Source organism: Variovorax sp. LjRoot175, assembly GCF_964253805.1.
Classification (GTDB): domain Bacteria; phylum Pseudomonadota; class Gammaproteobacteria; order Burkholderiales; family Burkholderiaceae_C; genus Variovorax.
Genome location: NZ_CAXURY020000001.1, coordinates 5,070,685 through 5,126,185, shown reverse-complemented (window position 1 = coordinate 5,126,185; position 55,501 = coordinate 5,070,685). Strand labels below are relative to the sequence as shown.

General features: G+C 68.3%; 52 protein-coding genes (2 of these 52 running past the window's edge). 25 read left to right on the top strand and 27 right to left on the bottom strand.

Translation table 11 applies throughout. The annotated features are described in order from the left end of the window. Together ACSQ89_RS25410 and ACSQ89_RS25405 are read left to right on the top strand one after the other, a co-directional pair. Window positions 1-718 carry the 3' portion of an FAD-dependent oxidoreductase gene (locus tag ACSQ89_RS25410; protein ID WP_436293697.1) on the top strand. It extends 698 nt beyond the left edge of the window, so 718 of the gene's 1,416 nt are visible here — the last part of the coding sequence; its start codon lies beyond the left edge, outside the window; the stop codon is at window positions 716-718. Next, window positions 708-1,574 (top strand): isocitrate lyase/PEP mutase family protein, encoded by an 867-nt coding sequence (locus tag ACSQ89_RS25405; protein ID WP_436293696.1) that lies wholly within the window; start codon window positions 708-710, stop codon window positions 1,572-1,574. The genes ACSQ89_RS25410 and ACSQ89_RS25405 overlap by 11 nt, the downstream gene beginning before the upstream one ends. A 29-nt stretch (window positions 1,575-1,603) precedes the next feature. Here ACSQ89_RS25405 and ACSQ89_RS25400 read toward each other — a convergent pair whose 3' ends face one another. Continuing rightward, window positions 1,604-2,905 carry an NAD(P)/FAD-dependent oxidoreductase gene (locus tag ACSQ89_RS25400; RefSeq protein ID WP_436296555.1) on the bottom strand — a complete coding sequence of 434 codons (1,302 nt, stop codon included), beginning with the start codon at window positions 2,903-2,905 and terminating at the stop codon, window positions 1,604-1,606. A gap of 234 nt (window positions 2,906-3,139) precedes the next feature. On the opposite strand from ACSQ89_RS25400, the gene ACSQ89_RS25395 reads away from it, so the two are divergent. The 10 genes from ACSQ89_RS25395 to ACSQ89_RS25350 all read left to right on the top strand — a co-directional run bounded on the left by ACSQ89_RS25395 (window position 3,140) and on the right by ACSQ89_RS25350 (window position 13,855). After that, window positions 3,140-3,823 carry a TetR/AcrR family transcriptional regulator gene (locus ACSQ89_RS25395; protein WP_436293694.1) on the top strand — a complete coding sequence of 228 codons (684 nt, stop codon included), beginning with the start codon at window positions 3,140-3,142 and terminating at the stop codon, window positions 3,821-3,823. A 49-nt stretch (window positions 3,824-3,872) separates the two neighbouring features. Beyond that, complete coding sequence (locus ACSQ89_RS25390; protein WP_436293693.1) at window positions 3,873-5,669, top strand: acyl-CoA dehydrogenase C-terminal domain-containing protein; 1,797 nt, start codon at window positions 3,873-3,875, stop codon at window positions 5,667-5,669. Window positions 5,670-5,674: 5 nt separating this feature from the next. After that, on the top strand, window positions 5,675-6,106 hold the full coding sequence (locus ACSQ89_RS25385; protein WP_436293692.1) for a DUF2147 domain-containing protein: 432 nt from the start codon (window positions 5,675-5,677) through the stop codon (window positions 6,104-6,106). Between the two features lie 23 nt (window positions 6,107-6,129). Then, window positions 6,130-8,529: a 3-hydroxyacyl-CoA dehydrogenase/enoyl-CoA hydratase family protein gene (locus tag ACSQ89_RS25380; RefSeq protein WP_436293691.1), complete on the top strand. Its 2,400-nt coding sequence runs from the start codon at window positions 6,130-6,132 to the stop codon at window positions 8,527-8,529. A gap of 25 nt (window positions 8,530-8,554) precedes the next feature. After that, window positions 8,555-9,751: an acetyl-CoA C-acyltransferase gene (locus tag ACSQ89_RS25375; RefSeq protein WP_436293690.1), complete on the top strand. Its 1,197-nt coding sequence runs from the start codon at window positions 8,555-8,557 to the stop codon at window positions 9,749-9,751. Between the two features lie 44 nt (window positions 9,752-9,795). After that, window positions 9,796-10,701: an alpha/beta hydrolase family protein gene (locus ACSQ89_RS25370; protein WP_436293689.1), complete on the top strand. Its 906-nt coding sequence runs from the start codon at window positions 9,796-9,798 to the stop codon at window positions 10,699-10,701. A 31-nt stretch (window positions 10,702-10,732) separates the two neighbouring features. Next, entirely contained in the window at window positions 10,733-11,563 is an 831-nt protein-coding gene (locus tag ACSQ89_RS25365; protein ID WP_170855526.1) for an acyl-CoA thioesterase, read from the top strand. Between the two features lie 4 nt (window positions 11,564-11,567). Then, a complete protein-coding gene (locus ACSQ89_RS25360; protein ID WP_436293688.1) occupies window positions 11,568-12,296 on the top strand; it encodes an SDR family oxidoreductase in 729 nt (242 codons plus the stop codon). A 10-nt stretch (window positions 12,297-12,306) separates the two neighbouring features. Then, window positions 12,307-12,903: a 2-hydroxychromene-2-carboxylate isomerase gene (locus tag ACSQ89_RS25355; protein ID WP_436293687.1), complete on the top strand. Its 597-nt coding sequence runs from the start codon at window positions 12,307-12,309 to the stop codon at window positions 12,901-12,903. Window positions 12,904-13,090: 187 nt separating this feature from the next. Continuing rightward, complete coding sequence (locus tag ACSQ89_RS25350; protein ID WP_093103887.1) at window positions 13,091-13,855, top strand: enoyl-CoA hydratase; 765 nt, start codon at window positions 13,091-13,093, stop codon at window positions 13,853-13,855. 74 nt (window positions 13,856-13,929) lie between these two features. Here ACSQ89_RS25350 and ACSQ89_RS25345 read toward each other — a convergent pair whose 3' ends face one another. Further along, entirely contained in the window at window positions 13,930-14,352 is a 423-nt protein-coding gene (locus ACSQ89_RS25345; protein ID WP_093103889.1) for an acyl-CoA thioesterase, read from the bottom strand. A gap of 41 nt (window positions 14,353-14,393) precedes the next feature. Between ACSQ89_RS25345 and ACSQ89_RS25340 the strand changes: the two genes are divergently transcribed. From ACSQ89_RS25340 to ACSQ89_RS25310, 7 genes are all read left to right on the top strand, one after another. After that, a complete protein-coding gene (locus ACSQ89_RS25340) occupies window positions 14,394-16,226 on the top strand; it encodes an ABCB family ABC transporter ATP-binding protein/permease (protein ID WP_093103891.1) in 1,833 nt (610 codons plus the stop codon). A 32-nt stretch (window positions 16,227-16,258) separates the two neighbouring features. Continuing rightward, a complete protein-coding gene (locus tag ACSQ89_RS25335; protein WP_093103892.1) occupies window positions 16,259-17,197 on the top strand; it encodes a 2-hydroxyacid dehydrogenase in 939 nt (312 codons plus the stop codon). A gap of 21 nt (window positions 17,198-17,218) precedes the next feature. After that, window positions 17,219-18,199: a LysR substrate-binding domain-containing protein gene (locus tag ACSQ89_RS25330; protein WP_093103894.1), complete on the top strand. Its 981-nt coding sequence runs from the start codon at window positions 17,219-17,221 to the stop codon at window positions 18,197-18,199. Between the two features lie 360 nt (window positions 18,200-18,559). Continuing rightward, on the top strand, window positions 18,560-19,459 hold the full coding sequence (locus tag ACSQ89_RS25325) for an amino acid ABC transporter substrate-binding protein (protein WP_093103896.1): 900 nt from the start codon (window positions 18,560-18,562) through the stop codon (window positions 19,457-19,459). 93 nt (window positions 19,460-19,552) lie between these two features. Then, window positions 19,553-20,287: an amino acid ABC transporter permease gene (locus ACSQ89_RS25320; protein ID WP_436293686.1), complete on the top strand. Its 735-nt coding sequence runs from the start codon at window positions 19,553-19,555 to the stop codon at window positions 20,285-20,287. 1 nt (window position 20,288) lies between these two features. Further along, on the top strand, window positions 20,289-20,978 hold the full coding sequence (locus ACSQ89_RS25315) for an amino acid ABC transporter permease (RefSeq protein WP_436293685.1): 690 nt from the start codon (window positions 20,289-20,291) through the stop codon (window positions 20,976-20,978). Window positions 20,979-21,002: 24 nt separating this feature from the next. Beyond that, on the top strand, window positions 21,003-21,740 hold the full coding sequence (locus ACSQ89_RS25310) for an amino acid ABC transporter ATP-binding protein (RefSeq protein WP_436293717.1): 738 nt from the start codon (window positions 21,003-21,005) through the stop codon (window positions 21,738-21,740). 145 nt (window positions 21,741-21,885) lie between these two features. Here the strand turns inward: ACSQ89_RS25310 and ACSQ89_RS25305 are convergent, their stop codons facing one another. The 9 genes from ACSQ89_RS25305 to ACSQ89_RS25265 all read right to left on the bottom strand — a co-directional run bounded on the left by ACSQ89_RS25305 (window position 21,886) and on the right by ACSQ89_RS25265 (window position 33,555). Further along, complete coding sequence (locus tag ACSQ89_RS25305) at window positions 21,886-22,920, bottom strand: DctP family TRAP transporter solute-binding subunit (protein WP_436293684.1); 1,035 nt, start codon at window positions 22,918-22,920, stop codon at window positions 21,886-21,888. Between the two features lie 23 nt (window positions 22,921-22,943). Then, complete coding sequence (locus tag ACSQ89_RS25300) at window positions 22,944-24,242, bottom strand: TRAP transporter large permease (RefSeq protein WP_093103903.1); 1,299 nt, start codon at window positions 24,240-24,242, stop codon at window positions 22,944-22,946. After that, window positions 24,239-24,799, bottom strand: a complete 561-nt coding sequence (locus ACSQ89_RS25295; protein WP_436293683.1) for a TRAP transporter small permease — start codon at window positions 24,797-24,799, stop codon at window positions 24,239-24,241. Before ACSQ89_RS25295 ends, ACSQ89_RS25300 begins: the two co-directional genes overlap by 4 nt. Before the next feature lie 101 nt (window positions 24,800-24,900). Beyond that, a complete protein-coding gene (locus tag ACSQ89_RS25290; RefSeq protein WP_093103906.1) occupies window positions 24,901-25,896 on the bottom strand; it encodes a Bug family tripartite tricarboxylate transporter substrate binding protein in 996 nt (331 codons plus the stop codon). Between the two features lie 36 nt (window positions 25,897-25,932). Then, entirely contained in the window at window positions 25,933-27,846 is a 1,914-nt protein-coding gene (locus ACSQ89_RS25285; protein ID WP_436293682.1) for an acyl-CoA synthetase, read from the bottom strand. Further along, a complete protein-coding gene (locus tag ACSQ89_RS25280) occupies window positions 27,843-28,982 on the bottom strand; it encodes an acyl-CoA dehydrogenase family protein (RefSeq protein ID WP_436293681.1) in 1,140 nt (379 codons plus the stop codon). Before ACSQ89_RS25280 ends, ACSQ89_RS25285 begins: the two co-directional genes overlap by 4 nt. A gap of 10 nt (window positions 28,983-28,992) precedes the next feature. Further along, the gene (locus ACSQ89_RS25275) at window positions 28,993-30,201 is read right to left on the bottom strand and encodes an acyl-CoA dehydrogenase family protein (RefSeq protein WP_093103910.1); all 1,209 of its coding nucleotides are present in this window, start codon (window positions 30,199-30,201) and stop codon (window positions 28,993-28,995) included. Window positions 30,202-30,212: 11 nt separating this feature from the next. Beyond that, the gene (locus ACSQ89_RS25270) at window positions 30,213-31,403 is read right to left on the bottom strand and encodes an acetyl-CoA C-acyltransferase (RefSeq protein ID WP_436293680.1); all 1,191 of its coding nucleotides are present in this window, start codon (window positions 31,401-31,403) and stop codon (window positions 30,213-30,215) included. A gap of 22 nt (window positions 31,404-31,425) precedes the next feature. Then, window positions 31,426-33,555, bottom strand: a complete 2,130-nt coding sequence (locus ACSQ89_RS25265) for a 3-hydroxyacyl-CoA dehydrogenase NAD-binding domain-containing protein (RefSeq protein WP_436293679.1) — start codon at window positions 33,553-33,555, stop codon at window positions 31,426-31,428. Between the two features lie 111 nt (window positions 33,556-33,666). On the opposite strand from ACSQ89_RS25265, the gene ACSQ89_RS25260 reads away from it, so the two are divergent. Next, window positions 33,667-34,575 carry a LysR family transcriptional regulator gene (locus ACSQ89_RS25260; RefSeq protein WP_093103915.1) on the top strand — a complete coding sequence of 303 codons (909 nt, stop codon included), beginning with the start codon at window positions 33,667-33,669 and terminating at the stop codon, window positions 34,573-34,575. A 12-nt stretch (window positions 34,576-34,587) separates the two neighbouring features. Here ACSQ89_RS25260 and ACSQ89_RS25255 read toward each other — a convergent pair whose 3' ends face one another. Genes ACSQ89_RS25255 through ACSQ89_RS25245 form a run of 3 tightly spaced genes read right to left on the bottom strand, consistent with a single transcriptional unit; the run spans window position 34,588 to window position 38,032 of the window. Then, window positions 34,588-35,607, bottom strand: a complete 1,020-nt coding sequence (locus ACSQ89_RS25255; RefSeq protein ID WP_436293678.1) for an esterase — start codon at window positions 35,605-35,607, stop codon at window positions 34,588-34,590. Beyond that, complete coding sequence (locus tag ACSQ89_RS25250) at window positions 35,604-37,046, bottom strand: amidohydrolase (protein ID WP_436293677.1); 1,443 nt, start codon at window positions 37,044-37,046, stop codon at window positions 35,604-35,606. The genes ACSQ89_RS25255 and ACSQ89_RS25250 overlap by 4 nt, the downstream gene beginning before the upstream one ends. Then, a complete protein-coding gene (locus ACSQ89_RS25245) occupies window positions 37,043-38,032 on the bottom strand; it encodes a Bug family tripartite tricarboxylate transporter substrate binding protein (RefSeq protein WP_093103918.1) in 990 nt (329 codons plus the stop codon). Before ACSQ89_RS25245 ends, ACSQ89_RS25250 begins: the two co-directional genes overlap by 4 nt. A 144-nt stretch (window positions 38,033-38,176) precedes the next feature. On the opposite strand from ACSQ89_RS25245, the gene ACSQ89_RS25240 reads away from it, so the two are divergent. Beyond that, on the top strand, window positions 38,177-39,244 hold the full coding sequence (locus tag ACSQ89_RS25240) for a LysR substrate-binding domain-containing protein (RefSeq protein ID WP_093103919.1): 1,068 nt from the start codon (window positions 38,177-38,179) through the stop codon (window positions 39,242-39,244). A 17-nt stretch (window positions 39,245-39,261) separates the two neighbouring features. Here ACSQ89_RS25240 and ACSQ89_RS25235 read toward each other — a convergent pair whose 3' ends face one another. From ACSQ89_RS25235 to ACSQ89_RS25225, 3 genes are all read right to left on the bottom strand, one after another. Next, on the bottom strand, window positions 39,262-39,909 hold the full coding sequence (locus ACSQ89_RS25235; protein ID WP_436293676.1) for a dihydrofolate reductase family protein: 648 nt from the start codon (window positions 39,907-39,909) through the stop codon (window positions 39,262-39,264). Between the two features lie 74 nt (window positions 39,910-39,983). After that, a complete protein-coding gene (locus ACSQ89_RS25230; RefSeq protein WP_436293675.1) occupies window positions 39,984-40,961 on the bottom strand; it encodes an intradiol ring-cleavage dioxygenase in 978 nt (325 codons plus the stop codon). A gap of 94 nt (window positions 40,962-41,055) precedes the next feature. After that, window positions 41,056-41,787, bottom strand: a complete 732-nt coding sequence (locus ACSQ89_RS25225) for a response regulator (RefSeq protein ID WP_436293674.1) — start codon at window positions 41,785-41,787, stop codon at window positions 41,056-41,058. A 165-nt stretch (window positions 41,788-41,952) separates the two neighbouring features. On the opposite strand from ACSQ89_RS25225, the gene ACSQ89_RS25220 reads away from it, so the two are divergent. From ACSQ89_RS25220 to ACSQ89_RS25210, 3 genes are all read left to right on the top strand, one after another. After that, window positions 41,953-44,085: an ATP-binding protein gene (locus ACSQ89_RS25220; protein ID WP_436296554.1), complete on the top strand. Its 2,133-nt coding sequence runs from the start codon at window positions 41,953-41,955 to the stop codon at window positions 44,083-44,085. Between the two features lie 137 nt (window positions 44,086-44,222). Further along, complete coding sequence (locus tag ACSQ89_RS25215) at window positions 44,223-45,428, top strand: Zn-dependent hydrolase (protein ID WP_280142619.1); 1,206 nt, start codon at window positions 44,223-44,225, stop codon at window positions 45,426-45,428. Continuing rightward, window positions 45,428-45,919: an ureidoglycolate lyase gene (locus ACSQ89_RS25210; RefSeq protein ID WP_093103928.1), complete on the top strand. Its 492-nt coding sequence runs from the start codon at window positions 45,428-45,430 to the stop codon at window positions 45,917-45,919. The genes ACSQ89_RS25215 and ACSQ89_RS25210 overlap by 1 nt, the downstream gene beginning before the upstream one ends. Here ACSQ89_RS25210 and ACSQ89_RS25205 read toward each other — a convergent pair. Both ACSQ89_RS25205 and ACSQ89_RS25200 read right to left on the bottom strand, forming a co-directional pair. After that, entirely contained in the window at window positions 45,906-46,370 is a 465-nt protein-coding gene (locus ACSQ89_RS25205; protein WP_436293672.1) for an SRPBCC family protein, read from the bottom strand. The two genes, ACSQ89_RS25210 and ACSQ89_RS25205, sit on opposite strands and share 14 nt — an antisense overlap. Window positions 46,371-46,381: 11 nt before the next feature. After that, a complete protein-coding gene (locus ACSQ89_RS25200; protein WP_436293671.1) occupies window positions 46,382-46,927 on the bottom strand; it encodes a GFA family protein in 546 nt (181 codons plus the stop codon). On the opposite strand from ACSQ89_RS25200, the gene ACSQ89_RS25195 reads away from it, so the two are divergent. Then, window positions 46,880-47,704, top strand: coding sequence for an isocitrate lyase/PEP mutase family protein (locus tag ACSQ89_RS25195; RefSeq protein ID WP_436293670.1), 825 nt, complete (start codon window positions 46,880-46,882; stop codon window positions 47,702-47,704). The genes ACSQ89_RS25200 and ACSQ89_RS25195 overlap by 48 nt on opposite strands. On the opposite strand, the gene ACSQ89_RS25190 is transcribed toward ACSQ89_RS25195, so the two are convergent. The 8 genes from ACSQ89_RS25190 to cnbZ form a co-directional block, all read right to left on the bottom strand. Continuing rightward, window positions 47,701-47,910 (bottom strand): hypothetical protein, encoded by a 210-nt coding sequence (locus ACSQ89_RS25190; protein ID WP_093103933.1) that lies wholly within the window; start codon window positions 47,908-47,910, stop codon window positions 47,701-47,703. The two genes, ACSQ89_RS25195 and ACSQ89_RS25190, sit on opposite strands and share 4 nt — an antisense overlap. A gap of 123 nt (window positions 47,911-48,033) precedes the next feature. After that, window positions 48,034-49,212 carry an amidase gene (locus ACSQ89_RS25185; RefSeq protein WP_436293669.1) on the bottom strand — a complete coding sequence of 393 codons (1,179 nt, stop codon included), beginning with the start codon at window positions 49,210-49,212 and terminating at the stop codon, window positions 48,034-48,036. Window positions 49,213-49,232: 20 nt separating this feature from the next. Beyond that, the gene (locus ACSQ89_RS25180; RefSeq protein ID WP_436293716.1) at window positions 49,233-50,222 is read right to left on the bottom strand and encodes an ABC transporter ATP-binding protein; all 990 of its coding nucleotides are present in this window, start codon (window positions 50,220-50,222) and stop codon (window positions 49,233-49,235) included. 47 nt (window positions 50,223-50,269) lie between these two features. Continuing rightward, window positions 50,270-51,307, bottom strand: a complete 1,038-nt coding sequence (locus ACSQ89_RS25175; protein ID WP_093103938.1) for an ABC transporter ATP-binding protein — start codon at window positions 51,305-51,307, stop codon at window positions 50,270-50,272. Between the two features lie 4 nt (window positions 51,308-51,311). Then, entirely contained in the window at window positions 51,312-52,211 is a 900-nt protein-coding gene (locus ACSQ89_RS25170; protein ID WP_436293668.1) for an ABC transporter permease, read from the bottom strand. Between the two features lie 13 nt (window positions 52,212-52,224). Then, window positions 52,225-53,178 (bottom strand): ABC transporter permease, encoded by a 954-nt coding sequence (locus tag ACSQ89_RS25165; protein WP_436293667.1) that lies wholly within the window; start codon window positions 53,176-53,178, stop codon window positions 52,225-52,227. Window positions 53,179-53,277: 99 nt separating this feature from the next. Continuing rightward, complete coding sequence (locus ACSQ89_RS25160; protein WP_436293666.1) at window positions 53,278-54,945, bottom strand: ABC transporter substrate-binding protein; 1,668 nt, start codon at window positions 54,943-54,945, stop codon at window positions 53,278-53,280. Between the two features lie 73 nt (window positions 54,946-55,018). Next, window positions 55,019-55,501, bottom strand: the 3' portion of a protein-coding gene (gene cnbZ / locus ACSQ89_RS25155) for a 2-amino-5-chloromuconate deaminase CnbZ (RefSeq protein WP_093103944.1). 291 nt of this gene lie beyond the right edge of the window; 483 of the gene's 774 nt are visible here — the last part of the coding sequence; the start codon falls outside the window, past its right edge — the gene reads right to left on this strand; it ends in the stop codon at window positions 55,019-55,021.

Genomic DNA, 55,501 nt, shown 5'->3' with positions numbered 1-55,501 from the left:
CGGCAACGATGGCAGCGCCATCCTCTGGGGCCGGGCACTGGGCGCGCGGCTGCGCGACCTCGGCGGTTACCAGGGACACGGCTCCTGGGTCACGCCGCAGGGCGCGCTGATGTCCTGGGCCGTGATGATGGAAGGCGGCGTGCAGATCAACCGCGAAGGGCGGCGCTTCCATGACGAGACCCAGGGCTATTCCGAGGCCGCGGTGAAGGTGCTCGCGCAGCCGGGCGGCGTCGCCTGGAATGTGTTCGATGCGCCGCTGCTCGCGCTGGCGCACGAGTTCCCGGATTTCTGCGAGGCCGAGGCGGCCGGCGCGCTGCGCCGCTGCGACACGGTGGCGCAGCTGGCCGCGTGCATCGGCTGCGACGTGCCCACCTTGCAAGCCACGCTCGATGCCTTGCTCGCCATCGGTCCGCAACCCGACGGCCGCGTGTTCAAGCGCGGACTGGCCGCGCCGTACTTCGCGGTCAAGGTGTCGGGCGCGCTGTTCCACACTCAGGGCGGCCTCGACATCGGGCCGGACATGCGCGTGCTGCGCGAGGACGGCACGGCGTTGCCCAACCTGATCGCGGCGGGCGGCGCAGCCGGCGGCGTTTCGGGCGATGCGGTGTGGGGCTATCTCTCGGGCAACGGCCTCCTGAGTGCCGTGGCCGGCGGCGCCATCGCGGCGCGCACGGCGGCGGCGCTTGTCAAGGCAGGAAGGAACCAACATGGCGAATGACACTTCATTCAAGGAACGGCTCGCGTCCAGCGAGATCGTGCTCGCACCCGGCGTCTACGACGCCGTGAGCGCGCTGGTGGCCGAGCAGGCCGGCTTCGAGGCGCTCTACCTCTCGGGCGCTTCGATCGCCTACACGCGGCTGGGCCGTTCGGACGTCGGCCTCACCACCTTCACCGAGGTGGCCGACACACTGGCGCGCATCTGCGAGCGCGTGAACCTGCCGGTGATCATCGATGCCGACACCGGCTTCGGCAATGCGCTCAACACGCAGCGCACGGTGCGCGGCTTCGAGCGCGCCGGCGCGGCCATGGTGCAGATCGAGGACCAGGGCTTTCCCAAGCGCTGCGGTCACCTGGACGGAAAGACGGTCGTGCCTGCGCGCGAAATGGCGGGCAAGCTCAAGGCTGCGCTGGATGCGCGTGCCTCGGCCGAGACGTTGATCCTCGCGCGCACCGACGCCGTCGCCGTCGAGGGGCTGGACGCGGCGCTCGACCGCGCCGAGGCGTACCTGGAATGCGGCGTCGATGCGCTCTTCATCGAGGCCTTGCGTTCGCCCGCGCAGATGGAGGCCGCCTGCAAGCGCTTCGCCCACCGCGTGCCGCTCCTGGCCAATATGGTCGAAGGCGGCAAGACGCCGATCCAGGATGCCGATGCGCTGCAGGCCCACGGCTTTCGCATCGCGATCTTTCCCGGCGGCACGGCGCGCGCGGTGGTCCACACGCTGCAGGGCTACTACGCGAGCCTCGCGCAGCACCGCACGACCGAGCCATGGCGCGACCGCATGCTGGACTTCGACGGCCTCAACGAAGTGATCGGCACGCCGGAGCTGATGGCGCTGGGCAAGCGCTACGAATAGGCGCGCATTCACACCGCCCTCGCGCGGCCTCATTCCGGCTTGAGAATGGTCTCGCCTTTGAGCTGCCCCATGTCGCGAATGTTGTAGCGATGGCGCCGCCAGCCGCGCCAGGTGCGGCGCAGGTAGCGCAGCGAGACGAGGTAGTAGACGAACTTGAACATGCGCAACGCGCCCCACATCGGCGTGCTGCCGTAGATGTCGCCGGCCAGGAGCGACATCAGCGCCTCCTTGATGCGCAAGGGGTTGGCCGGATGCATGAACATGTCGCGGATGGTCGGGTTGGTCACGCGGTAGATGAACCACGAATACTCGCGCGGCCCCTTGCGCATCATGGCCTCGAAGGCCTTGCGTTCGGCTGCCAGCGCGTCCGGCCGGTCGAGCGCGGTGGCGACCAGCTCGGCGCCGTCGAAGGCGCTGTGCATGGCCAGGTAGACGCCCGAGGAGAACATCGGATCGATGAAGGTGAAGGCATCGCCGAGCATCAGGTAGCGCTCGCCCGTGGCATGGGTGCTGCTGTAGGAGAAATTGCCGGTGGCATGCACCGCGCCGTCGACCAGCGTGGCATCTTTCAGGCGGTCGGCCAGCTCGGGGCACAGCGCGATGGTGTCGCGGAAGAATTCCGCCAGCGGCTTGTCGCGCGACTTCAGGTAGTAGGGCCAGCAGACCGCGCCCACGCTGGTGGTGCCGTCGGCCAGCGGAATGAACCAGAACCAGCCGTGGGGAAACCAGCAGATGCTGATGTTGCCCTCGCGCTTGCCCTCCAGCCGCCGCACGTTGCGGAAATGCCCGAACAGCGCGGTGCTGTTGTGCGCCGGGTTCTTCTCCTTGCTGCGGAACTTGTTCGCGAGCAGGGTGTCGCGGCCGGTGGCGTCGACCACGAAGCGCGCGCGCCAGCTGCGCTGCGAGCCGTCTTCCAGCTGCGCCTGCGCGGTCGCGCCCGCGTCGTCGAAGCGCACGTCGCGCACCTTGCAGCCTTCGAGCGTGCGCGCGCCGCGCGCGGCGGCATTGCGGAACAGCAGCTCGTCGAGCTCGGAGCGGCGCACCTGCCAGGCGGAGGGCATGGTCTTGTCCCAGGCTTCGGCGAACTCGACGTAGCTGCAGTGGTCGTGCTCCGGCGAAACGAACTCGATGCCCCACTTGGTCATGCCGATCCTGTCGACCTGCTCGCGCACGCCGAGGCGCTCGAACAAGGCGACGTTGGCCGGCAGCAGCGACTCGCCGATGTGGAAGCGCGGGTGGTGTTCCTTCTCGAGCAGCACGACATCGCGGCCCTGCTGCGCCAGCAGCGCCGCGATGGTGGAGCCAGCCGGGCCGCCGCCGATGACGAGCACGTCGCAGTTTTCTTCGTTCGACGCTGTTTCATGCGCGGTGGGGGAGGGGTTTGGCAGGGGCACGGCGAATCAGTCCAGGAAAGTCGGGATGCGCAGGATAGCGCCGTCCGCGAGCTGGCCTGCAAGCCCTGCCGAACCGTCGATAACCTTCCTCCGCCGTGGGTCTTTGCACGGGCCGCGCGCCAAAGGACTGCAAAATAGAACGACCGTTCGTTTTATTCGAAGCCCTTCCCCATGCCCGCCACCGACCTTCCACCCAAGGCCACCCGTGCGCCCCAGAAAGGCCAGCAGACCAAGGCTGTCATCGTCGATGCGGCGCTGAACCTGGCCGCGCAGATCGGGCTGGAGGGCCTGTCGATCGGCGCGCTGGCCGAGGTCACGCAGATGAGCAAGTCGGGCGTGTTCGCCCACTTCGGCTCGCGCGAGGAACTGCAGATCTCGGTGGTGCGCGAGTACCACGCGCGCTTCGAGCAGGAAGTCTTCTATACCGCCCTGCAGGCGCCGCGCGGCCTGCCGCGGCTGCGCGCGCTGTTCGCCAACTGGATGAAGCGCACCTCGGCCGAGATCGACTCGGGCTGCATCTACATCAGCGGCGCGGTCGAATTCGACGACCGGCCCGGCCCGGTGCGCGACGCGCTGGCCGAGTCGGTGAACATCTGGCTCGCGGCCATGCTGCGCGCCGTGATGCAGGCCCAGGAAGAAGGCCACCTGCACGCCGATGCCGATGCGAAGCAGATCTCCTTCGAGATCCACGCGCTGATCCTGGCCCTGCATTACGAAGCGCGCTTCCTGCGCTCGCCCGATTCGCTCTCGCGCGCCAACGTGGGCTTCGACAACATCCTGGCGCGCTGCGCCACGCCGGAGGCCCTGGCCGGCGACACCGCGCCGTCTGCGCGCCGGCTCAAGACCGTGCGCTGAAGCAGCCGCTCACCCTCTCCTTTTTTTTCTATTCCCTGGAGACCTTTCCATGCCCGCCTACACCCCGCCCCTTCGCGACATGCAGTTCGTGATGCACGAAGTGCTCAAGGTCACCGAAGAACTCAAGGTTCTCCCGAAGCACGCCGACGTCGATGCCGAGACCATCAACGCGGTGCTCGAAGAGGGCGGCAAGTTCGCCGCCGAAGTCACCTTCCCGCTCAACATCAACGGCGACGAAGAGGGCTGCGTGCTCGACAAGAGCACGCATGAAGTGAAGACGCCCAAGGGCTTCAAGGAGGCCTACGCCAAGTACGTCGAAGGCGGCTGGGCGGCGCTGTCGTGCGATCCGCAATACGGCGGCCAAGGCTTGCCTTTCGTGGTGAACCAGTGCTTCTACGAAATGCTCAACTCGGCCAACCAGGCCTGGACCATGTACCCGGGCCTCTCGCACGGCGCGTACGAGGCGCTGGTGGCGCACGGCACCGACGAGCAGAAGAAGACCTACCTGCCCAAGCTCACCAGCGGCGAATGGACCGGCACCATGTGCCTGACCGAGCCGCATTGCGGCACCGACCTCGGCCTGCTTCGCACCAAGGCCGAGCCGCAGGCCGACGGCACCTACAAGCTGACCGGCAACAAGATCTTCATCTCGGCCGGCGAGCACGACATGGCCGGCAACATCATCCACCTGGTGCTGGGCCGCCTGCCGGACGCGCCCAAGGGCAGCAAGGGTATCAGCCTGTTCGTCGTGCCGAAGTTCAACGTCAAGGCCGACGGTTCGCTCGGCAGCCGCAACGGCATCTACTGCGGCGGCCTCGAGCACAAGATGGGCATCCACGGCAACGCCACCGCGCAGATCGTGCTCGAAGGTGCCACCGGCACGCTGGTCGGCGAGCCCAACAAGGGCCTGGCCGCGATGTTCGTGATGATGAACGCGGCTCGCCTGGGCGTCGGCAACCAGTCGCTGGGCCTGACCGAAGTGGCTTTCCAGAACGCGCTGGCTTACGCGAAGGACCGCATCCAGATGCGCTCGCTCTCGGGCGTGAAGGCCAAGGACAAGGAAGCCGATCCGATCATCTTCCATCCCGACGTGCGCAAGATGCTGATGACCGCCAAGGCCTATGCCGAAGGCGGCCGCGCGCTGGCCATCTACTGCACGCTCTTGCTCGACAAGGAGCACCACCATCCCGACGAGAAGGTGCGCAAGGACTCGGGCGAGATCGTCGCCCTGCTCACGCCGATCGTGAAGGCCTTCATCACCGACAACGGCCACATCTCGACCAACGCCTGCATGCAGGTCTTCGGCGGCCACGGTTTCATCAAGGAATGGGGCATGGAGCAGTTCGTGCGCGACAACCGCATCAACATGATCTACGAGGGCACCAACACCGTTCAGTCGCTGGACCTGCTGGGCCGCAAGGTGCTGGGCAACAACGGCGCCACGCTGAAGAAGTTCGGCAAGCTGGTCGCCAAGCTGGTGGAGGAAGAAGGCGTCAACGAGAAGATGAGCGAGTTCATCACGCCGATCGCGGTGCTGGGCGAGCAGCTCACCAAGTTCACCACCGAGATCGGCTTCAAGGGTTTCCAGAATCCCGACGAGGTGGGCGCTGCGGCCGTGGACTACCTGCGCGTGGCGGGCCACTTCGTGTTCGGTTACTTCTTCGCGCTGATGGCGCGCGTGGCGCTCGCCGAGATCGCGGCCGGCAACACCGATCCGTTCTACCAGGCCAAGCTGCAGACCGCGCGCTTCTACTTCGCCAAGCTCTTCCCCGAGACCGCGACGCTGATGCGCACCGCGCGCACCGGCAGCGCGCCGCTGATGAACACCGACGCCGCCCTGGCCTAAGCATCATGAAGCGCCTTCTTGCAGCCATCGCACTCGCGTCGGCCGGCTCGGCTTTCGCGCAGATGTCGCCCGTCGGCGTCTGGCAGAGCATCGACGACAAGACGAACGAAGCCAAGTCGCAGATCCGCGTCGCGGAGTCGGGCGGCGCGCTCAACGGCCGCATCGAGAAGCTGCTGCGCAAGGATGCGAAGCAGGATGCGGTGTGCGACGAGTGCACCGACGACCGCAAGGGCAAGCCGCTGCTTGGTCTCGAGATCATCCGCGGCGCGAAGAAGGCCGAGGGCAGGGAGGTCTGGGAGGACGGCAAGATCCTCGACCCCGAAAACGGCAAGACCTACACGCTGCGGCTCACGCCGATCGACGGCGGCAAGAAGCTCGAAGTGCGCGGCTCGGTGTTCGGCATCGGCCGCACGCAGACCTGGGTTCGCGTTCAGTAAGACACCTATTTGTTGGAAATTCCATGTCCCGATTTCAAGTGAAAAAGGTCGCCGTGCTCGGCGCCGGCGTGATGGGCGCGCAGATCGCGGCCCATCTCGTCAATGTGCGCGTGCCGGTCGTCTTGTTCGACCTGCCTGCAAAAGAGGGTCCGAAGAACGGCATCGTGAGCCGCGCTATCGACAACCTCAAGAAGCTCAAGCCCGCACCTCTGGGCGATGCGGCCGATGCGACGCTGATCGAGCAGGCCAACTACGAAGACGACCTCGCCAAGCTCGGCGAGTGCGACCTGGTGATCGAAGCCATTGCCGAGCGCATGGACTGGAAGCTCGATCTCTACAAGAAGATCGCGCCGCATGTCGCCAAGCACGCGATCCTGGCCTCGAACACCTCGGGCCTCTCGGTCACCAAGCTCAGCGAGGCGCTGCCCGAGGCGCTGAAGCCGCGCTTCTGTGGCATCCACTTCTTCAACCCGCCGCGCTACATGTTCCTGGTCGAGCTGATCAACACGCCGACCACCGAGCCCGGGGTGCTGGACCAGTTGGAAGCCTTCGTCACCAGCACGCTCGGCAAGGGCGTGGTGCGCGCGCACGACACGCCCAACTTCATCGCCAACCGCGTCGGCATCGCCGGCATGCTCGCGACCCTGAAGGAAGTCGAGAAGTTCGGCCTCACGCCCGACGTGGTGGACGACCTCACCGGCAAGAAGCTGGGCCGCGCGAGCTCGGGCACCTTCCGCACCGCCGACGTGGTGGGCCTGGACACCATGGCCCACGTGGTCAAGACGCTGCAGGACAACCTGAGCGCGGAGACCGATCCCTTCTACGGCAACTTCGCGACGCCGCCGGTGCTGGCCAAGCTGCTGGAACTCGGCAACCTGGGGCAGAAGACCAAGGCCGGCTTCTACAAGAAGGCCGGTCGCGACATCCTGCGCTTCGACCTCGCCAAGGGCGAGTACGTGCCTTCGGGCGACAAGGCCGACGAGGTCTACGGCCGCATGCTCAAGAAGCCGGCGCCGGAGCGCCTGAAGCTGCTGCGCGAAAGCGAAGGCGCGCAGGGCCGCTTCCTCTGGGCCATCCTGCGCGACAGCTTCCACTACGCGGCCGTGCACCTCGCGACCATCGCCGAGAGCGCGCGCGACGTCGACTTCGCGATGCGCTGGGGCTTCGGCATGAAGCAGGGCCCCTTCGAGCTGTGGCAGGAGGCCGGCTGGGCGCAGGTCGCCAAGTGGATCCAGGAAGACATCAATGCGGGCGAGGCGCTCTCCACTGCGCCGCTGCCCTCCTGGGTGTTCGAAGGTCCGGTCGCGCAAGCGGGTGGCGTGCACACGCTCGAAGGGTCGTGGAGCGCATCGCAGAGCAAGTTCATCGCGCCGCGCCGCCTGCCCGTGCATGAACGCCAGCTGTTCCCCGAGAGCGTGCTGGGCAGCAATGCGCCGGACGCCAACAAGGCCGGCACCACGATTCAGGACGAAGGCGACGTGCGCCTCTGGACGCTCGACGGCGAGGTGCTGATCGCGAGCATCCATTCGAAGATGCACGCCATCAGCCCCGACGTCGCCGATGCGCTGGCCGCGGGCGTCGATCTCGCCGAGCGCGAATACAAGGCGATGGTGATCTGGTCCCCCGACGAGATGTTCTCGGTCGGCGCCGACCTGCAGGCGATGCTGCCGGCCTTCGTGGTCGCGGGCATCGGCGCGGTCGAGGGGGCGGAAGAAGAGCTGCAGAACGTGATGCTCAAGATCCGCTATGCCGGCGTGCCGGTCGTCTCGGCCGTGCGCGGCATGGCGCTGGGCGGCGGCTGCGAGCTGGCCATCCACTCGGCCAAGCGCGTCGCGGCGATGGAAAGCTACATCGGCCTGGTCGAAGTCGGCGTGGGCCTGGTGCCCGGCGCCGGCGGCCTGACCTACATCGCGCGCCGTGCGGCCGAGAACGCCGAAGCCTCCACCGGCACCGACCTGCTGCCCTTCCTGACCGAAGGCTTCACTGCCGCCGCCATGGCCAAGGTCGGCACCAGCGCACTGGAATCGAAGAAGCTGGGCTATCTGCTCGAGAGCGACGTGATCGTGCCCAACAAGGACGAGCTGCTCTACGTCGCATTGCAGCAGGCCAAGGCCATGGCCGACGCCGGCTGGCGCGCGCCGCTGCGCCGTCAATTCAAGGTCGCGGGCCGCAGCGGCGCCGCCACCATCAAGGGGCAACTGGTCAACATGCGCGACGGCGGCTTCATCAGCGAGCACGACTTCCACATCGCGGGCCTGATCGCAGGCGTGGTGACCGGTGGCGACGTCGATGCCGGCAGCCTGGTCACGGAGGAATACCTGATGGCGCTGGAGCGCAAGGCCTTCTGCTCGCTGATCCTGCATCCGAAGACGCAGGAGCGAATCATGGGGATGCTTTCGACGGGCAAGCCGCTACGCAACTAAGTAATACCCAGAAGGAGCATCCTCCATGAAACAACTTCAAGACGCCTACATCGTCTCCGCCACCCGCACCCCCATCGGCCGCTCGCACCGCGGCTTCTTCCGCAACATGCGTCCCGACGACCTGCTCGCGACCACCCTGAAGGCGGCGCTCGCGGCGGTGCCCGGGCTCGATCCGAAGGCGATCGAGGACATCATCTGCGGCTGTGCGATTCCCGAGGCGCAGCAGGGCCTCAACGTCGCGCGCATCGGCGCCGTGCTCGCGGGCCTGCCAACCAGCATCGGCGGCATCACGGTCAACCGTTTCTGCGCCTCCGGCCTGTCGGCGGTGCAGATGGCGGCCGACCGCATCCGCGTCGGCGAGGCCGAGGTGATGATCGCGGCCGGCGTCGAGAGCATGAGCATGGTGCCGATGATGGGCAACTCGCCCTCGCTGTCGCCATCGATCTTCGAGCGCGACGGCGACGTCGGCATCGCCTACGGCATGGGCCTCACGGCCGAGAAGGTGGCGCAGCAGTGGAAGGTGAGCCGCGAGGCGCAGGATGCCTTCGCGCTGCAGTCGCACCAGCGTGCGCTGGCCGCGCAGCAGGCCGGCGAGTTCGCTGCCGAGATCACGCCCATTGAGGTGACGGACCGCGCGCCGAACCTCGAGACCGGCGAGGCCACGCCCAAAACCCGCACCGTGAACCTCGACGAAGGCGCGCGCCCCGATACCAGCCTCGAAGGCCTGGCCAAACTGCGCACCGTGTTCGCCGCGCGCGGCTCGGTCACGGCGGGCAACAGCTCGCAGACTTCCGACGGCGCGGGCGCGCTGATCCTCGCGAGCGAGAGGGCCTGCAAGCAGTTCGACCTCAAGCCGCTCGCGCGCTTCGTGAGCTTCGCGAGCAAGGGCGTGCCGCCGCACATCATGGGCATCGGCCCGATCGAGGCGATTCCGGCGGCGCTGCGCTATGCGGGACTCACGCAGGACGCGATCGACTGGATCGAGCTCAACGAAGCCTTCGCCGCGCAGTCGCTGGCGGTGATCAACACGCTGGGCCTGGACCCGGCCAAGGTCAATCCGATGGGCGGCGCGATCGCGCTGGGCCATCCGTTGGGCGCGACCGGCGCCATCCGGTCGGCGACCGTGGTCCATGCGCTGCAGCGCAAGAAACTCAAGTACGGCATGGTCACGATGTGCGTGGGCATGGGGCAGGGCGCTGCCGGGATTTTTGAACGCGTCTGACGTCCGAGCCGGTGCTTGCTCGAAAAGAAAACAAGGAGACAAGCGTGAGACAAGAGACATTGCAGCTTGACGACGGCACGCAGCTCGCGCTGCGGATCTACGAGCCCATCGGCCCGCAGCGCGCCAGCGTCGTGATCGGCGGCGCGATGGGCGTGCGCCAGGCCTTCTATGAACCTTTTGCCCGCTGGCTGACGCAGGAGGGCCTCAGCGTCTGGACCTTCGACTACCGCGGCTCGGGCGATTCGCGGCCGGCGACGGCCGGCGGCTCGTTGCGCGGTTTCGAGGCCGACCTGTTCGATTGGGCGCGCGACTACGAGGCCGTGATCGACGCCGCCAAGGCCGCGCGCTCCGACCGGCCGCTCTACCTGCTGGGCCACAGCCTGGGCGCGCAGCTGCCGGGTTTTCTCGAGCGGCCGCAGCAGGTCGACGGCCTCATCAGCATCGCGGCGGGCAGCGGCTACTGGCGCGAGAACGCGCCGCGTCTCAAGCGCAGCATCCTCTACTTCTGGTTCTTCCTGGTGCCGCTGGCGACGCGGCTCTGGGGCTACTTTCCGGGTCGCAAGCTCAAGAAGGTGGGCGACCTGCCGCGCGGCGTGATCCTGCAGTGGCGGCGCTGGTGCCTGAACCCGCGCTACAGCGTCGGCGCCGAAGGCGCTGCGGCCGCCCGCAGCTACGAGCGCGTGCGCTTCCCGGTGCTGGCCCTGTCGATGACCGACGATGAACTCATGACGCTCGAAGGCACCGAGAGCCTGCTGAGCTTCTACGCTGGCGCGCCGCGCGCGATGCAGCGCATCGCGCCGGCCGACGTGCAAGCCCGCCACATCGGGCATTTCGGCTTCTTCCGCGAGCAGTTCAGCCTGAGCCTGTGGCCGCGCCTGGCCGACAGCCTGCACCGGCTCGCGGCGCTGACTTCTACAGCGCCATCGGGCGTCCCGCACACGACTGCATAAGCCAAGGTCACGGAGGCACACTGCGACGATCATGAGCACACATCCTCTGGACAAGGCCCTCGCGCTCGCGCACAGCGACATCCGCGCCGGGCTTTTCACCGGTGCCACGAGCCCGGACTACTGGAACATGGTCGGGCCCTTCGGCGGCACGACCGCGGCGGTGATGCTGCAGTCGGTGCTGAAGCATCCCGAACTGCTGGGCGCGCCGGTGGCGCTCACGGTGAACTACGCCGCGGCGCTGGAGGCAGGCGCTTTCGAGGTGCTGGCGATACCGGTGCGCACCAACCGCTCGACGCAGCACTGGACCATGCAGATGTCGCAGGCCGGCGCCGACGGCCAGCCGCATGTCACGACCACCGCGACCGCGGTCACGGCACTGCGCCGCGAGACCTGGGGCGCCAACGATCTGCCGATGCCCGAGGTGCCGTCGCCCGAAGAGGTCGAGCGCCTGAGCATCGGCCCCGCGCGCGTGGCCTGGATCTCGCAGTACGAAATGCGTCCGATCAGCGGCGCGATTCCAGCCAAGTGGGACGGCAGCGGCGATCACAGCGAAACGCGCATGTGGCTGCGGGATGCAGAGCCGCGTCCGCTCGACTTCGCCTCGCTCGCAGCCTTGAGCGACACCTTCTACCCGCGCGTCTGGCTGCGCCGCGCCAAGCCGGTGCCGATCGGCACGGTGTCGATCACGACCTACTTCCATGCCGACGCGAGGCACCTGGCGGAGGTAGGCCACGGCTACCTGCTGGGCCGCGCGACGGGGCAACAGTTCCAGAACGGCTATTTCGACCAGTCGGCGCAGCTGTGGAGCGAAGCGGGCGCGCTGCTCGCCACCAGCAATCAGATCGTCTACTTCAAGGAATGACTGAATGACGGCCAACAGAGCAGCCTTGATCGTCGGCGCCGGCGATGCCACCGGCGGCGCGATCGCCCGCCGCTTCGCGCGCGCGGGCTATGCAGCCTGCGTCACGCGCCGCAGCCTCGACAAGCTGCAGCCGCTGGTCGCGCAGATCGAAGCCGAAGGCGGCACCGTGCACGCCTTTGCCAGCGATGCGCGCAAGGAAGAGGAAGTCGTCGCACTGGTCGAGCAGATCGAGTCGAGCATCGGGCCGATCGAGGTGCTGGTGTTCAACATCGGCGCCAACGTGCCCGAGAGCATCCTGACCGAGACCGCGCGCAAGTACTTCAAGGTCTGGGAGATGGCCTGCTTCTCCGGCTTCCTGAACGGGCGCGAAGTCGCCAAGCGCATGGTGGCGCGTGGGCGCGGCACCATCCTCTTCACCGGCGCCACGGCCTCGCTGCGCGGCAGCGCGAACTTCGGTGCCTTCTCCGGTGCCAAGATGGCGCTGCGCGCACTGGCCCAGAGCATGGCGCGCGAGCTCGGGCCGCGCGGCATCCACGTGGCGCACACGGTGATCGACGGCGCCATCGACACCGAGTTCATCCGCAGCAATTTCCCCGAGCGCTATGCGTTGAAGGCGGAAGACGGCATCCTCAACCCCGAGCACATCGCCGATGCCTACTGGATGCTGCACGCGCAGCCGCGCGATGCCTGGACCCACGAGCTCGACCTGCGGCCATGGTCCGAGAAGTTCTGAGGAGACCGGCATGACGACCACGCGATCGGTCGAGTTCTATTTCGACTTCGGCAGCCCCGCCTCCTACCTGGCCGCCACCCAGCTGCCGCACCTGTGCGCCGACACCGGCGCCGAACTGGTGTGGAAGCCGATGCTGCTGGGCGGCGTGTTCCAGGCCACCGGCAACCAGTCGCCGGCCGCCATTCCGGCCAAGGGCCCCTACGTGTTCGAGGACCTGGCACGTTTCGCTCGGCGCTACGGCGTGCCGCTGCAGCAGAACCCTTATTTTCCGATCAACACGCTGCTGCTGATGCGCGGCGCCACCGGCATGCAGATGCGCGAGCCGGAGCGCTTTCGCGCGTACGTCGATGCCGTGTACCACGCGATGTGGGTCGAGCCGCGCAATCTCAACGACCCGGCCACGCTCGCTGCCGCCCTGGCCGAGGCCGGCTTCGACCCGGCATCGATGATCGCGCTGGCCAATGCACAGGAGGTCAAGGACCGCCTCAAGGCCGCGACGCAGGAGGCGGTGGCGCGCGGCGTCTTCGGTGCCCCCACCATGTTCGTCGGCGACCAGATGTTCTGGGGCCAGGACCGGCTCGATTTCGTACGCGAGGCGCTGGTATGAAGCACACCCCCAGGCTTCGCGCACTTCGTGTCGCTACGCCAACCCCCTCGCCGGGGGCAACACCAGCGGCCCGGCAGAGCCGGTTCCGCGGTGTTCCCCGAATCGACCGCGACGGTTTCCTGCGCTGCGGGTCGTGCGCAGCGCGGTGGAACTATTGATACTTACTTCTTTGCAGCAAGGAACTCCCATGAGCGACATCCTCGTCCACACCGAAGCCGGTGTGATGACCCTCACCTTCAACCGTCTCGACAAGAAGAACTCCATCACCCGCGCGATGTACGCCGAGCTCGCCGATGCGCTGGTCAAGGCTGAGCAAGACGGCGCGGTGCGCGCCGTGCTGATCCAGGGCGACGCCACCATCTTCAGCGCCGGCAATGACATCGGCGATTTCCTGGACGCCCCGCCCTCGACGCCGGATTCGCCCGTGTTTCGCTTCCTGCACGGCATCGCAACCTTCCCGAAGCCGATCGTGGCCGCGGTCTGCGGTCCGGCAGTGGGCATCGGCACCACGATGCTGTTCCATTGCGACCTGGTCTACGCGGGCGACAACGCGGCCTTCTCGATGCCCTTCGTCAACCTGGGCCTGTGCCCCGAGGCGGCCTCCAGCCTGCTGGTGCCGCAGATGCTGGGCTACCACCGCGCGGCCGAGGCGCTGCTCCTGGGCGAGCCCTTCATGGCCGAGGCGGCGCTCGAAGTCGGCCTGGTCAACCGCGTGGTGCCGCCCACCGAGGCCAACGCCATCGCCCAGGCGCAGGCGCGCAAGCTGGCGGCCAAGCCGCTCACGGCGCTGATCGAAACCAAGCGCCTGATGAAGAAGTCGCAGCAGTCGGCCGTGCTCGAACGCATGGGCGAAGAAGGCCAGAGCTTCGGCCGCATGCTGCGCGAGCCGGCGGCGCGAGAGGCCTTCACGGCCTTCATGGAAAAGCGGCGGCCGGATTTCTCGAAGATCTGAGGTCAGGCGACCTCTGGTGCGCTGTCGTGTCTGTGAGGTGGTCACAATCCGTGACCACCTCGTAGCGTTGCCGATCAGTCCTTGACGATCGCCCTGGGCCGCCCGTTGTCGTCGATCGCGACGTAAGTGAAGGTGGCCTCGGTCACCTTGATGTACTCGCCCTGCGCCTTGAAGCGCTCGGCGAACACCTCGACCGTGACGGTGACCGAGGTGCGACCGATGCGCACCAGCTTCGAATAGAAGGACAGGATGTCGCCCAGCCGCACCGGCTGCTTGAAGATGAACTCGTTGACCGCGACGGTGGCCATCCGGCCCTTGGCGTAGCGGGCCGGGATGACGGAGCCGGCCAGGTCGCACTGGGCCATGACCCAGCCGCCGAAGATGTCGCCGTTGGCGTTGACGTCGGCCGGCAGCGGAATCACCTTGAGCACCAGCTCCATGTCGGCGGGCAGGCTCTTGAGGGTGGCGGCCACATTGGCACTTGGAGATTCGGACATGGGCACAATCTGAGAACAACAAACAGCCACGATTGTCTCCGATGCGCCGCAGCGGCGAAGCCCTTTCCTCTCCCCACCCCGTCTCTGCGGGCCAGCCCGCGCGCGGCGACCGCTCCGACTGGGCCACGCTGCGCCGCCTGTTCCCCTACCTCTGGCGCTACAAGTGGCGCGTGATGGCCGCGCTCGCCTTCATGGTGGGCGCCAAGGTGGCCAACGTCGGCGTGCCGGTGCTGCTCAAGAACCTGGTCGACACCATGACGCCCAAGCCCGACATGGCGCAGGCGCTGCTGGTGGTGCCGATCGCGCTGCTGGTGGCCTACGGATTGCTGCGCTTCTCGACCTCGCTGTTCGGCGAGCTGCGCGAGCTGGTCTTCGCCAAGGCGACCGAGGGCGCGGCGCGCAGCATCTCGCTGGAGGTGTTCCGCCACCTGCATGCGCTGTCGCTGCGCTTCCACCTCGAGCGGCAGACCGGCGGCATGACGCGCGACATCGAGCGCGGCACGCGCGGCGTGCATTCGCTGATCTCGATGTCGCTCTACAGCATCGTGCCGACCATCATCGAGCTGACGCTGGTGCTGACCATCCTGGGCGTCAAGTTCGACGCGCTCTTCGTCTGGATCACCGCGGTCGCGCTGGTGATCTACATCGTCTTCACCGTCACGGTGACGGAATGGCGCACGCAGTTCCGCAAGACCATGAACGAGCTCGACTCGGTGGCGCAGAGCCGTGCCGTCGATTCGCTCTTGAACTACGAGACCGTCAAGTACTTCAACAACGAGGAGTTCGAGGCCGGACGTTACGACGCCAGCCTCGACCGCTATCGGAAGGCGGCCATCAAGAGCCAGCGCACGCTCTCCATGCTCAACACCGGCCAGCAGCTGCTGATCGCGGTCAGCCTCGTGCTGATGCTGTGGCGCGCGACGGCCGGCGTGGTCGACGGGCGCATGACCTTGGGCGACCTGGTGATGGTCAACGCCTTCATGATCCAGCTCTACATCCCGCTCAACTTCCTGGGCGTGATCTACCGCGAGATCAAGCAGAGCCTGACCGACCTCGACAAGATGTTCGTGCTGATGGAAAAGGAGCGCGAGGTGCGCGATGCGCCCGACGCGAAGCCCCTGGCCGGCACCGATTCGACCGTGCGCTTCGAGGACGTGAGCTTCGCCTACGAAGCCGCGCGGCCGATCTTGAAGCATGTGAGCTTCGAGATCCCGGCGGGCAAGACTGTGGCCGTGGTCGGTCCCTCGGGCTCGGGCAAGTCGACGCTGGCTCGACTCCTCTACCGCTTCTACGACGTACAGCAGGGGCGAATTTGCATCGGCGGCGAAGACATCCGCCAGGTCACGCAGGCCAGCGTGCGGCAGGCCATCGGCATCGTGCCGCAGGACACCGTACTCTTCAACGACACCGTCGAATACAACATCGCCTACGGCCGGCCGGGCGCAAGCCGCGTCGAGGTCGAGGAGGCCGCCCGCGCGGCGCGTATCCACGACTTCATCGCCGCCACGCCCAAGGGCTACGAAACCACCGTCGGCGAGCGCGGCCTCAAGCTCTCGGGCGGCGAGAAGCAGCGCGTGGCGATCGCGCGCACGCTGCTGAAGAACCCGCCGATCGTGATCTTCGACGAGGCCACCTCGGCGCTCGATTCGGCCAACGAGCGCGCGATCCAGTCCGAGCTCAAGAGCGCGGCGCAGAACAAGACCACGCTGGTGATCGCGCACCGCCTCTCGACGGTGGTCGATGCGCACGAGATCCTCGTGCTCGAGGGCGGCGTGATCGTCGAGCGCGGCACGCATGCGGCCCTGCTCGCGCAGCAGGGCAAGTACGCGCAGATGTGGACCTTGCAGAAGATCGAGGCCCAGCCCGTTCTTTGAACTCTTTTTACTGACCCAGGAGCGATTCGAGAATGTCCGAGAAGATTCCCCTGCTGGTGCTCAACAGCCTTTCGAGCGCCCACCAGGCCCAGATTGCCGCGGTCTACGACATGAGCTACGCGCCCACCAAGGCCGAGCGCGCGGCCGCCATCGCCGCGCAGGGCGCGGAGTTCCGCGCCGTGCTGACCATCGGCGTGATCGGCCTCACGCCGCAGGAGCTGGCGGCGATGCCGAAGGTCGAGCTCATCTGCGCGATGGGCGCCGGCTACGAGGGCCTCCCGCTCGAGGCGGCCCGTGCGCGCGGCATTGCGCTCGCCAACGGCGCCGGCACCAACGACGACTGCGTGGCCGACCACGCCTTCGGCCTCTTGATCGGTGCGGTGCGCGGCATCCGCACGCTCGACCGGCAATGCCGCGAGGGCATATGGCGCGAAGAGATTCCGCAGCCACCCAATGTCTCGGGCAAGCGTCTCGGCATCCTGGGCCTGGGCACCATCGGCCAGAAGATCGCCAGGCGCGCCGCGGGCTTCGACATGGAGATCGGCTACCACAACCGCAAGCCGCGCGAGGGTGCGGCGCACCGCTACTTCGACAGCCTGAAGGCGCTGGCCGCCTGGGCCGACGTGCTGATGATCGCGACGCCGGGCGGGCCGGGCACGCGGCACATGGTCGATGCCGAAATCCTCGACGTGCTCGGGCCTCAGGGCTTCCTGGTCAACATCTCGCGCGGCAGCGTGGTCGACACCGAGGCGCTCGCCAAGGCGCTGCGCGAAAAGCGCATCGCGGGCGCCGGCCTCGATGTCTACGAAAGCGAGCCGAAGCGTCCCGAGCCGCTGGTCGGCCTCGACAACGTGCTGCTCACGCCGCACATGGCGGGCTGGTCGCCCGAGGCGACGCAGGCCTCGGTGAACCGCTTCATGGCCAATGCCGAAGGGCACTTCGCGCGGCGCGGCGTGGTGTCGCCTATTTAGGGAAAGACATAATCAGCCTTCATGGAAACCAAGTGGCTTGAAGACTTCGTCAGCCTTGCCGAGACCCGCAGCTTCAGCCGCTCGGCCCAATTGCGCCACGTGACCCAGCCCGCCTTCTCGCGCCGCATCCAGGCGCTCGAAGGCTGGGCCGGCACCGACCTGGTCGACCGCAGCTCCTACCCCACGCGCCTCACGCCCGCCGGCCAGACCTTGTACGGCCAGGCCATCGAGATGCTGCAGGCGCTGCAGAGCACGCGCGCCATGCTGCGCGGCCACTCGGCCGCGGCGCAGGACGTGATCGAGTTCGCGGTGCCGCACACGCTGGCCTTCACCTTCTTTCCGGCCTGGGTCACGAGTCTGCGCGAACAGTTCGGGCCGATGAAGAGCCGGCTCATTGCGCTCAACGTGCACGATGCGGTGCTGCGGCTGGTCGAAGGCAGCTGCGATCTGCTGATCGCCTACAACCATCCCTCGCAGCCGCTGCCGCTGGACGCCACCCGCTACGAGATGGTGAGCCTTGGCCAGGAGGTGGTCGCGCCCTGGGTCAAGCCCGATGCCGACGGCGCGCCGCGCTACCGCCTGCCGGGCCGGCCCGGCCAGCCGCTGCCTTACCTGGGCTATGCGCCCGGCGCCTACCTGGGCCGCGTGGTCGACCAGCTGCTCAAGGAATCCGACACCGCCATCCACCTCGATCGCGTCTACGAGACCGACATGGCCGAGGGTCTCAAGGTGATGGCGCTCGAAGGCCACGGCATCGCCTTCCTGCCGCAGAGCGCGGTGCGAAGGGAAGTGCGTGCCCGCACGCTGGTGAGCGCCTTGCCGCCGGAGATCGAGAGCCTGGAGGCGACGATGGAGATCCGCGCCTACCGCGAGCGGCCCGCCGCATCGGCGCCGGCAAAGGCCGGTGCGCGCAGCGCCAAGAGCGAGGCCGCCGGCCCGCGGGCCAAGGGCACGGTCGAAGCGCTCTGGGCCTATCTGGTCGGGACCCAGCCGGCGCCTTGAACGAGGCCCGGGTTATTTGTGCACTGCACAATCTATGACGCTGCGGCATGCCGATCTCCGCATTGCGCATTTGCCTGCGCGCGATGCCGGCCCTACAGTCTGGCCCCAAGTTTTGCTGTCGCACACGGTTTTGACGCACGCCCACGCGCGTGCTTTTTTTTAGCCGTGCCTTCGGGCACAAAGGCTGCTTAGTCGAATGCGCTCAAGACGAATGCGATGCGGCGCACCAGTGCGGAACTCCTGCCACACTCGGCGTGTCCGTCATCGGTGCAGGGCGCACCGGGTTGGCCCGGGTACCCCGCAGAATGCGAGTGTCTAGAATTTCGGCGTATCTCTCTCAGTCACACAGGAGTTTTCCAAATGAAGAAGCAAGTATTGGCAATGGCAGTGATGGCGTTGGCCGCCGGCGGCGCTTTCGCGCAAGCCAATGACACCCTGGCGAAGATCAAGGCCGCCGGCAGCATCACCGAAGGGGTGCGCGAATCTTCCGGACTTTCCTACACGCTGGGCGGCGGCCAGTACACCGGCTTCCACTACGACATCTGCGCCAACATCATCAAGGACCTCGAGAAGGCTGTCGGCAAGAAACTGGAAACCAAGTACCAGCCCGTGACCTCGCAGAACCGCATTCCCCTGGTGCAGAACGGCACCGTCGACCTCGAGTGCGGCTCCACTACCAACAATGCCACGCGCCAGAAGGACGTCGCTTTCGCCGTCACCACCTACGTCGAGGAAGTGCGCATCGCCGTCAAGGCCACCTCGGGCATCACCAAGATCGCCGACCTGAACGGCAAGACCGTCGCCACCACCACCGGCACCACCTCGGTCCAGACGCTGCGCAAGAACGAGCGCGCCACCGGCGTCGACTTCAAGGAGCTCTACGGCAAGGACCATTCCGACAGTTTCCTGCTGCTCGAATCGGGCCGCGCCGATGCCTTCGTGATGGACGGCTCGATCCTCGCCTCCAACATCGCCAAGGCGAAGACGCCGGCCGACTTCAAGATCGTCGGCGAAGTGCTGAGCGTCGAGCCGATCGCGATCATGATCCGCAAGGACGACCCGGCCTTCAAGAAGGCGGTCGACGACAGCATCAAGGCGCAGATCAAGTCGGGCGAGCTCAACAAGCTCTGGGACAAGTGGTTCCTGCAGCCGATTCCGCCGTCGAACGTCAAGATCGGCCTGGCCTTGTCGGACGCCACCAAGAACGCGTGGGCGAATCCGAACGACAAGCCGATGGAAGACTACGCGGCGAAGAAGTAAATCCCGCGCCCGTCGCCGCGCAACGCCCGCCGTACCCGGCGGGCGTTTGTTTTAACGCCCAACATAACAATCAGGTAGAGAAGGAGAGTCCCGATGGGATCGAACTGGGATTGGCAGGTCTTCTTGCAAGACCCCGGGGGGAAGTACCCGACGTACTGGGAATGGATGCTGTCGGCCTGGGGCTGGACCGTGTCCGTGGCCCTCTTGGCATTGATCGTCGCGCTCGTGCTGGGCTCGCTGATCGGCATCATCCGCACTTTGCCCGACAGCCCCTGGCTGATCCGCTTCGGCAACGCGTGGGTCGAGCTCTTTCGCAACATTCCGCTCCTGGTGCAGATCTTCCTCTGGTACCACGTCATACCGGCCATGATTCCGGTCTTGAAGGATGTGCCCAGCTTCATCCTGGTGGTGCTCGCGCTGGGCTTCTTCACCTCGGCGCGGATCGCCGAGCAGGTGCGCTCCGGCATCCAGGCGCTGCCCAAGGGCCAGCGCTACGCGGGCATGGCGGTGGGCTTCACCACGCCACAGTACTACCGCTACGTGATCCTGCCGATGGCCTACCGCATCATCATTCCGCCGCTCACGAGCGAGACGATGAACATCTTCAAGAACTCGTCGGTGGCTTTCGCGGTGTCGGTGGCCGAACTCACCATGTTCGCGATGCAGGCGCAGGAAGAAACCTCGCGCGGCATCGAGGTCTACCTGGCCGTCACGGGGCTGTATGTGATCTCGGCCTTCGCGATCAACCGGCTGATGGCGTACATCGAGAAGAAGACCCGCGTGCCGGGCTTCATCGTCTCGGCCAACGCCGGCGGCGGGGGACACTGACATGATGAATCTCGACCTGTCCTTCTACAACTGGGACGTCATCAGCAACTTCGTCGTCAAGGGCTTCTACTTCAGCATCATGCTGACCATCGTCGCCACCATCGGCGGCGTGATCTTCGGCACCATCCTGGCGTTGATGCGGCTGTCGGGCAAGAAGTGGCTCGATGCGCCCGCCGCCGTCTACGTCAACGGCATGCGCAGCATTCCGCTGGTGATGGTGATCCTGTGGTTCTTCCTGCTGGTGCCGGGCTCGTTCTACGCCTCCTTCGGCTCGGTGGGCAGCAACTACCGCTCCGAGATCTCGGCCGTGATCACCTTCATCGCGTTCGAGGCCGCCTACTTTAGCGAGATCATGCGCGCGGGCATCCAGTCGATCCCGCGCGGCCAGGTCTACGCGGGCCAGGCGGTGGGCATGACCTACGGCCAAAACATGAAGCTGGTGGTGCTGCCGCAGGCCTTCCGCAACATGCTGCCGGTGCTGCTCACGCAGACCATCATCCTGTTCCAGGACACCTCGCTGGTCTACGCCATCGGCGCCTACGACATGCTCAAGGGCTTCGAGACCGCGGGCAAGAACTTCGGCCGTCCGATCGAGGCTTACCTGCTCGCGGCGGTCGTGTACTTCATCATGTGTTATGCCTTGTCCTGGCTCGTCAAACGCCTGCACAAGAAAATCGCCATCATCCGCTGAAGGAGAAAAAAGATGTCCGACAAAATGATCGAAATCAAGAACGTTTCCAAGTGGTATGGCCCGGTACAGGTGCTCCAGGACTGCTCGGTCGACATCGCCAAGGGCGACGTGGTGGTGGTGTGCGGGCCCTCGGGTTCCGGCAAGTCCACGCTCATCAAGACGGTGAATGCGCTCGAGCCCTTCCAGAAGGGCGAGATCACGGTCAATGGCATCCCGCTGCATGACCCGAAGACCAACCTGCCGAAGCTGCGCTCCAAGGTCGGCATGGTGTTCCAGCACTTCGAGCTGTTCCCGCATCTTTCGGTGACCGAGAACCTCACGATCGCGCAGATCAAGGTGCTGGGCCGCAGCGCCGACGAGGCCAAGACCCGCGGCTTGAAGATGCTCGACCGCGTGGGCCTGATGGCGCACAAGGACAAGTACCCTGGCCAGCTCTCCGGCGGCCAGCAGCAGCGCGTGGCGATCGCCCGCGCGCTGAGCATGGACCCGATGGTGATGCTGTTCGACGAGCCGACCTCGGCGCTCGACCCCGAGATGGTCGGCGAAGTGCTGGACGTGATGGTGGCGCTGGCCAAGGAAGGCATGACCATGATGGTGGTCACGCACGAGATGGGCTTTGCGCGCAAGGTGGCCAACCGGGTGATCTTCATCGACGTCGGCGGGCGGATCCTGGAGGACTGCTCGAAGGACGAATTCTTCAGCCATCCGGAAAATCGTCAGGCGCGTACCAAGGATTTCCTGAACAAGATCCTGGCGCATTAGGCTCGCCCCCAGGCTTCGCGCACTTCGTGTCGCGCGCGCCAACCCCCTGCCGGGGGCGGTGCCAGCCGACCGGCGAAGCCGGATCGGCGGCACCCCACGAATAAAAAAGCCCCGCATCGCGGGGCTTTTTTATTGCATGTGAGCCCTACTTCTTCCGACTGGCAATCGCCTGCTCTGCCTTCGCCACCAGATCGTTGCCGATCGTCGGCTTCCACTTCGCATACACCGGCCGTGTCGCCTTCACGAAGGCCTCGCGCTCGGCCGGCGACAGTTTCGTGACCGTCACGCCGAGCGCGGCGATGTCCTTGAGCAAGGGCTGGTCGGCCTCGGCGAGTCCCTTGCGCGCGATGATGATCTCTTGCTTGCCGGCGTCGATCGCCGCCTGGCGCACGATCGCCTGGTCGGCCGGCGTCCACGAATTCCAGATCTCCTTGTTGACCACGAAGACCAGCGGATCGGCCACGTAGCCCCACATCGTCACGTTCTTCTGGCCCACGGTGTGCAGCTTGGCCGCGGTGAAGATCGACATCGGGTTTTCCTGCCCGTCGACCGCGCCGCTGGCGAAGGCGGGCTGCGCGTCGGCCCAGCTCATCTGCGTGGGATTGGCGCCCAGCGCGGTGAAGGTGTCGACGAAGAGCGGCGAGCCCACCACGCGGATCTTCAGGCCCTTCAGATCTTCCGGCGTCTTGATGGGCCGCTTGGAGTTCGTGATCTCGCGGTAGCCGTTCTCGCCCCAGGCCAGCGGCACCACGCCGGCCTTCTCGAGCGTCGCGAAGATCTCCTTGCCCACCTGGCCCTGAGTCAGCGCATCCACCGCCGCGTAGTCGGGCATCAGGAAGGGCAGCGAGAACAGGTTGAGCTGCTTGACCTGCGGCGACCAATTGATGGTCGAGCCGATGGCCATGTCGATCACGCCCTGTCGTAGCGCGCTGAACTCGCGCGTCTGGTCGCCCTGGATCAGCGAGACGCCGGGATAGAGCTTGATGTTGATGCGCCCCTGGGTCCGCTCGCGAACCAGATTGGCCCAGATCTCTCCGCCCTTGCCCCAGGGGAAGGCGGTGCCGACCACGAGCGACATCTTGTATTCGGGCTTGTAGGTCTGCGCGGGCGCGGCCGCCGAGAAGCCGCCGAGCGCGGCGGCGACGGCCATCAGGCCGAGCAGGGAACGACGGAATTTCATGGGTCAGTCTCCTTTGGAAAAATCTAATAACCTAGCTTTCGGGGCAACCACAGCGCCAATTCGGGCCAGGCAATCACCGCCACCATCACGAGGAACATCGCAACGAGCATCCAGCCGACCCAGCGCACGGTCTCTTCCATGCGCACGCCGGCGATGCGGCACGAGACCATCAGGTTCACCGCCAGCGGCGGCGTGAACTGACCCAGCGCCACCTTGAGCGTGAGGATGACGCCGAACCACACCGGGTCCCACTTGTAGTACTGCACGATCGGCCACAAGAGCGGCACGAAAATCAGAAAGATCGACACGCCGTCGAGGAACATGCCGACTGTGATCAAGAGCAGGATCAGCAGCGACAGCACGCCGTACTCGCCCAGCCCCGAATTGACGATCGCGCGCGTGACCGGATCGATCACGCCCAGCGTCGAGAGCGAGTAGGCGAAGATGCCCGCGAGCGACACCACCAGCAGGATCACGGCCGAGAGCTCGCCCGATTCACGCAGGATCACGAACAGGTCGCGGACCTTGATCGTGCGGTGGATCGCCATGCCGACGAAGAGCCCGTAGAACACCGCGACCACGGCCGCCTCGGTGGGCGTGAACCAGCCGGCGCGCATGCCGCCCAGGATGAGCACCGGCGCCGCCAGGCCCCAGACCGCATCGCGCAGGCTCTTCCAGAAAGGTGGGCGCGGCAGGGTGGATTCGAGCGCGCCCATCTTGTGCTTGCGCGCCAGCCACACGGCCGGGACGATCAGCGCGATGCCGGCCAACACGCCCGGCACCATGCCGGCTGCGAACAGCGCCGGCACCGAGGCGCCCGGCACCAGCACCGAGTAGACGATGAAGGCCACCGAGGGCGGGATCAGGATGTCGGTGGCCGCAGCCGCGCCGACCACGCTGGCCGAGTACGCATTGGGGTAGCCCGCGCGCGACATCGCGCCGATCATCACCGCGCCCACGGCCGCCGCGTTGGCCGGGCCCGAGCCCGAGATGCCGCCGAGAAACATCGCCACCACGATCGCCACCAGCGGCAGCATGCCGGGCCCGCGCCCGACGATCGCGATCGCGAAATTGACGAGCCTGAGCGCCACGCCCGAGCGGTCGAAGATCGAGCCCACCAGCACGAACATCGGGATCGCGAGCAGCGGGTATTTGCCCAGGCCGGCATAGAAGTTCTGCGGCACGGCGAGCAGGCCGAACCACTGCGCGTCGGCATTGGCGAGCCCGATGGCGACCGCGCCCGCGAGGCCGAGCGCCGCGCCGATCGGCACGCCGACCAGCATCATCAGGATGAAGGCGACGAAGAGCAGCGTCGGGATCATTCGCCCGAGCCCCCGGCGCGCATCTCGCGGCCGCGCCGGACGAACAGGCCTACCGCGCGCAGCGCGATCGCGGAGCACACGATCGGCAGCCAGATCGTGTACCACCACTGCGGCACGCCGATGCCGGGCGAGGTTTCCTCGAAACGGTAGTTGTCCCAGACCACGCGCACGCTGAGCGCGGCGATCAGGAAGAACAAGAGCGCCACCATCAGCGCGCCGAACTGCGCGAGCCGCTTACGCCTGGCCATCGACCCGCCCTCGGCGAAGTACTCGATGCGGATGTGGCGGTCGCGCGCGACGGCGGCCGAGCCCGCGACCATGGCCAGCAGGATCATGAGGAAGACCGAGAACTCCTCGGTCCATGCGAAGGAGGAGTCGGTGAAGTAGCGCACCAGCACGTTGGCGAAGGTGATGCAGGCCAAGAGGCCCATGATGATCACCGTGGCCCAGTCCTCGATCGCGAGCGGCACGCGCGTGGGCTCGTCGGCGGCTTCGATTTCGGGGGGCAGGGGACTGGCGGCGTCCAGCAAAGGGCCGGACTCAGGGGGAGAGGACATCGGGGGAACGGGTCAGCGGCCGGAATTCGGCCAGCGCAGATCGTAACGATCCATAACCGTTCGCCCCATCGGGGCTTTCCTTGAGCCCCGGTCCTCGTCGTTCACTCGAGCTTGGCGCCCGACTGCTTGATCAGCCGCTCCCACACCGGGCGCTCGGCCTTGTAGGCGGCGGCAAAAGCCTCGGGCGAGCTGTCCTTGAGCTCGAAGCCCATGGCCGCGACCTTCTGCTGCACGTCCGGCTGCTGCGTGGCCTTGCGGATCTCGTCGGCGAGCCGCTGCACGATCGGCTTGGGCGTGCCGGCGGGCGCTGCGACGGCCAGCCAGCCGGTCAGGCGATAGGCCTCGTCCTTCAGGCCCTGCTCGGCCAGCGTGGGCACGTTGGGCAGGGTGCTCATGCGGCGTTCGCCGGTCACGCCGATGGCCTTGAGCTTGCCGGCCTCGATGTGCGGCTTGGCCTGCAGCGCGCTCGCGTAGGCCATCTGGATCTGGCCGCCGATCAGGTCCTGCACCATCGGCGCCTCGCCCTTGTAGGCCACGTGGTTCATGTCGGCGTCTTGCGTGAGGCTCATGTGCGCGCCGGCCAGGTGCGGGTAGGCGCCCAGGCCGTAGGAGCCGTAGGCCAGCTTGCCCTTGTTGGCGGCCACGTACTTCAGCAGCTCGGGCGCGGTCTTGACCGGCACGCCGGGATGCACCACCAGCACCAGCGGGCCCATCGCGACCTGGTAGACCAGCGTCAGGTCGCGCTCCGGGTGGTAGGGCAGCTTCTCGTAGAGGAACTGATTGGTGAGCAGCGCATTGGAGAGCGACATCACGATGGTGTAGCCGTCGGGCGCCGCCTTGGCGACCGCGTCGGTGCCGATGATGCCGGCCGCGCCGGGCTTGTTGTCGATGACGACCGGCTGGCCCAGGCCGGCCGCCAGCTTCTCGCCGATCACGCGCGCCAGCACGTCGGTGCCGCCACCGGCGGCGAAGGGGACGACCATCTTGATCGGCTTGTTCGGGTAGGCCTGGGCGTGCGCAACGCCGCCCGCGCCCAGCGCGAGGGCCGAGGCCGCGGCGCAGAGCCAGGCGCGGCGGTTCAGGGAGTGGGTGTTCATGTGTGTCTCCTGTACGGCTTTTTTGGAATGGGGGGCTTATCGCAGGACGACCTGCGTCTTGAAGGGCAGGCGTCCGAGCGCCTCCGTAAGCCGCGCCTGCAGCGGCGCGGCCTGCGCCCCGGCCGCGGCCGCATCGATCACGACCTTGAGCGCGCTCTCGCCATCGGCCTGCACCTCGGGCCGTGCCGCCAGGCCGAGCGCGGCGCAGGCCTCGCCGACCAGCGCCTCCGCCACCTTGCGCGCGGCCAGGGCACGCAGCTCGGGCTTGTAGATCTTGCCGACGTTGGTCATCGGCATGTGCTCGATCACGACCACCGACTTCGGCTTGGCCGGCGCTTCGTCGACGCGCGCGGCGGTGAAGGCCAGCAGTTCGGCTTCGCTGGCCGTCATGCCGGGCACAAGCGTGGCGAAGGCCACCGGCAGCTCGCCCGCGTAGGCATCGGGCGCGCCGACCGCGGCGCACAGTTGCACCGCCGGGTGTGCGCCCAGCGCGTCCTCGATGGTCTTGGGGTCGATGTTGTGGCCGCTGCGGATGATCAGGTCCTTGGAGCGGCCACTCAGGTTGAGCCGCTCCTCGCCGTCGAGCCAGCCCAGGTCGCCGGTGGCGAGCCAGCCGTCGGCGGTGAAGGCACGGGCCGTGTCGGCTGGATCGACGAAGCCCGAGAACAGGTTGGGCGACTTGAAGAGCACCATGCCCTGCTCGCCCGCCGGCAGTTCGCGATCGCTCGGGTTGCCGTGCTCGTCGAGCGCGACGATGCGCAGCTGCGAATACGGAAGCCTGAAACCCACGCAGCCTGCCGGCCCGATCACGCCCGGGGGCGTGATGGTCGAGATGCCGGCCATCTCGGTCATGCCCAGGCTTTCATGCACGTGCAGGCCGAACAGGCGCTCGAAGCGCGCCGCGAGTTCGGGCGCCAGCACGGCGGCGCCGGTGCGGCAGTAGTGGATGGAGGAAATGTCGGCGCCGTCCAGCGGCACGTTGGCGAGTGCCGCCAGCACCGTGGGCACGGCCGACAGCGAGGTCGGCCGGTACTTCTCCACCAGCCGCCAGTAGTTGGCCAGTACCTGCTTGTTGCGCAGCAGCGCCGTGGTCGGAATGATCACCTCCACGCCGGCCGACAGCGCCGACAGCGAAGCCGGCAGCACGCCCGCCACGTGGAACAGCGGATAGCCGTTGATGGTGACGTCGCTGCTCTTCAGGCCTTGCAGCTTCACGCTGGCCCAGGCGGTGAAGACCTGCGCGCCATGGCTGTGGCACGCGAGCTTGGGTGCGCCGGTGGTGCCGCCGGTGTGGAAGTAGGCGGCGATGTCGGCAGGCGCGATGTCGCGGCCGCTCGCGAGGTGGTCGGCCGGCACGTGCGCGCACATCGCGTTGAAGTCCGCCACGCCCTCGGGCAGATCGCCGGCGCTGCCCATGGGCTCGTCGTGCGGCGCCACGCGCAGCACGGTGGTGAGCGTGGGCACCTGGCCGCGCAGGCGCATCGCCTTCGACCACATGCCCGATTCCTCGTCCGAGCCGTAGGCGATCAGCACCTTGGCGCGGCCGGCGGTCATCAGCGAGACCAGCTTCTCGTCGGCGAGCAGCGGGTTGAGCGGCTGCACGATGCCGGCCGCTTCTCCGCCCCACAGGGCCAGGTGGTACTCGAGGCAGCCCGGCAGCAGCACGGCCACCGCATCCTCCGGCCCGACGCCAAGCGCGTGCAGCACGTTCGCGGTCTGGTGGATGCCGGCCAAGAGTTCGGCGTAGGACCAGCGGATCGGCTCGTCGGCCGGATCGGCCGTGCGCAGGAAGGTCAGCGCCGTCTTGTCGCCGAAGGCCGCTGCGGCATTGCGGAAGATCTCGTAGGTGCTGCGCACGGTCAGCGCCTCGGAAAGCGGCGTCTCCTCGAGCCTTCGCACGTCCTCGATGCTGCGGACGGGGAACGACGGGCTGAAGGGCGCGGTGCTCATCTTGCCTGCCTGCCGAAGGCGATGAAGCGCTGCAGGTGATGGTCCTCGTCGCCCAGCTGGTGGTCGATCATCACGAGGCGCTTGGCATAGTGGGCCAGCGGCAGCTCCCAGGTCATGCCGATGCCGCCGTGCATCTGGATGCTTTCCTCGGCCACCAGCGCGCCGATGCGGCCGATGCTGGCCTTGGCCGCCGACAGCGCGCGCTCGCGAGTGGCGCGGTCGGTGTCGTCGATGGCGGCGGCCGCATTGATCACGGCCGAGCGGGCCTGCTCGATCTCGAGCAGCAGGTCCGCCATGCGGTGCTGCAGCGCCTGGAAGCTGCCGATGAGCGTGCCGAACTGCTTGCGCGTGCGCAGGTACTCCAGCGTCGCCGTCTTGGCGGCTTCCATCGCGCCCAGGCTTTCGGCGCACAGGGCCAGCACGCCACGCCCGACGGCGCGTTCCAGCACGGCGTGGCCCTGGCCTTCGGCGCCGAGCAACGCATCGGCGGGGAGCGTCACGCCGTCCAGCACCACTTCGGCCACGCGGCCGCCGTCGATGGCCGGGGCGCCGCGCACGTAGACGCCTTTTGTCTTCGCAGGCACCAGGAACAGCGAGATGCCGGCCTCGTCGTCCGGCGCGCCCGAGCTGCGGGCCGAGACCAGGAACAGATCCACCTGCTCGCCCTGCGGCACCACGGCCTTGGCGCCGTTCAGCAGCCAGCGGTCGCCGCTGCGGTCGGCGCGGGTCTGCACGTGCGCCAGTTCGTAGTGCGTGCCGGGTTCGTCGTGCGCGAGCGCCGCGAAGGTGCCGCCGCCGATGATCTCGGCCAGCGTTTCCTTCTGCGCCTCGCTGCCGGCGGCTGCGATGGCGTCGCCGACCATGACCGCGCCGAGCAGGGGCTCGACCACCAGGCCGCGGCCCAGTGCCTCGAAGACCACGGCCAGGTCGAAGCCGCCGCCGCCGAAGCCGCCGTCTTCTTCGCGGAACAGTGCGCCGATCACGCCGAGCTCGGCGAACTGCTGCCAGATCTCGGTGCTGAAGCCCTGGGCCGACTTCGCGATCCGGTCGCGCGTCTCGAAGGCGTACTGCTCGGCGATGAAGCGGTTCAGGCTGTCGGCGAGCATGCGCCGGTCTTCGGTGTGTTCGAAGTTCATGGCAGTTTCCTCACAGGCCCAGGATCATCTTGGAGATGATGTTTTTCTGAATCTCGTTCGAGCCGCCGAAGATCGACAGCTTGCGGTTGTTGAAGTACTTGGCCGCTGCGGGTGCGGCATAGTCCGGGCCGATCGGTACGCCGTCGAAGCCCTCTTCGAGCGCCTCGGCGACGAAGGGCCGCGCGTAGGGCCCCATCGCGCGCCGGATCAGCGACGAGATCTCCTGCCGGATCTCGGTGCCGCGGATCTTGAGCATCGAGCTCTCGGCGCCCGGCACGCCGCCGCCGGCCACGGCCGCGATCACGCGCAGGTTGGTGGTCAACATGTTCTCGAGGTCGATCTCCACCCGCGCCATGCGCGCGGCGAAGGCCGGGTCTTCGGCGAGCGGCTTGCCGTTCTTCGTCTGCTTCGCGGCGATGGCCTTGAGCTGCTCCAGCGCAGCCACCGAGAAGCCCACGCCCGCGATGTTGGTGCGCTCGTAGGTCAAGAGGTACTTGGCGCAGGTCCAGCCCTTGTTCTCCTCGCCCACCAGGTTCTCGGCCGGCACGCGCACGTCGGAGAAGAAGACTTCGTTGACCTCGTGCTCGCCGTCGAGCGTGATGATTGGCCGCACTTCGACGCCGGGCGTCTTCATGTCGATCAGGAGGAAGCTGATGCCTTCCTGCTTCTTGGCCTCGCGGTTGGTGCGCACCAGGCAGAAGATCATGTTGGCGTGCTGGCCCAGCGTGGTCCAGGTCTTCTGGCCGTTGACGATGTAGTGATCGCCCTGGGCATCGGTGCCGCGCACCGCCGAGGTCTTGACCGAGGCGAGATCGGAGCCCGCGCCGGGTTCCGAATAACCCTGGCACCACCAGTCGGAGCCATCGAGGATGCGCGGCAGCCAGCGGCGCTTCTGTGCCTCGCTGCCGTACTTGATCAGCACCGGCCCGAGCATGTTCACGCCGAAGGGCACGATGCGCGGCGCATGGGCCAGCGCGCATTCGTTCTCGAAGATGAATTTTTCCACTGCGGTCCAGCCGGGGCCGCCGTACTGCTCGGGCCAGTGGTTGGCGAGCCAGCCGCGCGCATGGAGGATGGCGTGCCATTCCTCCATGTCGGCCTTGCCCAGGTGCTTGCCGCTCGCGACCTTGTCGGAGAGGCGCTTGGGCAGCTTCTCGGCCAGGAAGCTGCACACCTCGTCGCGGAAGGCTTGCTCTTCGGTGGTGAAGTTCAGGTCCATGTCCTTGCTCCTCAGTAGATTTCGAACAGCCCGGCAGCGCCCATGCCGCCCGCGATGCACATCGTGACCACGGCGTACTTGGCGCCGCGCCGCTTGCCTTCGATCAGCACATGGCCCGTGAGCCGCGCGCCCGTCATGCCGAAGGGGTGGCCGATGGAGATCGCGCCGCCGTCGACATTGAGCCGCTCGGCCGGAATGCCCAGCTTCTGCTGGCAGAAGATGGACTGCGAAGCAAAGGCCTCGTTGAGTTCCCAGAGATCGATATCGTCGACCTTCAGGCCGTTGCGCGCCAGCAGTTTCGGCACCGCGAACACCGGGCCGATGCCCATCTCGTCGGGCTCGCAGCCCGCGATCGCGAGGCCGCGGAAGGCGCCCAGCGGCTTGAGGTTGGCGCGCTCGGCGTCCTTGGCCTCCATCAGCACGCAGGCCGAGGCGCCGTCGGACAGCTGCGAGGCGTTGCCGGCGGTGACGAACTTGTCCGCGCCCATCACCGGCTGCAGCTTGGCCAGCGCCTCGTAGGTGGTGCCGCGGCGGTTGCAGGTGTCGACGTCGATCGTCACCTCGCGATGGCTCACTTCCTTGGTGTCCTTGTCGGTCACGGCCATGGTGGTGGTGCAGGCCACGATTTCCTCGCGGTAGCGGCCGGCGAGCTGCGCTTCCTCGGTCTTGCGCTGGCTCTCGGCCGAGAAGCGGTCCTGCGCCTCGCGGCCGATGCCGTAGCGTTGGGCGACGATGTCGGCGGTCTCGATCATCGCCATGTAGAGCGCGGGCTTGTGCTCGACGATCCACGGGTCCATGCCGCTGTCACCGCTGTCGGTGGCGCTGCGGGTGCGTATCTGCGAGATGCTCTCCACGCCGCCCGCGATCATGGCCGGCGCGCCCTCGACGACGATGCGGCCCGCGGCCATCGCGATGGCCTGCAGGCCCGAGGCGCAGAAGCGGTTGACCGTGGTGCCGGCGATGCTGATGGGCAGCCCCGCGCGCACGATGCTCTGGCGCGCGACGTTGCGGCCGGTGGTGCCCTCGGGGTAGCCGCAGCCGAGGATGGCGTCCTCGATCAGCGCCGGGTCCAGGCCCGAGCGTTCCACCGCGGCGCGCACCGCGAAGGCGGCCAGCGTGGGGCCGGGTGTGATGTTGAACTCGCCGCGGTGCGCCTTGGTGAGCGGCGTGCGGGCAGTGGAAACGATGACGGCTTCGCGCATGGTGTTTGTCTCCTGGTTCGGCTTACTCGGATTGATTGAGGCTCGCGAAATCGGCGCCGCGCTCGACCAGCTCCTCCAGCAGCGGCGAAGGCTGCCAGAACAGCGGGTCTTCCTTGGCGAATTCGCGGATGTCGGCCAGCACCTTGGCGAGGCCCACCGTGTCGGCGTACTTCATCGGCCCGCCGCGATGGCGCGGAAAGCCGTAGCCGTAGAGAAAGGTCACGTCGACGTCCAGCGGGCGCAGCGCGATGCGCTGGTGCACGACGTTGGCACCCTCGTTGACCATCGCGGCCATGTAGCGGCGCATGATTTCTTCGTCCCTGAACTTGCGCGGCGCGACGCCTGCGCGCTGGCGCTCGGCATCGATGATGGCCTCGACCTCGGGGTCCGGCGTGCCGGTGCGCGCGCCCTCGGGGTAGAGGTAGTAGCCGCGGCCGGTCTTCTGGCCGAACCAGCCGCGCTCGCAGATGCGGTCGGCGATCTGCACGTAGCGCGCCTTCGGGTCGCGGGTGGCGGCCTTGCGCTTGCGCGTGGCCCAGCCGATGTCGCCGCCGGCCAGGTCGGACACCTGGAACGGGCCCATCGGGTAGCCGAAGTCGCGCACCGCCTTGTCGATCTGGTAGGGCGAGGCGCCGTCCTCCATCATGTGGTCGGCCGCCTGGCGATAGACCGCGAGGATGCGGTTGCCGATGAAGCCGTCGCAGACGCCCGCGCGCACCGGCGTCTTCTTCAGCTTCTTCGCGAGCTCGAAGCCGGTGGCGACCACGTCGGCGCTGACCTTCGCCGGCACCACGATCTCCAGCAGCTTCATGATGTTGGCCGGCGAGAAGAAATGCAGGCCCAGCACGTCGGCCGGGCGCGAGATGCTGGACGCGATCTCGTCGATGTCGAGGTAGGAGGTGTTGGTGGCGAGCACCGCCCCCTTCTTGCACACGCGGTCGAGTTCGGCGAAGACGGCCTTCTTGACCGCCATGTCCTCGAACACGGCTTCGACCACGAGGTCGACGTTGGCCAGCGCGCCGTAGGCCGTCGAGCCCGAGAAGCGCGCCATCACCGCGGTCTTGGCCTCGGCCGTCATGCGGCCCTTCTGGATCAGGCCGTCGTAGACCTTTTCGACATGGGCCCGGCCGCGCGCGAGGCTGGGCTCGTCGCGCTCGATCATGGTCACCGGCAGCCCGGCGTCGAGCATCGCGACCGCGATGCCGGCGCCCATGGTGCCGCCGCCGACGATGCCGCAGGATTCGATGGGCCGCGGCTTGGCGGCCTTGGTCTCGGGCGCCTTCAGCACTTCGCGTTCGGCGAAGAAGGCATGGATCAGGCCGGCGCGCTGCGGGCTCTCGATGCACTGCAGGAAGAGCTTGCGCTCCAGCGCCATGCCTTCGTCGAAGGGCAGCGTGAGCGCGGCCTCGGTGGCCTCGACGATCTTCATCGGCGAGAAGAGGCTGCGGCTTTTCTTGGCGGTGTGGTCGCGCGCGGCTTCGAGTGCGGCGCGTTGCGCCTCTAGCTCGGCCAGCGCGTTCGCGTCGCGCGTGCGGCGCACCGGCGCCTTGGCCGCGACCAGTTCCTTTGCATAGGCCAGGCCTTCGGCCAGCGCGTCGGCACCTTCGCCCAGGCGATCGACCAGGCCCAGGGCCAACGCTTCCTTGGCACCCGCATGGCGGCCGCTCAACATCAGATCGAGTGCGGCTTTCACGCCGATCAGGCGCGGCGCACGCTGCGTGCCACCGGAGCCGGGCATCAGCCCGAGCTGCACCTCCGGCAGGCCCAGCTTGGCGGAAGGCACGGCCAGGCGGTAGTGCGCCGACAGTGCGATCTCCAGCCCGCCGCCGAGCGCGGCGCCATGGATCGCGGCCAGCACCGGCTTGCTGCAGTTCTCGATGCGGCTGCACACCTCGGGCAACGAGGGCGGCAGCGGTGGCTTGCCGAATTCGCGGATGTCGGCGCCGGCGATGAAGTTGCGGCCGGCGCCGACGACCAGCACCGCGGCCACGGCGCCGTCGGCCTCGGCGGCGTCGATGGCCTCGACCAAGCCGCGGCGCACATCCACGCCCAGGGCGTTGACCGGCGGGTTGTCGATGGTGACGACCAGCACATCGGCCTGGCGCTGGAAGGTGACGGGATCGGACGCAGGAAGGGTGTCAGTCGTGGCCATGGTCTTTGTCTCCGGGTGAACCCAGCATTCTTGGCCCGGCTCGTCGCTTTGACAATTGCATTGGCGATTGACAGACTGTCAAAGAATTTTTGACACAATGCCCGCCTCATCATGGATTTGCAATCGCTGACCCTTCTGGTCGAGATCCTCGATGCCGGCAACCTGAGCGAGGCCGCGCGCCGGCTCAAGATGAGCCGCGCCAACGTGAGCTACCACCTGAACCAGCTCGAGCGCTCGGTCGGCGCGCAGCTCGTGCGGCGCACTACGCGGCGCGCCGAAGCCACCGAGATCGGCCAGCGCCTCTACCAGCACGGCCTCGCCATCCAGAGCGAGCTCCAGGCCGCGCGCGAGTCGGCGTCGGCGCTGGGCCAGGGCCTGGTCGGGCGCGTGCGGCTCAGCGTGCCCAGCGGCTACGGGCAGCTGGTCATGTCCGACTGGCTGATCGATTTCAAGCGCCAGTACCCGGGCATCGTGCTCGACGTGCTGTTCGAGAACCGCATCGAGGACCTGCTGCGCGACGAGGTCGACATCGCGATCCGCGTGATCCCCGAGCCGCCGCTCAATCTGGTGGCGCGAGCGCTGGGCCCGGTGCGCTATGTCGCCTGCGCTTCGCGTGCCTACGCGCAGGAGCACGGCCTGCCCACCCAGCTCGACCAGCTGACGGCCGCGCCCGTGGTCACCGCGGCGGTCATCGGCCGGCAACTGCGCATCTCGGCCTACCAGGGCGAGGAGCGGCGCGAGGTGCTGCTGGAGCCGACGCTGATCTCCGAGAACTTCCTGTTCCTGCGCCAGGCCATCCTGGCCGGCCTCGGCATCGGGCTGGTGCCCGACTACGTGGTGCAGGAGGACGTGCGGCGCGGCGAAGTCCTGACCACGCTGGACGACTGGCGGCTCAGCATCTTCGGCACGCAGATGTTCATGCTCTACATGCCGAACCGGCAGCACACGCGGGCGACGCGGACCTTCATCGATTTCATCCTCGAGCGGGCGCGGGGCACACCGGACGAGGGATCGCGCTGAGGCAGGGCCGCCTCAGGGCGCACGCTGGCCGATCCAGCGGTCGACGATCTGCGCGATCTGGTCGCTGTTCCTGTCCATCATCAGCATGTGCGAATTGCCGTGCAGGCCGGTTGCCGGCAGGTCGATCCAGTCCGAGACGCCGCCCGCGGCCCGGTGCGCATCCCGGAAGCGCCGGACGGCAGGCAGGACCTGCTGGTTCCAGTACACGCTGGTGTCCAGGCGATCGCCCCAGACGTAGAGGATCGGCGTGTGCTTCAGCGCGGTCATGTCCTGGGTCGCCGCCTCGGGCGCCCCGCTGGGCTCGACCAGCACCAGCGCCCGGACCTTGGCCGGCGCCCGCAGCGCGGCCTGGAAAGCGAAGTTGGCGCCCTGGCTGTGCGCCAGGATCACGCAGGGACACGCCTTGTCGACCAGGGCGTCATAGGCCTGTTGGGTGACCGCGTCGGTGGTCGTCCAGCGCGGGACGCTCTGCTTCATGAACTGATCGAAGGCGCCGACCGGAAACTGGGTGCCGGGGAAGGCGGTACGTCCCTGCGGGTCGCCGTCGAACGCAGGCCCGATGCGGAACACCTCCCATGCCTCCTTCTTGGTCCTGAACAGCGGCTCGCCGGCAAAGATCTCCGGATAGCGGGACCAGGACGCCCGGCCGCGCTCCATCGCGTCGCTGACATAGGTGTCGTAGCCGGCGCGCATGAAGAAGTCCTGCCAGCCGCGCTGGCCGTCGGGCTTGGTCTCCCAGGTCACGCCGCTCAGGCCGCCGCCATGCCACAGGAGCAGAGGCAGGCTGCGCGCCGGCGAGGCCAGCCGCACGTATTGCACATACATCTGGCCTGACTCGAAGTCCCCGTTCGGATCGCGACGAACGGGCGGCGTGGATGGTGTGAAGCGGATCTCGCGTGCGGGCAGGCCGGACAGCGTCACCTGTTGGCCACCGACGTGGAAGCTGCCGATCTCGCGCACCCGGATGGCGTCTGTGCTCGTACAGCCCATCGAGGTCAGCGCGACCAGGATCGCGGCCGGGATTCCTTTCATGGCTTGGCTTCGCGCGCCGGCGGCGGCAGTACCTCCTCGGGAATCGGACAGCGGTAGGCTGCGCCACCGCGCTTGGCGCGCAGCTCGTTCTCCGCCTCGCACAGCAGCTCGGGACGCCCGGCCAGCGCGACGCCGGTCGCGGCCAGGCACTTGGCGGCCAGCAGCATGCCCTTGTGCGCCAGCGAGGTCTTGCCCTGCGCGACCATCTGCCACGAATGGAAGGCCGTGCCCCACGCGAAGCAGGCGGTCAGGCACTGGGTGGTCGGCGCGGCCCAGCTCACGTCGCCCATGTCGGTGGAGCCGGTCACCGGGCGCGCGGCGTCGGGCCGGTAGGGCTGGATGCCGGTGGCGATGGGCTGCGGGTCGCGCAGCGCGGCGGCGAAATGCTTGGCGCTGCTGGCCAGCTCCTCGCCCGAGATCGTGGCCTGCATCTTGGCGGCGAAGCGGCGCTCGTCTTCGCTGACCTCGAGCGCGCCCACGGCCTCCATCTGCTCGGCCATGACGCGGTCGAGCGTGTCGTTGTGCAGCACATTGGAGACTGCCTTGTCGAACACCATCTCGACCGTGGTGCCGGTCATCATCGCCGCGCCGCGCGCCACCTGCTCGACGCGCTCGAACAGCGCCAGCGCCTCGTCGATGCGTGTCGCCCGCACGGTGTAGAGCAGCTCGGCATGGGCCGGAATCACGTTGGTCGACGGACCGCCCGAGTCGATGTAGGCGAAGTGCACGCGCGCCTGCTCGGGCATGTGCTCGCGCAGGTAGTTGACGCCGACGTTCATCAGCTCAGCCGCGTCGAGTGCGCTGCGTCCCAGGTGCGGCGCGAGCGCGGCATGCGCCGACTTGCCGCGGAAGCGGAAGTAGGCCTGCACGTTGGCCAGCGTGGCGTTCATGAACACCGAATTGGCCACCGACGGGTGCCAGGACAGCGCGGCATCGAGATCGTCGAAGAGCCCGGCGCGCGCCATGAAGGTCTTGCCGGCGGCAGCCTCCTCGGCCGGACAGCCGTAGAAGCGCACCGTGCCGGGCAGGTCATGGCGCCTCAGGTGGTCGCGCGCGACCACCGCCGCCAAGTGCGCTGCCGTGCCCAGCAGATGGTGGCCGCAGCCATGGCCCTGGTTGAGCGCGCGTTCCGGATCGGGCCGGCACTCGAGCGCGCCGCTGGCCTGGTTCAGGCCCGCGAGCGCGTCGTACTCGCCGAGAAAGCCGATCACCGGGCCGCCGCTGCCGGCCTCGGCGACGAAGGCGGTGGGCATCCCGGCCACGCCGCGCGTGACGCGGAAGCCCTCGGCCTCGAGGGCCACCGCGTGCAGCTCGGCCGACTCGAACTCGCGATAGCGCATTTCGGCCAGGCCCCAGATGCGGTCGGCGATCTCGATGTAGGGGCGGCGCCGCGCCTCGACGGCGGCGGCGATCTCGGCGACGGCGGAGGCGGGCTTCACTTCTGCGTCTCCAGCTGGGCGGTCGCCACGAACTTCCGATAGCGTGCGTCCTCCGCGCGCATCAGCGCAGGCAGGTCTTCGTCCTCGATCATCGGCAGCCCGCCCAGGTCGTTGAAGGTTTGGCGCAGGCGGGCGTCCTTCAAGGTCTCCTTCAGCGCCGCCTTGAGCTTCGCGATGACCGGCTCCGGCACCGCCTTGGGTGCCATCAGCGCGAACCAGCCGGTGAGCTCGTAGCCCTTGAGCTCCGGATGCTCGGCCAGCGCGGGCACGTTGGGATAGATCGGCGCCCGCGTGCCGCTGGTGACGGCGATCGGCACCACCACGCCGGCGTCGATGAGCGGCTTGGCCGGCCCGGTGCCCATGTAGCCGAACTCCACCGCGCCGCCGGCCAGGTCGTTGCCCAGCGCCGGGACGCCGCGATAGGCCACGTGTGTGATCCGGGTGCCGGTGCGTTCGCGCACCAGTTCGCCGGCGAAGTGGAACATCGAGCCGGTGCCCGAGCTGCCGTAGTTGTACTTGTCCGGGTTCTTGCGCAGCAGCTGGATGAACTGGTCGGTAGTCTTGACGCCCGACTGGCGCGACGCCAGCAGCATGCCGCCCTGGTGGTTGACCACGCCGATCGGCGCCAGGTCCTTCTGGCCGTCGTAGGGCTGCTTCGGATTGATCAGCTTGGTCGCGATCAGCTCGCTGTTGCCGCCCATCAGGAGCGTGTAGCCGTCCGGCTTTGCGGTGACCACCTTCAGCGCCCCCAGCGCGCCGCCGGCGCCGCTGAAGTTTTCGACGATCACGCGGGTCTTCAGCACGCGGCCGAACACCTCGGCGAAGGGCCGTGCGACGCTGTCGGTCGAGCCGCCGGCGGAATAGCCGACGACCAGCGTGATCGGCCGCGAGGGGTAGTCGTCCTGGGCGGGGGCCACGGTCGCGACCGTGCCGGCGAACACGGCCGCGAAGAGGCGCGGGAGAGGGGATCGGCAATGGGCCATCATGGTCGGGAAGGGCGTGGGGATGAATCTGGCCCGATCCTAGGATTTGCCGCCCGTGTGCAACAGTCCTGCAACGGTGGCGCTGTTGAGCGCTGGTTGCCGGGTACGCATCTTGCGGCCCGCGCCTCACATTTTTCGGAGACGCGCATGAAGGTTCACCAGTTGAAGGCCCTCGTCGCCGTCGGCGACCACGGCAGCATTCGCGCCGCGTCGCGCGCCGCCGGGCTGTCGCCGGCGGCGGTGACCAAGGCGGTGCGCGAGCTCGAGGAAGATGTCAGGACGCTGCTCATCACGCGCGAGGCCAAGGGCGTGACCTTCACCGATGCCGGCCGGGCGCTGCTGGTGCACGCGCGGCTGGTCGTGGGCCAGCTGGCGCGTGCCGAGGAAGAGATGGAGCAGCTATCGGGCCGCGGGCGGGCGCCGCTGCGCATCGGCGTGAATTCGTGGCTCGCCCTGACCTGCCTGGGCGACGTCGTCAAGCTGTTCCAGCAGCGCATGCCGACGGTGCGCCTGGAGTTGATGGAAAGCGTGCTGACGGTCTCGATCCCGAAGCTGCGCGACGGCACGCTGGACTTCTGCATAGGCCGCGCCGGCCCGGCGTCCACCCATGAGGACATGGCTCACGTGCCGCTGTTCCGCACCAGCTCGGCGGTGGTGGGGCGCGAAGGCCATCCGCTCGCGCACAGCCGATCGCTGGCCGAGCTGCGCGATGCGCAGTGGCTCTTGAACTGGACGCCCGGCGACGACCCGGCAGACCCGCATGAGGACGTGTTCGCCCGCTACCTGCGCGAATGCGCGCCGACGGTCCACGTGGCGCATTCGACGGTGATCGTCACCAGCCTGATCCGCAGCACCGACATGCTGACGCTGATGCCCTGGCCCCTGGTGGAGGCGATCGCCGGCCGCGAGCGGCTCTGCGTGCTGCCGCTGGCCGAGCGCCTCAACGAGACGACGGTGAGCCTGATCTCGCGCCGCGGCGACCCGATGAGCGCGGCCGCGCGCTGCTTCATCGAATGCTTCAACGCGGTGGTTTACCGCGCGCTCGGCTCCGACGATCCTGCGCGCCGTCGCTTGTTCCATTCGATCGACGGACTGGCGCTGAACGACCAGGCCTTGAGCGAGATGGCGCGCGCGCAGGGGTGGGACAGCCGGGTGCTGCTCGACCCCGGTGCGACGATGCTGCCGCCCGACCCGGGCAGCGCGGCGGCGCACTGAGATCTCACGCCTGCCGATCAGCCGCGCTTGGCGAACTTGAGGTGCGTGACGCCCGGCGCGGCCACCGTCCGCACGAACTCGAGGCCATGGAGCTGGTCGCCGACGTTCTCGAACAGCCTTTCGCCGCTGCCGAGCAGCGTCGGCACCAGGCTGATCTCCATCTCGTCGACGAGACCGGCTGCCAGATACTGCTGCGCGGCCCTGGCGCCGCCGGCGAGCGATACGTCCTTGCCTCCGGCGGCGCGCTTCGCCATCTCCAGCGCGTCCTCGATGCCGGTGGTGACGAAGGTGAAGCGCGTTCCGCCCTCGCATTCGAGCGGCTCGCGCGCGTGATGCGTGAGAATGAAGACGGGATGATGGAAGGGCGGGCTGTCTCCCCACCAGCCGTTCCACGGCGTCTTCGCATCCCAGGAGCCGGGATGCCCACCGAACATGTTGCGTCCCATGATCGTCGCGCCGATGTTGGCCAGCGATTCCTCGACGACCGCCGTGCTTGCATTGACTTCCCCGCCTTCCTGGCCATGGAGCCTGCGAAACACCTCGAGCTGGAAGGCCCATTCGTGCAGGCGCGTGCCGCCGATGCCGAGCGGGTTCTGCACGCTCTGATCGGGACCGGCCACGAAGCCGTCGAGTGACATGGCAATCTTGAAGCGCAGTTTGGGCATGTCGCGTCTCCTGGTGATCCTGCATTGTCAGCCCACCAACATCACGCTGGAGGCGATGGGGGGCTAACCCGGTGCTAGCGCGCGATGCCGATGGTCGCGGTCGCGGTGTAGCCGGCCGTGATGCTGCCGGTCATGGCGGGCGTCATGGCGGCGATCTGCGCCGCGGTGTTGTCGCTGAACACGTTGTCGGTCGTGAGCGAGACGGCGGCGAAGTTGTTCACGCTCGTGGTGTAGCCGGTGGCGTAGGGGTAGACCGCGCTGCACGCCGCGCTCGGCATCGCCAGCTGCGAGGTCAGCACCGCGTTGCGGCCGGTGGTGGCCGTGGCGAGGCTCGCGAACACCTCGAAGTGCATGTGCGGCCAGCGGCCGGCGTAGCAGCCGGGGAAGATCGTCGTGAAAGTGACCTGGCCGTTGGCATCGGTGACCTGCACGCCGCGCAGGTAGCTTTCGGCCGCGGCCGTGTACAGCGAGTAGTTGCCGTCGCGGTCGCAGTGCCAGAGGTAGATCGCGTAGCCGGCCAGCGGAGCACAGCTCGAATTGGTGTTGACCAGCGTCAGCGTGAGCGTGGTCAGCACGCCGGGTGCCTGCGTCGTCGTGCTGATGAAGCTGCTGCGGATGTCGCTGCGGACGATGCCGCTGGCGGTGAGCACGTCGGAGGTCGCGCCGGAGGAGCTGTTGGTGCCGTCGGCCGGGTAGGGGCCCGCCGTCTCGCCGGGCAGCGCGGTGCAACTGCTGCTGCTGCTGCTGCTGGACGTGCTTGTCGTCGTGGAGCCGCTCGAGCTCGAGGTGGAGGAGGTCGTCGTTCCGCTCGACGACGCCGTGGTGCTCGTCAGGCCCGCGAGGCTGCTCCCGTCGGAGCCGCCGCCACCGCAGCCGGCCAGCAGGAGTGCCGAGCCGGCGGTGGTGGAGCCCAGCCATGCCAGCGCTCTGCGGCGCTGAAGGAGCTGCGCCGAGATCAGCGGAAGATCGTCGGCCAGATGGTGGCCATGCGACGGTTCGGTGAAAGCGTGGCTGTTGTTGTTCCGCGTGGGGTGTGAATCGTGGACTGACACTGTGGCTCCGTGGGTGGGTGGAGCCTCGAGCTTCGAGCCGCGATGTTGCCGGCGGATTTCGCCGCCTTGCGGCTTTGTTGCGAAGCCGGCGGAACTACCCGCGCGTCACGGCAGGCACGAACATGTAGCCCTCGTTGCGCACCGTGCGGATCAGGTCGGCGCGTGCATCGCCGAAGCTGAGCTTGCGCCGCAGGCGGCTGACCTGAACGTCGATCGCCCGGTCGTAGGAGTCGCTGTCCGAGCCCAGCGCGTAGTCCACCAGTTGGTCGCGCTGCAGCACGCGCCGCGGATGCTGCGTGAAGGCGCGCAGCAGGCGGAATTCGCCGTCCGACAGGCTGACGACCGCGTTCGCCGGGTCGTACAGCACCCGCTCGGTCAGGTCGATGCGCCAGCCGGCGAAGCAAAGCGTGTCGCTGGATTCGGGCCCGGGCGCGGGCGGGGCGGCGGCCGGCGGTGCCGACGCGCGGCGCAGCACGGTGCGGATGCGCGCCAGCAGCTCCCGCGGATTGCAAGGCTTGGCCAGGTAGTCCTCGGCGCCGATCTCCAGGCCCACGATGCGGTCGATGTCGGTGCCGACGGCCGACAGCATGATGACCGGCGGCCCGCTGCTTCTCTGCAGCTCGCGCAGCGCCGTGAGCCCGTCTTCGCCCGGCATCATCACGTCGAGCACGATCAGCGCATAGGCGTTCTGCGCCAGCTTGCCGCGCATTTCCGGGACGTCGGCGGCCGTGTCGACCTGGAAGCCGTGCTTCTCGAGGAAGGAGGACACCAGGCCGCGGATGCCGGCGTCGTCGTCGACGATGAGGATGCGGGTGCAGAGATTCACGGTCTGGCAGGGGATGGAGGGCAGGCGCTATTGTCGATGCTGGGGCGGGCGAAAGCCCGGCCGGTGCAATGAAGCGACACACGCTGAAATCCTTCAGCAAGCTCGCGCTTCCAAACTGCGAGGCCCATGCGTGACATCGTCCTGCGTCCATGCCAGCATCGGCGCATGAACATGACAGGTGCAGCGCGCCGCTGGTCCGGTCCCCCGCTCGCGCTGCAGATGATGGGCCTGCTGCTGGGCGGGCTGGTGGTGGCGCAACTCGTGACGCTGGGGCTGACGATGCTGTTGCCGCCCGAGCCGCAACGCCAATGGGAGCTGGAAGACATCGCCCGTGTGCTGGCCGGTGCCGGCGCGGAGATCCGGGGCTCGCGAAGCTTGCAGCGGGAGCTGCAGGCCGGCCCGCCGGAGCCGAGCGGCCCCGGCTGGCTGACCTCCGAGCGCTCCCGCCGCGAGCTGGCGCAGCTGCTGGGGCGCAACGAAACCGAGGTGCGGCTTTATTTCTATACGCCGCTGCCTTTTGCCGGCACGACGCGTGCGTCGCCTCGCGCCGACCTTCGCGGGGGCTTCGTGCTGGCCGACTTCCAGGTCGCTCAGGCCGGCCGCGGTCCCGGCGGACCTGGAGGGCCGGGCGGCGGAGGTTTCGGTCCGGGCTTTCCCGGCATGCCGCCGGGCGGTGGACCGTTCGGTGGTCCGTTCGGCGGCCCGGCAGGGGGCGGCGGTGCGCCCATGCCGGCGCCTGCCGCACCTTCGCGCGCCCCGGGCGATGCGAGCCCGCCTGCCGCACCGGCGGAGATGGCGCGTGGCGGGCCTACACCCGCCGCGCCCGCAGCCGGACCGCCTGCCGACGCCCCGTCGGCAGGACGAGCGCCCGATGCGCCGGCCGCGGGGGCCCAGCCGCAGGGCGCAACCGCGCCGGGGCCGGGGCCGGCAACGGGAGGCGCTGCGCCCTCGGCGGGCGCGCCGCCGCCGCTGCCTCCGGGCGGCACTCGGGCCGCCGCCGCGCCCTTGGGCGAGCCGTCGCCGATGCCGTCCCTGCCGGCGCCGGCGCCTTCGGGACTGGACGGCGTGTCGCCAAGAACGCCTGCCGTGCTGCCTCCCACGGCGGCACCGGCACCGGTACCCTCACGCAAGGCCCGCCCCCTTCCTGCCGACACGCCGCAACCGGCGGCCGCCGAGCCAGCGGCGCTCGTCCCACCCGCTGCATCCGTTCCGTCCGTCCCGGCGGCGCCTTCCGCGCTGCAGCGCGTGCCGGCGGCGCGGCCCGCCGAGCGGCCGGTGCCCGAGGAAAAGAGCGTGTCCGTCAACCCGCCGGCGCGCGGCCTGTTCGGCCTGGCGCCGGCGCCCTTCGTCGAGGGCGACTTCATTGCCGCGATGCGGGTCGGCGATGGCAACTGGGCCACGGTGCAGCCCGTGCCCGAGCCCTTTCCGAACGCTTGGCAGCGCCGCGTGCTGCTGTGGTTCCTGATCGCCGCGGCCGTGGTCGCGCCCGCGGGCTGGATGTTCTCGCGCCGGCTGGTGCGGCCGATCGCCGGCTTCGCCCATGCCGCCGAGCGGCTCGGCCGCGACCCGGCGGCGCCGGTCCTCGCGCTCGAGGGGCCGGCGGAGCTCGGCCGCGCGGCGCAGGCCTTCAACCTCATGCAGAGCCGGCTGCGCAGCTTCGTCGATGACCGCACCGCGATGATCGGCGCCATCAGCCACGACCTGCGCACGCCGCTCACGCGCATGCGCTTCCGCATCGAGGACGTGCCGGACGACATGCGCACCGGCATGCTGCAGGACGTGGAGGAGATGGAGCGGATGATCAGCTCGGTGCTGGCCTTTATCCGCGACGCCTCGGAGCCGGGTTCGCGCGAGCGGCTGGACCTGTCGAGCCTGCTCAAGGACGTGGTGGACGACGCGGCCTTCGTCGGCAAGGACGTGCGCCTGGAGCGCAGCGAGCAGGCCGCGGTCGAGGTCGACGCGATCGGCGTTCGCCGGCTGCTCGACAACCTGATCGAGAACGCGGTGAAGTACGGCGAGCAGGCGCGGGTTCGACTCTTCATCGACGAGGACAACGCGGTGGCCGAGGTCAGCGACAGCGGACCGGGGCTGCCGGACGATGAGCTGCAGCGGGTCTTCCAGCCCTTCTACCGCGCGCCCGCCGCACGTGCGTCCGGCAAGCAGGGCAGTGGCCTGGGCCTGGCGGTCTGCCGCTCCATCGCACGCGCGCATGGCGGTGAGGTGCAGCTCAAGCGCGGACCGCGCGGGCTGGTGGCGCAGCTGCGGCTTCCGCTGGCCTATCGCGAGGCTCTGGTCTAGCGACATGCTTGGACGCTGGGCACGCTTTCTGCTGTACTCGCGGCATGAACGATGTCGCCTTGAGCACCCCCACACCTGCGGCCGGCCGCGCCGCCGCTCCACTTTTGATCGACCCAGAGCGCCTCTGGGATTCGCTGATGCGGCTCGCGAAGCTCGGTGCTACCGAGAAGGGCGGCGTCTGCCGCCTCGCGTTGACCGATCTTGACCGCCAGGGCCGCGAGCTCTTCGTGCGCTGGATGAAGGAAGCCGGCTGCAGCGTGCGCGTCGATGCGATCGGCAACCTGTTCGCGCGCCGCGAAGGGCAGGACGCGAGCCTGCCGGCCGTGGCCACCGGCAGCCACATCGATACGCAGCCGACCGGCGGCAAGTTCGACGGCAATTACGGCGTGCTTGCGGGCCTGGAAGTGCTGCGTACCCTGAACGATGCCGGCATCCGCACCGTGGCGCCGCTCGAGGTCTGCGTCTGGACCAATGAAGAAGGCTCGCGCTTCGTGCCGGTGATGATGGGCTCGGGCGTCTATGCGGGCGCCTTCACGCTCGCGCATGCGCTCGCCGCCACCGACCGCGAAGGGGTCACGGTCGCTGATGCGCTCCAAGCCATCGGCTTCGCGGGCGACACGCCGGCCGCCGTGGACGACGGCGCACCGCGCTTCGGCGCCTACTTCGAGGCCCACATCGAGCAGGGCCCGGTGCTGGAAGATGCCGACATTCCGCTCGGCGTGGTCACCGGCGCGCTGGGCCAGCGCTGGTACGACGTGGTCGTGACGGGCCAGGAAGCGCATGCCGGCCCCACGCCGATGCAGTTGCGCCGCGACGCGCTGCAGGGCGCCACCGGCCTCATGCAGACCGTGCATCAGATTGCGATGGGCGAGCAGCCCAACGCCCGCGGCACCGTCGGCTATGTGCAGGTGCATCCAAATTCGCGCAACGTGATTCCCGGCCGCGTGACCTTCACGGTCGATTTGCGGCACACGGACGACGAGGGTCTCGACCGCATGGACGCGCAGCTGCGTGCGGCCTGCGCGGCCCTGCAGGCACAGGGCGGGCTCACGGTCGAGGTCGAGCAGACCGTCTACTTCCCGCCGGCCCACTTCGCGGAGCCGCTGGTGCGCGCGGTGCGCGAAGGTGCCGAGCGTGCCGGTCTTGCGCATCTCGACATCGTGAGCGGCGCCGGGCACGACGCGGTGTACGTCGCGCGCACGGCGCCCACAGCGATGATCTTCGTGCCCTGCAAGGACGGCATCTCGCACAACGAGATCGAGGATGCCAAGCCCGAGCACCTCGCGGCCGGCGCCAACGTGCTGCTGCACGCGATGCTGGACCGCGCGGGGATCGCGCAGTGATGCTGCTTGCGCAGCCGCTTACCGCAGAAGCCTTTGCGCCTTACGGCACCGTGCTCGCGGCCCCCGCGGGCGAGGGGCGTCTCATCAACGGCGGCAATGCCGAACGCTTCGATCTGGTCGACGACCTGCAGCTCGGCGCCGAGGGCGGCCGGCCGATGCTCGCGCTGTTCCGCGCGCAGGCGCGTCGCTTTCCACATGCAGTGACCGAGATGGAACGGCACGCGCTGGGCAGCCAGAGCTTCGTGCCGCTCGGCGAGCGCCGCTTCGTGATCGTGGTCGCGCCCGCGGGCCCTGCGCCCGCCGGCGAGGCGCTCGCCGCCTTCGTCACCGACGGCCGCCAGGGCGTGACGCTCGCGCCCGGCACCTGGCATCACGCGCTGCTGGCGGTGGATGCGGGCGACTTCGTGGTGGTGGAGCGGATGGGCGCCGCGGTCGACTGCGACACCGTGGCCTTGGCAGTGCCGGCAGACGTCGGGTTCATTCCACGTTGAGTACCTCGGTGGCGAGGCGATCGAGGTTCTGTTCGTTCGCCTCGACCACGACCTTGGCAATGCGCTGCCGTTCAGCCTCGGTGTCGAACACTTGGTGCCATCCGACCAGTGTCTTGGCTCCCCGCGCGTCAAATGTGATGGTCAATTGGAAGTGATGCTGAGACATGTGCTCGAAGACGATTCGCTCCGGCGCAACGACTTCGACGAAGACGCTTTCGTTGGGGTAGTTCGCACCGTCAGGCCCGTGCATGACGAAGCGCCAATTGCCACCGGGGCGCAGATCGAACTCGTGAAACGTGCTGGTGAATCCGTTCGGACCCCACCAGCGCGCCAGGTGGGCGGGATCGCTGAAGGCCTTGAAGACCCGCTCGCGCGACGCGTCGATCAAGCGCGAGTGGACGAACGCGCGGTCCACGGTGGATTCGGCATCGGCAGGGGGCTTTTCGTTCATGTGCAGCGTCCTCAATTGGAGCCGTTTGCCTTGGTAGCTACGGCGGAACTGTTCGTTGGAAAGCGCGGCAACGCGTCGTCGATGCGAAACCATGGGACCTGCTGCTGCGTCCACACATGATCGTCGATACGCACGCGCTGCGGTTCGTCCAGGCTGCCGACAGTGATCTGAACACGGTCCGCAAGCACTTCCTCGTGCATGCTGAGGGTGCTTCCGCATACCGGGCAGAAGCCGCGTTCCGCGAATGCGGAAGATCGATAGCGGGCGGGCTCGCCATGTAGCCAGCTGAAGTCCTGCGTGCGGAAATGAACGAAGGCCAATGCCGGCGCGCCCGAGTGCTTGCGGCACATGGCGCAGTGGCAGATGACGCCACGGATAGGCGCCGAGATGGCGCGATACCGGATCGCGCCGCAGAGGCAGCCGCCTTCGAAGACCGTCGCTTCGCTCATGATTGCCCCCTTGTGCGTCGTTGCGTTCAAAATCCTGCCCATCCCCAAACCGAGGTTCCCATGACCCGCACTGTCGCCGAAAAACGCGCCGCCTTTCGCGCCCTCCATACCGAAGGCTGCTTCGTGCTGCCGAATCCCTGGGATGTGGGCAGCGCCCGTTTCCTGCAAGGCCTGGGCTTCAAGGCGCTGGCCACGACGAGCTCGGGCTTCGCCTGGTCGCGGGGCCAGGCCGATGGCGCCCTCTCGCGGGAGACCATCCTCGCTCATCTGCGCGAGATCGTCGCTGCAACCGATCTGCCGGTGAACGCGGATTTCGAGAGCGGCTTCGCCCCTGATCCGCAAGGCGTTGCCGAAAGCGTGCGGATGGCCATCGAGACCGGCGTGGCCGGGCTGTCGATCGAGGATTCGACAGGTGACGCGGCGCATCCTCTGCATGACATCGACGTCGCGGTCGCCAGACTCCGCGCTGCACGCGGGGCGATCGACGAGGCGGGCGGCGCCACCTTGCTGGTGGGACGCGCGGAGAACTTCTTTCAAGGCCGGCCGGACCTCGACGACACGATCGCCAGGCTCAAGGCCTATGCAGAGGCGGGCGCCGACTGCCTCTACGCGCCGGGCATCCGCACGCGCGAGCAGATCGCGGCCGTGGTGGCTGCCGTCGCACCCAAGCCGGTCAACCTGCTCGTCGGATCGACCAGCGAGCTCACCGTGCAGGACATTGCCGAACTCGGCGTGCGGCGCGTCAGCGTCGGCGGTGCGCTGGCGCGAGCGGCATGGGGTGGATTCATGCGCGCGGCCCGCACGCTTTCGGAAGAGGGGCGTTTCGACGGCTTCGCGGACGCCGCCTCGGGCAACGAGCTCGATGCGTTTTTCAGTGGGCGCTAGCCCGCCTGCTGCGCCCGCGTCAGCACCGTTCGTACGGCGTAGCCGTCGCGGTACACGCCCTCGATCGTTCCCATGACGGGATCGTTCATGGCCGCCGTCACGAACTTTTCGTCATCGGTCCTGTAGACGACGATGGTTCGCGCCGAACGCGCGCTGAGCGTGCGAGCGACTCCGGTGGCCTGATTCAGCGTGCGATAAGTGTTCATGCAAGTCCCCTTTGGCGCGCGAATGCTAACGCGAAGGTACTCAATGCGGCACGGTGTCGGGCGTGGGATCTGGCCTCAATACGGCAAAAGGCCACATTTTCCGAAGGTATCTGAGCCGAGCGGCTATCCCGCGATGCGCTCCGCCAACGCGATCAAGGAACGATCCGACCCCGCCGGCCCGAGCAGCGAAATGCCCAGCGGCGCGCCCTCGCGCTGCGCCAGCGGCATCGAGAGTTGCGGAAAGCCGCTGAGTCCGGCCACGCACAGCATGCGGATCGCGCGGTTTCGGTAATCCTCGAGGCTGCTGTCGGCGGCGTCGCGCTGCGGGGCGATGTCGGGCATGGTGGGCATCAGCAGGACGCCGTCGGTGCCGAGCAATTCTGCGAGTTGAGTGCGGAAGGCGATGCGGAAGGCGCGCGCGGCGTTGACCTGCGCGTCCGTCACGTCGCGCGACCAGGCGAAGCGCTCGGCGACGCCGGGGCCGAGCGGCGGCGCGTAGCGCTCGATCAGCGGGCCGTCGGTGAGCCAGGACTCGCGTCCCTGCACGTAGCGGAAGTTCCAGTACATCGCGTCCCAGGATTCGAGCGCGACCTCGACCGGCGACGCCTTGCCGAGCAGCGACTGCACGCGCTGGGCCGCGCCGTCGAGCGCGTCCTTGACCGGCGCCTCCAGCATCGCCCACAGGTCCGTCGGCCACAGCAGCCGAAGCCTGGCCGGCAGCGGGTTGGCATCGGCCTCGAGCAGCACGTCGGCCACGCGCGCGAAGGTGCCGATGTCGCGCGCAAACCAGCCGCAGGTGTCGAGGCTGGGCGCAAGGTCGAGCGCGCTTTCGAGGCTGACGCGGCCGTGCGTGGGGCGCAGGCCGTACAGGCCGCAATGGTTGGCCGGCGCGCGTACCGAGCCGCCGGTGTCGGTGCCGAGCGCGAAGTCGCACAGGCCCGAGGACACGGCCGAGGCCGAGCCCGAGGACGATCCGCCCGTGATGCGGTCCTTGGCCGCGCCGTTGATCGGCGCGCCGAAATGCGCGTTGTTGCCGTTCATCGAGAACGCGAGCTCATCGGTCACGGTCTTGCCCGCGAAACGGGCGCCGGCGTCGAGCAGCTTCTGCACGGTCGGCGCGGTGCGCGTCTTGATGCCCGACATCGCGAGCACCGTGGGGCTGCCGCCGCCGGTGGGGTAGCCCGCGACGTCGAACAGGTCCTTGACGCCGAAGCTCAGGTCGGCCAGCGGGCCGGTCGGCGCGCCGCGGACGGGCACGTCGGGGTAGGGGACGAAGGCGTGGGCGGGGTCGTGCAATGGCATGGTGGCGTGTTGAGTGAGGTTCAGGCGACGACCACCGGCGCGATGGCTGCGGCGGCGCCGGTATGGATGCAGCGCGCGCGATGGCCCGGTGCGAGTTCGACCACCGGCGGCTGCGCCGCGCGGCAGGCTTCGCTCGCGAGCGCGCAGCGTTCGGCAAAGGCGCAGCCCGGCGGCAGCGCCGACAGGTCGGGCGGCGCACCGCCGATGGTTTCGAGCCGGCTGCCGCGCGCCAGCGCGCCGTGGGCGCGGCTCTTCAGCAGCGCGATCGTGTACGGGTGGCGCGGCGAGCGGATCAGCTCGCGCGCCGTACCCTCCTCGACGATGCGCCCGGCATACATCACGGCGATGCGATCGGCCACCTCGACGGCGGCGCCGATGTCGTGCGTGACGAACACCACCGAGAGGCCCAGGTCGCGCTGCAGTTCGCGCAGGAGCAGCAGGATCTGGATCTGCACCGTGGCGTCGAGCGCGGTGGTGGGCTCGTCGGCCAAGAGCAGCTGCGGCCGGCAGGCCAGGGCCAGCGCGATCATCGCGCGCTGCCGCATGCCGCCCGACATCTCGTGCGGATAGGCCGCAAGCCGGCGCTCCGGGCTCGGGATGCGCACGCGCTCGAACAGTTCCAGCGCGCGCCGGCGCGCCTCGGCGGCGGACACCGGCTCGTGCCGGCGGATCGATTCGACGATCTGCGCGCCGACCGAGTAGACCGGGTCCAGCGCCAGGAGCGGCTCCTGGAAGATCATCGAGGCCACCTTGCCGCGGAAATCCATGAGTTCGGCCTGCGTCATCGCCAGCACGTCGCGCCCGGCCACGCGGACCTGGCCGCCCATGCGCGTGCGGCGCTCGGGATGCAGGCGCAGCAGGGTGCGCATGGTCACGCTCTTGCCCGAGCCCGATTCGCCGATCAGCGCGACCACTTCGCCGCGCTGCACCTCGAGGCTCACGCCGCTCACCGCATGCACGGGCTTGCGGCCGCCAGAGAAGGTGACACTGAGCTCGCGCAGGCTCACCATGGGTTCGGGCGCGCAGGAGGGTGTTGATGAGGTGTCGGACATGGAAGTCATGCGGCCTGCGCCAGCGCTTGAGCCATCGGATGCCCGCTGCCCGGCTCGTGGATCAGGCAGCTCACGGCCTGCTGGGCGCCGGCGATCACGCGCGCAGGTACCTGCTGGCTGCACACCGGCGCGGCCAGCGCACAGCGCGGGTGGAAGCGGCAGCCCGAAGGCGGGTTGATCGGGTTCGGCGGGTCGCCGGCCAGCGCCGCCTCCTCGGTGCGATGGTCGGGGTCCATCGAGGGCATCGACGACAGCAGGGCGCGCGTGTAGGGATGCGCCGGCGCTTCGTAGAGCGCGTTCGAGGGGCCGATCTCGGCCACCTGGCCCAGGTACATCACCATCACGCGGTCGCTCATGTAGCGCACCACGTTCAGGTCGTGGCTGATGAAGACGTAGGTCAGGCCGAACTCGGCCTTCAGGTCCAAGAGCAGGTTGATCACCTGCGCCTCGACCGACTTGTCGAGCGCGGACACGGCCTCGTCGAGGATCACCATGCGCGGCTGCAGGGCCAGTGCGCGCGCGATGTTGACGCGCTGGCGCTGGCCGCCGGAGAGCTCGTGCGGATAGCGCTCGGCAAAGCGCTGCGGCTCCAGGCCCACGCGCGCGAGCAGGTCGCGCGCGCGATGCACCGCCTCGTTGCGCGCCACGCCGTGCACCTGCGGGCCGAAGGCGACCGAGTCCTCGATCGTGAGGCGCGGGTTCAGCGAGGCATAGCTGTCCTGGAACACCATCTGCACCTGGCGGCGGAATTCCTTCAGCGGCAGGTCGCGGCTGCCCACGGCGCGGCCGTCGAAGATCACCTCGCCGGCCGTCGGCGCGATGAGCTGCATCAAGAGCCGCGCGGTGGTCGACTTGCCGCAGCCCGATTCGCCGACCACGCCGAGCGTTTCGCCCTTGAGTACCTCGAAGTCCACGCCGTCGACCGCGCGCACCACGCCGCCGCCGCGGCCCAGCGGGTCTTTCTTGAGCGGGAAGTGCTTCTGCAGTCCGCGGATCGCGAGCAGGGGCTGCGCGGGGCCGCCGATGTCGTTGATTGCTTCCATCGGATCAGCCCTTGTTGTCCATCGCCGAGCGCAGGCCGTCGGAGAGCAGGTTGAAGGAGATCGAGGTGATGAAGATCATCACGCCCGGCAGCGCCGCCACCCAAGGCTGCACGTAGATCGCGGTGCGCAGGGTGTTGAGCATCAGGCCCCACTCGGGCTCCGGCGGCTTCACGCCCAGGCCCAGGAAGGAGAGGCCCGAGGCCAGGATCATCGAGACCGCGATCAGGCTGGTCGCGTAGACGAAGATCGGCCCCAGCACATTGCCCAGCACGTGCACGCGCACGATGGTGAAGGCGTTGGCGCCCGAAGCCCGCGCGGCCTCCACGTAGTCGCGCCCGCGCACCTGCGTGGTCACGCTCTCGGCCACGCGCGCGATCTGCGGGATGAACACGATGGTCAGCGAGATCAGCGAATTGACCACGCCCGCACCCAGCACGCCCGACAGCGCGATCGCCAGCAGCACCGAGGGGAAGGCATAGAACACGTCGATGGTGCGCATGATCGCGGTGTTGACGATGCCGCCCGCATAGCCGGCGAGGATGCCGATCGCCGCGCCGAGGACGAAGGCGCAGATGACGGGCGTGATGCCGATGAAGAGCGACAGGCGCGCGCCGACGATCAGGCGCGAGAGCATGTCGCGGCCCAGCTCGTCGCTGCCGAGCGGCAGGCCCTCGGTGCCGATCGGCTTGAGCCGCTTGAGCATCGACGATTGGTACGGGTCCGCCGGCGCAAGCCAGGGGCCGAAGACGGCCAGCGCGATCAAGAGCAGCACGACCAGCGCCGCGCCCATCGCGACCGGGTCGCGCGTGAAGCGCAGCATGGCCGAAGTCCAGTAGCCGCGCGAGCGCTGCATGGGCAGCGACGAAACAGTCGAAGCAGAGAGGGGAGCTGGCAGAGCCGACATGGTCGTCCTCGTTTCAGGCGCGAGCTATTCGGGGGTCGAGCAGCGTCTGCAGCACGTCGACCACCAGGTTGAGCAGCACGAAGAACAGCGCGAGCACGAGGATCGTGCCCTGCAGCAGCGGCAGGTCGCGCTGGAAGATCGCGGAGTTCAGCAGGAAGCCGGTGCCGGGCCAGGAGAACACGGTCTCGATCAGGATCGAGCCGCCCAGCAGGTAGCCCAGCTGCAGGCCCATCACGGCCAGCGCGGTGGGCGCCGCGTTCTTCACCATGTGGCGGAACACGCCGAAGTGCGTGAGCCCCTTGGCGCGCAGGCCGACGATGAACTCCTGCTCGAGGATCTCGGCCACCAGCGCGCGCACGGTGCGCGCGATGATGCCCATCGGGATGACCGACATCGTGAGCGCGGGCAGCACGAGGAACTGCAGGTGCTCCCAGTCCCAGGCCCAGTCGTTCGAGCCGCCCGGGCCGGCGCCGGTGGCGGGCAGCCACATGAGCTGCGAGGAGAACACGATCACCATCACCATGCCCAGCCAGTAGTGCGGCACGCTCACGCCCAGCACCGACAGCATGGAGGCCGCGCGGTCGAGCCAGGAGTTGCGGAAGTAGCCGGCGACGAAGCCGAACAGGCAGCCCAGCACGAAGCCGATCGCGGTCGCGACCACCGCCAGGCGCAGCGTGTTGCCGACCGCCGTCAGCACCTCGCCGGCCACCGCGCGGTTGCTCGCGATCGAGACGCCCAGGTCGCCGTGCATCGCGCGCCACACCCACAGCACGAACTGCTCGGGCAGCGAGCGGTTGAAGCCGTAGAGCTCGCGCAGCTGCGCCTGCAGGTCGGCCGAGGCATCGGGCGGCAGGATCGACACCAGCGGATCGCCCGGCGCCAGGTGCACGAGCGCAAAGCACACGAAGGCCACGCCGATCATGATCGGGATGGCATAGAAGACGCGGCGCAGGAGGTAGGCGAGCATTGAATGGGTTCTTCAAACCCCGTTCGCCCTGAGCTTGTCGAAGGGCTCGCCCCAGCGGGGTCCGGCTTCGACAGGCTCAGCCCGAACGGTTGGGCGGTCTCAGTCCATGCTCATGGTTGCAATATCGATGAACCAGCTCTTGGGCTGCACCACGTTCTTGACCTTGGCCGACAGCGCGCGCGGGCCGACGTCATGCGCGATCCAGACGAAGGGCGCGTCGTCCACGATGTACGCATGCAGCTTGGCGAGCGCGGCGTCGCGCGCCTTGTCGTCGAAGCTGGTGCGGGCGTCGGCCACCAGCTTGTCGACCTCGGGGCTGCCGTAGTAGCCCCAGTTGTTCGACACCGGCGGGAAGGCCTTGGTGCTCACGAAGCGCACCATCGCGAAGAAGGGGTCCATCGCCGCGAAGCTCACGTTGGTGGCATTGGCGCCGTTGGCCGATGCGTCCTTGGCGCCCTTGCGCCAGTTGGTGAACAGCGTGTTCCATTCGATCACGTCGAACTGCACGTCGAAGAAGCATTGCTTCAGCGACTGCTGCACGAACTCGTTCATCGGCAGCGGCTGCATCTGGCCCGAGCCCGAGGCCGAGATCTGGACCTTGACCTTCACCGGCTTGGCGGCCGAGAAGCCGGCCTGCGTCATGAGCGCCTGCGCGGCCTTCACGTCGTACTTCATGTCGAACTTGGGGTTGCCCCACCACGGGTGGCCCGGCGCCACCGTGCCCTTGGGCTCGGCCATCATGCCGCCCAGCAGCTGCTTCAGGCCGCCGCGGTCGACGCAGAGGTTGGCCGCCTGGCGCACGCGCTTGTCGAGCCAGGGCGAGCCTTCGACGAAGGAGAGCTGCCAGGGCCAGACGTGCGGCTGCGCGTTCGAGTAGATCTTGAAGCCGCGCTGCGTGATCTGCGGCATCGCATCGGGCGCGGGCGCCTCGATCCAGTCGACCTGGCCGCCCAGCAGCGCGGCCGTGCGTGCATTGGCCTCGGGCATCGGCAGCATCACGACCTTGTCGATCTTGGGCACGCGCTTGGCATCCCAGTAGCTCTTGTTGGCGGTCAGCTCCAGGCGCTCGCGCGCGACGAAGCGCGTGACCTTGAAGGGACCCGAGCCCGCGGGGTCGGCCGCGAAGGCGGTCCATGCGGCCTTCGAGCGCTCGGCCGGCACCGTCACGCTGGCCGGCACGGCCTTCAGCTTGGCATCCCACTGGGCCGGCGAGGCCATGAACAGGTTGGTGAGGTTGATCGGCAGGAAGGCGTCGGGCTCGCTGGTCGTGAGCTCGATCGTCAGGTCGTCGATCTTGCGGGCGCTCTTGAGCGTCGGCATGCGCGAGGCCGTCACGCCGACCTGGCTGGGGTCGAACTGCGGCGCTTCCTTGTCGAGCACCTTGGCCACGTTCCAGACCACCGCGTCGGCATTGAAGGCCGAGCCGTCATGGAACTTGACGCCGGGACGCAGCTTGAAGACCCACTTGGTCTTGTCCTTCGCGTCCACCGCCCAGGAAGTCGCGAGCGCGGGAATCACCACGCTGGGCGAATCCGCCTTCGAGAGGTCCCACTGCGTGAGCGAGTCGTAGATCGGGATGCCGGTGAAGCGGTTGCCCTCGAAGCCCTGGTCGGGCTGGCCCAGCGTGCGCGGAATGTCGGCGGCGGTCATCGCGATGCGCAGCGTTTTCTCCTGCGCGAAGGCGGCGGGTTGCGCCAGCGCCAGCGTCAGCAGCGCCGCGCAGGCGGCCAGGGGTTTCAGGGGCAGAGACGGAACGACACGCTTCACGGAGAACTCCTGTTCAGGACAACAAAAATGGATTCGATGAGAAGTCATGCACGAGCCGTGCCAGTGCGGCTTTTCACGGGCGCGACCACAGCCGTTCGCAGCGCACGCGGCGCAGGTCCATCTCGACTTCCATGTCGACGATCGGCGGGCGCGTGAGCTGCCAGGTCAGCCCGCAGCCCAGCTCGCCGCGCCGGACGATCTCGTCGAACGCCAGCGCGCCGATGTCGTGCACGGTGTAGGCCTGCACGGCGCTGGCGTCGGCCCAGCCGAAGCCGAGCGCGGCGCTGCGCCGTTCCATCTCGCCCATGACGTAGCGCAGCTTCTCGCGCAGGCCTTCCCGGCTGGTGTCGCCGAGCCGCACCATGCCTTCGCGGTAGCTGCCCTGGCCGTCGCGCGCCTCGCCGCCGCCCGAGACGACGAAGCTGGCCGGGCCGGGCGCGTCGCTGATCTCGACGGTGTAGGAGAAGGCATGGAAGGCCGGCGTGGCGGGCACCCTCACGAGCGGGCAGACGTTGGTGCGCGCCACCGGATTGCGCTCCCCGCGCGCCAGCCCCCA

Bases quoted from the DNA above. Each gene is read 5' to 3' on its own strand.
- ACSQ89_RS25405 (WP_436293696.1), top strand. From the start codon at position 708: ATGGCGAATGACACTTCATTCAAGGAACGGCTCGCGTCCAGCGAGATC.
- ACSQ89_RS25395 (WP_436293694.1), top strand. From the start codon at position 3,140: ATGCCCGCCACCGACCTTCCACCCAAGGCCACCCGTGCGCCCCAGAAA.
- ACSQ89_RS25390 (WP_436293693.1), top strand. From the start codon at position 3,873: ATGCCCGCCTACACCCCGCCCCTTCGCGACATGCAGTTCGTGATGCAC.
- ACSQ89_RS25385 (WP_436293692.1), top strand. From the start codon at position 5,675: ATGAAGCGCCTTCTTGCAGCCATCGCACTCGCGTCGGCCGGCTCGGCT.
- ACSQ89_RS25380 (WP_436293691.1), top strand. From the start codon at position 6,130: ATGTCCCGATTTCAAGTGAAAAAGGTCGCCGTGCTCGGCGCCGGCGTG.
- ACSQ89_RS25375 (WP_436293690.1), top strand. From the start codon at position 8,555: ATGAAACAACTTCAAGACGCCTACATCGTCTCCGCCACCCGCACCCCC.
- ACSQ89_RS25365 (WP_170855526.1), top strand. From the start codon at position 10,733: ATGAGCACACATCCTCTGGACAAGGCCCTCGCGCTCGCGCACAGCGAC.
- ACSQ89_RS25360 (WP_436293688.1), top strand. From the start codon at position 11,568: ATGACGGCCAACAGAGCAGCCTTGATCGTCGGCGCCGGCGATGCCACC.
- ACSQ89_RS25355 (WP_436293687.1), top strand. From the start codon at position 12,307: ATGACGACCACGCGATCGGTCGAGTTCTATTTCGACTTCGGCAGCCCC.
- ACSQ89_RS25350 (WP_093103887.1), top strand. From the start codon at position 13,091: ATGAGCGACATCCTCGTCCACACCGAAGCCGGTGTGATGACCCTCACC.
- ACSQ89_RS25345 (WP_093103889.1), bottom strand. From the start codon at position 14,352: ATGTCCGAATCTCCAAGTGCCAATGTGGCCGCCACCCTCAAGAGCCTG.
- ACSQ89_RS25340 (WP_093103891.1), top strand. From the start codon at position 14,394: ATGCGCCGCAGCGGCGAAGCCCTTTCCTCTCCCCACCCCGTCTCTGCG.
- ACSQ89_RS25335 (WP_093103892.1), top strand. From the start codon at position 16,259: ATGTCCGAGAAGATTCCCCTGCTGGTGCTCAACAGCCTTTCGAGCGCC.
- ACSQ89_RS25330 (WP_093103894.1), top strand. From the start codon at position 17,219: ATGGAAACCAAGTGGCTTGAAGACTTCGTCAGCCTTGCCGAGACCCGC.
- ACSQ89_RS25325 (WP_093103896.1), top strand. From the start codon at position 18,560: ATGAAGAAGCAAGTATTGGCAATGGCAGTGATGGCGTTGGCCGCCGGC.
- ACSQ89_RS25320 (WP_436293686.1), top strand. From the start codon at position 19,553: ATGGGATCGAACTGGGATTGGCAGGTCTTCTTGCAAGACCCCGGGGGG.
- ACSQ89_RS25315 (WP_436293685.1), top strand. From the start codon at position 20,289: ATGATGAATCTCGACCTGTCCTTCTACAACTGGGACGTCATCAGCAAC.
- ACSQ89_RS25310 (WP_436293717.1), top strand. From the start codon at position 21,003: ATGATCGAAATCAAGAACGTTTCCAAGTGGTATGGCCCGGTACAGGTG.
- ACSQ89_RS25305 (WP_436293684.1), bottom strand. From the start codon at position 22,920: ATGAAATTCCGTCGTTCCCTGCTCGGCCTGATGGCCGTCGCCGCCGCG.
- ACSQ89_RS25300 (WP_093103903.1), bottom strand. From the start codon at position 24,242: ATGATCCCGACGCTGCTCTTCGTCGCCTTCATCCTGATGATGCTGGTC.
- ACSQ89_RS25295 (WP_436293683.1), bottom strand. From the start codon at position 24,799: ATGTCCTCTCCCCCTGAGTCCGGCCCTTTGCTGGACGCCGCCAGTCCC.
- ACSQ89_RS25290 (WP_093103906.1), bottom strand. From the start codon at position 25,896: ATGAACACCCACTCCCTGAACCGCCGCGCCTGGCTCTGCGCCGCGGCC.
- ACSQ89_RS25285 (WP_436293682.1), bottom strand. From the start codon at position 27,846: ATGAGCACCGCGCCCTTCAGCCCGTCGTTCCCCGTCCGCAGCATCGAG.
- ACSQ89_RS25280 (WP_436293681.1), bottom strand. From the start codon at position 28,982: ATGAACTTCGAACACACCGAAGACCGGCGCATGCTCGCCGACAGCCTG.
- ACSQ89_RS25275 (WP_093103910.1), bottom strand. From the start codon at position 30,201: ATGGACCTGAACTTCACCACCGAAGAGCAAGCCTTCCGCGACGAGGTG.
- ACSQ89_RS25270 (WP_436293680.1), bottom strand. From the start codon at position 31,403: ATGCGCGAAGCCGTCATCGTTTCCACTGCCCGCACGCCGCTCACCAAG.
- ACSQ89_RS25265 (WP_436293679.1), bottom strand. From the start codon at position 33,555: ATGGCCACGACTGACACCCTTCCTGCGTCCGATCCCGTCACCTTCCAG.
- ACSQ89_RS25260 (WP_093103915.1), top strand. From the start codon at position 33,667: ATGGATTTGCAATCGCTGACCCTTCTGGTCGAGATCCTCGATGCCGGC.
- ACSQ89_RS25255 (WP_436293678.1), bottom strand. From the start codon at position 35,607: ATGAAAGGAATCCCGGCCGCGATCCTGGTCGCGCTGACCTCGATGGGC.
- ACSQ89_RS25245 (WP_093103918.1), bottom strand. From the start codon at position 38,032: ATGATGGCCCATTGCCGATCCCCTCTCCCGCGCCTCTTCGCGGCCGTG.
- ACSQ89_RS25240 (WP_093103919.1), top strand. From the start codon at position 38,177: ATGAAGGTTCACCAGTTGAAGGCCCTCGTCGCCGTCGGCGACCACGGC.
- ACSQ89_RS25235 (WP_436293676.1), bottom strand. From the start codon at position 39,909: ATGCCCAAACTGCGCTTCAAGATTGCCATGTCACTCGACGGCTTCGTG.
- ACSQ89_RS25220 (WP_436296554.1), top strand. From the start codon at position 41,953: ATGAACATGACAGGTGCAGCGCGCCGCTGGTCCGGTCCCCCGCTCGCG.
- ACSQ89_RS25215 (WP_280142619.1), top strand. From the start codon at position 44,223: ATGCGGCTCGCGAAGCTCGGTGCTACCGAGAAGGGCGGCGTCTGCCGC.
- ACSQ89_RS25210 (WP_093103928.1), top strand. From the start codon at position 45,428: ATGCTGCTTGCGCAGCCGCTTACCGCAGAAGCCTTTGCGCCTTACGGC.
- ACSQ89_RS25205 (WP_436293672.1), bottom strand. From the start codon at position 46,370: ATGAACGAAAAGCCCCCTGCCGATGCCGAATCCACCGTGGACCGCGCG.
- ACSQ89_RS25195 (WP_436293670.1), top strand. From the start codon at position 46,880: ATGACCCGCACTGTCGCCGAAAAACGCGCCGCCTTTCGCGCCCTCCAT.
- ACSQ89_RS25200 (WP_436293671.1), bottom strand. From the start codon at position 46,927: ATGGAGGGCGCGAAAGGCGGCGCGTTTTTCGGCGACAGTGCGGGTCAT.
- ACSQ89_RS25190 (WP_093103933.1), bottom strand. From the start codon at position 47,910: ATGAACACTTATCGCACGCTGAATCAGGCCACCGGAGTCGCTCGCACG.
- ACSQ89_RS25185 (WP_436293669.1), bottom strand. From the start codon at position 49,212: ATGCCATTGCACGACCCCGCCCACGCCTTCGTCCCCTACCCCGACGTG.
- ACSQ89_RS25180 (WP_436293716.1), bottom strand. From the start codon at position 50,222: ATGGTGAGCCTGCGCGAGCTCAGTGTCACCTTCTCTGGCGGCCGCAAG.
- ACSQ89_RS25175 (WP_093103938.1), bottom strand. From the start codon at position 51,307: ATGGAAGCAATCAACGACATCGGCGGCCCCGCGCAGCCCCTGCTCGCG.
- ACSQ89_RS25170 (WP_436293668.1), bottom strand. From the start codon at position 52,211: ATGTCGGCTCTGCCAGCTCCCCTCTCTGCTTCGACTGTTTCGTCGCTG.
- ACSQ89_RS25165 (WP_436293667.1), bottom strand. From the start codon at position 53,178: ATGCTCGCCTACCTCCTGCGCCGCGTCTTCTATGCCATCCCGATCATG.